Annotated in this window: 44 protein-coding genes and 1 pseudogene (2 of these 45 only partly in view); 21 read left to right on the top strand and 24 right to left on the bottom strand. The window is 62.6% G+C overall.

Annotated features, from left to right (window positions below; all coding sequences use genetic code 11):
• The 3 genes from V1280_RS13580 to V1280_RS13570 form a co-directional block, all read left to right on the top strand.
• Nucleotides 1-968: the 3' portion of a calcium-binding protein gene (locus V1280_RS13580; protein WP_334524361.1), read on the top strand. Its footprint begins 214 nt before the window's first position; 968 of the gene's 1,182 nt are visible here — the last part of the coding sequence; its start codon lies off the left edge, out of view; it ends in the stop codon at nt 966-968.
• Between the two features lie 205 nt (nt 969-1,173).
• On the top strand, nt 1,174-2,976 hold the full coding sequence (locus tag V1280_RS13575) for a type I secretion system permease/ATPase (protein ID WP_334524358.1): 1,803 nt from the start codon (nt 1,174-1,176) through the stop codon (nt 2,974-2,976).
• Nucleotides 2,973-4,478 carry an HlyD family type I secretion periplasmic adaptor subunit gene (locus V1280_RS13570; protein ID WP_442895127.1) on the top strand — a complete coding sequence of 502 codons (1,506 nt, stop codon included), beginning with the start codon at nt 2,973-2,975 and terminating at the stop codon, nt 4,476-4,478. The genes V1280_RS13575 and V1280_RS13570 overlap by 4 nt, the downstream gene beginning before the upstream one ends.
• A gap of 56 nt (nt 4,479-4,534) precedes the next feature.
• On the opposite strand, the gene V1280_RS13565 is transcribed toward V1280_RS13570, so the two are convergent.
• Genes V1280_RS13565 through V1280_RS13555 form a run of 3 tightly spaced genes read right to left on the bottom strand, consistent with a single transcriptional unit; the run spans nt 4,535 to nt 8,088 of the window.
• Nucleotides 4,535-5,146 carry a hypothetical protein gene (locus V1280_RS13565; protein ID WP_334524355.1) on the bottom strand — a complete coding sequence of 204 codons (612 nt, stop codon included), beginning with the start codon at nt 5,144-5,146 and terminating at the stop codon, nt 4,535-4,537.
• A gap of 5 nt (nt 5,147-5,151) precedes the next feature.
• A complete protein-coding gene (locus V1280_RS13560) occupies nt 5,152-6,171 on the bottom strand; it encodes a TAXI family TRAP transporter solute-binding subunit (protein WP_334524352.1) in 1,020 nt (339 codons plus the stop codon).
• 45 nt (nt 6,172-6,216) lie between these two features.
• Nucleotides 6,217-8,088, bottom strand: coding sequence for a hypothetical protein (locus tag V1280_RS13555; protein WP_334524349.1), 1,872 nt, complete (start codon nt 8,086-8,088; stop codon nt 6,217-6,219).
• A 353-nt stretch (nt 8,089-8,441) separates the two neighbouring features.
• On the opposite strand from V1280_RS13555, the gene V1280_RS13550 reads away from it, so the two are divergent.
• The gene (locus V1280_RS13550) at nt 8,442-8,957 is read left to right on the top strand and encodes a DsrE family protein (RefSeq protein WP_334524346.1); all 516 of its coding nucleotides are present in this window, start codon (nt 8,442-8,444) and stop codon (nt 8,955-8,957) included.
• A gap of 48 nt (nt 8,958-9,005) precedes the next feature.
• On the opposite strand, the gene V1280_RS13545 is transcribed toward V1280_RS13550, so the two are convergent.
• From V1280_RS13545 to V1280_RS13515, 7 genes are all read right to left on the bottom strand, one after another.
• Nucleotides 9,006-10,385, bottom strand: a complete 1,380-nt coding sequence (locus V1280_RS13545; RefSeq protein ID WP_334524343.1) for a lipopolysaccharide biosynthesis protein — start codon at nt 10,383-10,385, stop codon at nt 9,006-9,008.
• Between the two features lie 58 nt (nt 10,386-10,443).
• The gene (locus tag V1280_RS13540) at nt 10,444-11,268 is read right to left on the bottom strand and encodes a hypothetical protein (RefSeq protein ID WP_334524340.1); all 825 of its coding nucleotides are present in this window, start codon (nt 11,266-11,268) and stop codon (nt 10,444-10,446) included.
• Between the two features lie 52 nt (nt 11,269-11,320).
• Complete coding sequence (locus V1280_RS13535) at nt 11,321-12,787, bottom strand: hypothetical protein (RefSeq protein ID WP_334524337.1); 1,467 nt, start codon at nt 12,785-12,787, stop codon at nt 11,321-11,323.
• A 59-nt stretch (nt 12,788-12,846) separates the two neighbouring features.
• Nucleotides 12,847-14,823 (bottom strand): tyrosine-protein kinase domain-containing protein, encoded by a 1,977-nt coding sequence (locus tag V1280_RS13530; RefSeq protein ID WP_334538295.1) that lies wholly within the window; start codon nt 14,821-14,823, stop codon nt 12,847-12,849.
• Between the two features lie 42 nt (nt 14,824-14,865).
• Nucleotides 14,866-16,272 carry an O-antigen ligase family protein gene (locus V1280_RS13525; RefSeq protein WP_334524334.1) on the bottom strand — a complete coding sequence of 469 codons (1,407 nt, stop codon included), beginning with the start codon at nt 16,270-16,272 and terminating at the stop codon, nt 14,866-14,868.
• Nucleotides 16,273-16,373: 101 nt separating this feature from the next.
• Nucleotides 16,374-17,189, bottom strand: a complete 816-nt coding sequence (locus V1280_RS13520) for a hypothetical protein (protein ID WP_334524331.1) — start codon at nt 17,187-17,189, stop codon at nt 16,374-16,376.
• A gap of 141 nt (nt 17,190-17,330) precedes the next feature.
• Nucleotides 17,331-18,422: a glycosyltransferase gene (locus V1280_RS13515; RefSeq protein ID WP_442895126.1), complete on the bottom strand. Its 1,092-nt coding sequence runs from the start codon at nt 18,420-18,422 to the stop codon at nt 17,331-17,333.
• 876 nt (nt 18,423-19,298) lie between these two features.
• Between V1280_RS13515 and V1280_RS13510 the strand changes: the two genes are divergently transcribed.
• Both V1280_RS13510 and V1280_RS13505 read left to right on the top strand, forming a co-directional pair.
• A complete protein-coding gene (locus V1280_RS13510) occupies nt 19,299-21,422 on the top strand; it encodes a type I secretion system permease/ATPase (RefSeq protein ID WP_334538293.1) in 2,124 nt (707 codons plus the stop codon).
• Nucleotides 21,409-22,833 (top strand): HlyD family type I secretion periplasmic adaptor subunit, encoded by a 1,425-nt coding sequence (locus tag V1280_RS13505; protein WP_442895125.1) that lies wholly within the window; start codon nt 21,409-21,411, stop codon nt 22,831-22,833. The genes V1280_RS13510 and V1280_RS13505 overlap by 14 nt, the downstream gene beginning before the upstream one ends.
• A 106-nt stretch (nt 22,834-22,939) precedes the next feature.
• Here V1280_RS13505 and V1280_RS13500 read toward each other — a convergent pair whose 3' ends face one another.
• The 7 genes from V1280_RS13500 to V1280_RS13470 form a co-directional block, all read right to left on the bottom strand.
• Nucleotides 22,940-23,596, bottom strand: coding sequence for a helix-turn-helix transcriptional regulator (locus V1280_RS13500; RefSeq protein ID WP_334524325.1), 657 nt, complete (start codon nt 23,594-23,596; stop codon nt 22,940-22,942).
• Nucleotides 23,597-23,842: 246 nt separating this feature from the next.
• The gene (locus V1280_RS13495) at nt 23,843-25,102 is read right to left on the bottom strand and encodes a polysaccharide biosynthesis/export family protein (protein WP_334524322.1); all 1,260 of its coding nucleotides are present in this window, start codon (nt 25,100-25,102) and stop codon (nt 23,843-23,845) included.
• 134 nt (nt 25,103-25,236) lie between these two features.
• The gene (locus V1280_RS13490; RefSeq protein ID WP_334524319.1) at nt 25,237-26,244 is read right to left on the bottom strand and encodes a GDP-mannose 4,6-dehydratase; all 1,008 of its coding nucleotides are present in this window, start codon (nt 26,242-26,244) and stop codon (nt 25,237-25,239) included.
• Between the two features lie 23 nt (nt 26,245-26,267).
• On the bottom strand, nt 26,268-26,954 hold the full coding sequence (locus V1280_RS13485) for a sugar transferase (RefSeq protein ID WP_334524316.1): 687 nt from the start codon (nt 26,952-26,954) through the stop codon (nt 26,268-26,270).
• Nucleotides 26,951-28,087 (bottom strand): DegT/DnrJ/EryC1/StrS family aminotransferase, encoded by a 1,137-nt coding sequence (locus V1280_RS13480; RefSeq protein WP_334524313.1) that lies wholly within the window; start codon nt 28,085-28,087, stop codon nt 26,951-26,953. The genes V1280_RS13485 and V1280_RS13480 overlap by 4 nt, the downstream gene beginning before the upstream one ends.
• Nucleotides 28,088-28,159: 72 nt before the next feature.
• Entirely contained in the window at nt 28,160-28,879 is a 720-nt protein-coding gene (locus V1280_RS13475) for a nucleotidyltransferase family protein (protein WP_334524310.1), read from the bottom strand.
• 467 nt (nt 28,880-29,346) lie between these two features.
• On the bottom strand, nt 29,347-29,988 hold the full coding sequence (locus tag V1280_RS13470) for a response regulator transcription factor (RefSeq protein WP_334524307.1): 642 nt from the start codon (nt 29,986-29,988) through the stop codon (nt 29,347-29,349).
• A gap of 934 nt (nt 29,989-30,922) precedes the next feature.
• On the opposite strand from V1280_RS13470, the gene V1280_RS13465 reads away from it, so the two are divergent.
• A complete protein-coding gene (locus tag V1280_RS13465; RefSeq protein WP_334524304.1) occupies nt 30,923-31,543 on the top strand; it encodes a response regulator transcription factor in 621 nt (206 codons plus the stop codon).
• A 110-nt stretch (nt 31,544-31,653) separates the two neighbouring features.
• Here V1280_RS13465 and V1280_RS13460 read toward each other — a convergent pair whose 3' ends face one another.
• Nucleotides 31,654-31,890: a DUF6894 family protein gene (locus V1280_RS13460; protein ID WP_334524301.1), complete on the bottom strand. Its 237-nt coding sequence runs from the start codon at nt 31,888-31,890 to the stop codon at nt 31,654-31,656.
• A gap of 516 nt (nt 31,891-32,406) precedes the next feature.
• Here V1280_RS13460 and glmS point away from each other — a divergent pair.
• Complete coding sequence (gene glmS, locus V1280_RS13455; RefSeq protein WP_334524299.1) at nt 32,407-34,233, top strand: glutamine--fructose-6-phosphate transaminase (isomerizing); 1,827 nt, start codon at nt 32,407-32,409, stop codon at nt 34,231-34,233.
• Between the two features lie 385 nt (nt 34,234-34,618).
• Nucleotides 34,619-43,006 carry a beta strand repeat-containing protein gene (locus tag V1280_RS13450; protein ID WP_334524297.1) on the top strand — a complete coding sequence of 2,796 codons (8,388 nt, stop codon included), beginning with the start codon at nt 34,619-34,621 and terminating at the stop codon, nt 43,004-43,006.
• A 376-nt stretch (nt 43,007-43,382) separates the two neighbouring features.
• On the opposite strand, the gene V1280_RS13445 is transcribed toward V1280_RS13450, so the two are convergent.
• The 6 genes from V1280_RS13445 to V1280_RS13420 all read right to left on the bottom strand — a co-directional run bounded on the left by V1280_RS13445 (nt 43,383) and on the right by V1280_RS13420 (nt 48,961).
• On the bottom strand, nt 43,383-44,219 hold the full coding sequence (locus V1280_RS13445) for an ABC transporter substrate-binding protein (protein WP_334524294.1): 837 nt from the start codon (nt 44,217-44,219) through the stop codon (nt 43,383-43,385).
• 64 nt (nt 44,220-44,283) lie between these two features.
• Nucleotides 44,284-44,766: a MaoC family dehydratase gene (locus V1280_RS13440; protein ID WP_334524291.1), complete on the bottom strand. Its 483-nt coding sequence runs from the start codon at nt 44,764-44,766 to the stop codon at nt 44,284-44,286.
• 9 nt (nt 44,767-44,775) lie between these two features.
• Complete coding sequence (locus V1280_RS13435) at nt 44,776-46,359, bottom strand: acyl CoA:acetate/3-ketoacid CoA transferase (protein ID WP_334524288.1); 1,584 nt, start codon at nt 46,357-46,359, stop codon at nt 44,776-44,778.
• 4 nt (nt 46,360-46,363) lie between these two features.
• On the bottom strand, nt 46,364-47,506 hold the full coding sequence (locus V1280_RS13430) for an acyl-CoA dehydrogenase family protein (protein WP_334524285.1): 1,143 nt from the start codon (nt 47,504-47,506) through the stop codon (nt 46,364-46,366).
• A 12-nt stretch (nt 47,507-47,518) separates the two neighbouring features.
• Entirely contained in the window at nt 47,519-47,887 is a 369-nt protein-coding gene (locus tag V1280_RS13425) for a tautomerase family protein (protein WP_334524281.1), read from the bottom strand.
• A 3-nt stretch (nt 47,888-47,890) separates the two neighbouring features.
• The gene (locus tag V1280_RS13420; protein ID WP_334524279.1) at nt 47,891-48,961 is read right to left on the bottom strand and encodes a LacI family DNA-binding transcriptional regulator; all 1,071 of its coding nucleotides are present in this window, start codon (nt 48,959-48,961) and stop codon (nt 47,891-47,893) included.
• A gap of 183 nt (nt 48,962-49,144) precedes the next feature.
• Here V1280_RS13420 and dapA point away from each other — a divergent pair, with 183 nt between their 5' ends.
• The 12 genes and pseudogenes from dapA to V1280_RS13360 form a co-directional block, all read left to right on the top strand.
• The gene (dapA, locus tag V1280_RS13415; protein ID WP_334538292.1) at nt 49,145-50,053 is read left to right on the top strand and encodes a 4-hydroxy-tetrahydrodipicolinate synthase; all 909 of its coding nucleotides are present in this window, start codon (nt 49,145-49,147) and stop codon (nt 50,051-50,053) included.
• Between the two features lie 15 nt (nt 50,054-50,068).
• A complete protein-coding gene (locus V1280_RS13410) occupies nt 50,069-51,259 on the top strand; it encodes a CaiB/BaiF CoA transferase family protein (protein ID WP_334524276.1) in 1,191 nt (396 codons plus the stop codon).
• Complete coding sequence (locus tag V1280_RS13405; protein ID WP_334524273.1) at nt 51,256-52,419, top strand: acyl-CoA dehydrogenase family protein; 1,164 nt, start codon at nt 51,256-51,258, stop codon at nt 52,417-52,419. Before V1280_RS13410 ends, V1280_RS13405 begins: the two co-directional genes overlap by 4 nt.
• Nucleotides 52,420-52,429: 10 nt before the next feature.
• A complete protein-coding gene (locus V1280_RS13400) occupies nt 52,430-52,837 on the top strand; it encodes a MaoC/PaaZ C-terminal domain-containing protein (RefSeq protein WP_334524270.1) in 408 nt (135 codons plus the stop codon).
• 3 nt (nt 52,838-52,840) lie between these two features.
• Nucleotides 52,841-53,272: a MaoC/PaaZ C-terminal domain-containing protein gene (locus tag V1280_RS13395; RefSeq protein WP_334524267.1), complete on the top strand. Its 432-nt coding sequence runs from the start codon at nt 52,841-52,843 to the stop codon at nt 53,270-53,272.
• A complete protein-coding gene (locus tag V1280_RS13390) occupies nt 53,269-54,222 on the top strand; it encodes a dihydrodipicolinate synthase family protein (RefSeq protein WP_334524264.1) in 954 nt (317 codons plus the stop codon). The genes V1280_RS13395 and V1280_RS13390 overlap by 4 nt, the downstream gene beginning before the upstream one ends.
• A gap of 11 nt (nt 54,223-54,233) precedes the next feature.
• The gene (locus V1280_RS13385; RefSeq protein ID WP_334524262.1) at nt 54,234-54,536 is read left to right on the top strand and encodes a hypothetical protein; all 303 of its coding nucleotides are present in this window, start codon (nt 54,234-54,236) and stop codon (nt 54,534-54,536) included.
• Between the two features lie 124 nt (nt 54,537-54,660).
• Nucleotides 54,661-55,371, top strand: coding sequence for an ABC transporter substrate-binding protein (locus V1280_RS13380; protein ID WP_334524259.1), 711 nt, complete (start codon nt 54,661-54,663; stop codon nt 55,369-55,371).
• A complete protein-coding gene (locus tag V1280_RS13375) occupies nt 55,364-55,498 on the top strand; it encodes a hypothetical protein (RefSeq protein ID WP_334524256.1) in 135 nt (44 codons plus the stop codon). The genes V1280_RS13380 and V1280_RS13375 overlap by 8 nt, the downstream gene beginning before the upstream one ends.
• Before the next feature lie 17 nt (nt 55,499-55,515).
• Nucleotides 55,516-56,166: pseudogene (locus V1280_RS13370) on the top strand (amino acid ABC transporter permease); the annotation flags it as partial.
• A gap of 76 nt (nt 56,167-56,242) precedes the next feature.
• A complete protein-coding gene (locus V1280_RS13365; protein WP_442895124.1) occupies nt 56,243-57,043 on the top strand; it encodes an amino acid ABC transporter ATP-binding protein in 801 nt (266 codons plus the stop codon).
• Between the two features lie 15 nt (nt 57,044-57,058).
• Nucleotides 57,059-57,671, top strand: partial view of a dihydrodipicolinate synthase family protein gene (locus V1280_RS13360; RefSeq protein ID WP_334524250.1) — the 5' portion only. Its footprint extends 317 nt past the window's final position; the window shows 613 of its 930 coding nt (coding positions 1-613); its start codon is at nt 57,059-57,061; its stop codon lies off the right edge, out of view.

Raw genomic sequence — 57,671 nt, 5'->3', positions numbered from 1 at the left:
ACGCCTTTTACCTCAAGGATGAGCCGGATCCCACGGGCCAGTACAATACGCTGGTGACGGCGGCTAACCTCAAGGCGGAGTCCGATTACATCCACGCCAACTTTCCCGGCGCGAAGACCTTCATCACCATGATGAACATGGGGTCTTCGGAGAATCCGACCTTCGCGAATACCTACAATCCGGCCAACACCCACATCGATCTGTTCGGCATCGATCCGTACCCGGTGCGGTCGGACATGAGCACCGTCGATTACAGCATGATCGACAAGGCTGTGGCCGCCGCCGAGTCCGCGGGGATTTCGGTGGACCATATTGTTCCGGTGTTCCAGACCTTCGGCGGCGGCAACTGGGCTGACGACAGCGGAGGCCACTACGTGATGCCGACGGCCGCGCAGGAACAGACGATGCTCGCTCATTGGGCGGCGGCTGTGCCAAATCCGGCCTTCGACTACGCCTATGCGTGGGGCTCGCAAAATGGCGACACCGCACTCGAGAGCTCGTCCGCGTTGCAGAGCGTTTTCCTGCAGCACAATACCGGCACGAGCACGACGGCCGGAGGCACTACCGGAAGCACCACCGGGAGCACGACAGGCAGTTCGGGTGGAAGCACGACGACCGGGACCGGGTCGACCGGTGGTACGACCACCGGCTCGAGCAGCGGCACCGGTACCACCGCGGGCAGCGGTACCACCACCGGCGGCACGACCACGGGCTCGACCAGCGGCAGTTCGTCCGGCGGTTCGACCTCGACGACGACCGATGGTAGCCATCACCACCACCATCACGGGCTCGATTTCTCGCAGCTTACGACCAGTGCAACGGCGACTTCGCCTGCAGCCGTGACCACGTCCACGACGCAGACTGCGACCGCAACTGCAAGCGGCGCAACGGATACGACCACCGATGCCGGGACTCATCTGATCGATATGATCGGCCACCACACCGACCATCACGGCTGGCACCTCTGAGTTTGGGGACGGTCTAAGTCAACAGAGACATACGCGGGGCGCACGCCCCGCGTATGAGAATCACCTAGGGTGACCGTTGGCGGCCGCACTGGCCGCGAGTTGGGGTGGCATTCTGCGCACTGCGGAATGTTGGAATGCGAGCGCTGGCGCTCGATCGCATGCAAATTTCAACCGCTTGCCGCTGCCCGACAAGGGCCGCCCGGATATGCACATGTACGCTTCGGCAAAGGTCTCCGCGCTCGCGGAGGGATTTCGTCAAATACGTCCCGGCCTCCTTGCGGCCGGCGGATTATCGGTTTTCATAAACCTGCTGGTGTTCGTCTCGCCGCTCTACACCATGCAAATTTACGATCGCGTGCTGACCAGCCGGAACGGAATGACTCTCCTGCTGCTCTCGTTGATCGCGCTCGCGCTCTTCGTCAGCTACGCGACCCTCGAGCATTTTCGCAGCCGGGTCCTCGTGCAAATCGGGATCAGGTTCGACGAGCTTCTCTCGGGAGAGGTTTTCGAGACCGCGCTCGGGCAATCCCTGACCACGGGCAGCTCGCATCATGTCCAGCTGCTTCGCGACGTGGACACTCTGCGTGAAGTCTTGTCGGGTGGCGTGATCACGTCGCTCATGGACGTGCCGTGGACGCCGATATTCCTGGCAATATGCTTCCTGCTCCATCCCTTGATCGGCCTGGTTGCCCTGACCGGTGCCGTTATCATCCTCTTGCTGGCCTTCCTCAACGAGCGCGCCACCAAGGCGCCGCTCATTGCGGCCGCATCGAAAAATCTTCATGCTCTTGACCGATTGACATCCTCGCTGCGCAACGCCGAGGCCATTCGAGCGCTTGGCATGGGACCTGCCGTGCGCACCGCCTGGAGCTCAACACATGGCGAGGCACTTCTCGATGGCGCTCGTGCGGGTGAGCGTGGTGGCACGCTCCTTGCGATCTCAAAATTCCTGCGGATGGCCCTTCAGGTGTCGATCATGGGTGTGGGAGCCTATCTCGCGATCCAGCAGGAGATCTCGGGAGGCGTTCTGTTCGCAGCTTCGCTCATCATGGGGCGCGCGCTCGCGCCGGTGGAAGCGGCCGTATCGCAGTGGAAAGCCATCGTTGTCGCGCGTACATCATATGCGCGGCTCGATGCCGCGCTCCGGACCCGGGCCGCAGAGCGGCCGCCGACCCGGCTGCCGCAGCTGGCTGGTGAAGTCTCGGTCGAAGCCGTGACGGTCCTCGTACCCGGATCGCAAATGCCGGCGGTGGCAGATGTGTCTTTCCGTCTGGCTCCCGGCGAAATTGTTGCCGTCGTCGGTCAGTCCGGCTCCGGCAAATCGACGCTGGCACGGGCGCTGGTCGGTGCCTGGCCCGTCGTTCGCGGTTGCGTGCGCATCGATGGCAACGACACGAGGCATTTCGATGCCAATTTCCTTGGGCAGCGCCTTGGTTATCTTCCGCAGGACGTCGAATTGTTTGCCGGCACCGTGCGCGACAATATCGCCCGGTTCCGCGATGATGCGACAGACGAGGCGGTTGTCGAGGCTGCGCAACTGGCGTCCGCGCATGCCATGATCCAGCGGCTTCCGAAGGGTTATGACACCGTCATCGGCGATAATGGCGCGGGCCTTTCGGGCGGCCAGCGACAGCGTATCGGATTGGCGCGTGCGTTGTTCGGCAAGCCGGTGCTGGTCGTGCTCGACGAGCCGAATGCCAATTTGGATGGAGACGGCGACCGCGCGCTGGCCGATGCGATCCAGGAGCTCCGGAAGCAGGGGGTGACCGTCGTGATCATCAATCATCGCCCCAATCTGCTTGCCCTCGTCGACAAGATCGTCTTCATGAACGAGGGGCGCCTCGGCCGGTTCGGCACACGCGACGAACTTCTTCCTGCGCTGCTGGGGCAAGCCGTCACGCCGATGCATCGCGAAGCGCGAGTGGCGGCCGATCGCCGCGCCGACGGCGCCCCCCGCAACGTGTACCTCTCGAATTCGGCGCGGCCCGTGCACGCGACGAGGCAATGATGGACGACAACATGATGTCGCTTGAAGAGAGCACTCGTCATACCGAATTCACGGAGCTTCTGAAGCGCTTGAGCGGAAGCGGCAAGCCCCGCCGGATCAAGGCCGTGCGCAGCGGCATCGCGAGCCTGCGGTCGCAGGCAAGGCGGCTTGTCCCCCTTGTGAGGGCAATGCGATCGATCCCTTCGAATTGGAACGCACGGTCAGATCATGGTGGTCCGTCTGGCGACTGGCATGCCCCAGCGCGACGGGGCTTTGCCGTCGTGTTCTTCACGTTCGCCGTATTCGGCGGTTGGGCCGCGCTGGCCTCGATCGATGGTGCGGTGGTGGCCACGGGGTCGGTGGTCGTCGAGAGCGATAAGAAGGCGGTGCAGCACCTCGAGGGCGGCATCGTGCAGAGCCTGATGGTGACCGGCGACTCTCACGTCGCCGAGGGGCAGGTCCTGTTGCGGCTCGATTCAACCCAGGAACGCGCGAAAGAGGGGATCGCGCGCTCGGCCGTTTATTCGGCGATTGGCGAGGAGGCGCGCCTGCAGGCTGAAGCCGCGGGAAGCGACAAGATCGCATTTCCTGCCGAACTGACTCAGAATGCTTCCGATCCAGCGGCGCAACGGGCGATGGGCGACCAGAAGCGGCGTTTTGACGAACGCCGCGCTGCGCGAAAAATCGAGATATCGATTCTTGAAGAGCGCATTGCGCAGGCGCAGCGGCAGATTCAGGGAAATGATGCGCAGAGCAAGGCGACACGGGCGCAGTTCGATAGCGTGAGCCAGGAATACGCGAAGCTCAAGCCGCTCGCCGATCAGGGGATCGTTGCGTTCGCACGCGTCGCAACTCTCGAGCGCAGCAAGTCCGAGCTCGATGGCAAGATCGGTGCTTACGAGGCCGATATCGCACGCTACGGGCGCGCGATCGACGAGTCGCGGTTGCAGATCGAGCAGGTCGGACAGAAAGTCCTGGAGGAAGCGACCGGCAAGCTGACCGAGACGAGGGCGCAACTTGCCGATGCGCGCGAGAAGCTGCGGGCCGCCGACGATGTTCTGACTCGGATGGAGGTGCGTGCGCCGCGCTCCGGACGCATTGTGAATTTGAAGGTGCATACGGTGGGAGCGGTGGTCAAGGCCGGCGAGGTTCTGATGGAAGTCGTTCCCGACAACGACGTGCTCGTGGTCGCGGCAAGGGTGTCGTCCCTCGACATCAATCATGTGCAGGTTGGTCTGCCCACGGAAATCCGGCTTCCCTCGTTCAAGGCTCGCTCCACCCCGATCGCCGTAGGCGAGGTCCTCTCGATCGCAGCCGATGCGGTTCGCGATGAAGCGACGCATCAACCCTATTACGAAGTCAAGGTCTCGGTTGAGGTGGCGAAATTCCCCGAGACGATCCGGGAGAAGCTCAAGCCCGGAATGATGGCCGACGTTCTCATCGCGACCGGGGAACGCACCGTGCTGGCCTATCTCACGCAACCGATGACAGACGCGATACGTCGCGGCATGCGGGAGAACTAGTGCGCCGGAGGAGGGGCGAGGGAGAGAGCCGATCTCTGATCAGATGGGGCGCTTCCTCACGAACCCGGCCAATTGCAGGCGGGCGCGAGCTTGCGTCGGACGGAATCCAGGCCGACCAGGTCAAACGTGTTTTCGTATGGGAGGGTCTTTCCCACGTAGACCTTGATCAGGAGCCGGCCGCCCTCCGGCATCGCGCGCAACAGGCGAACGGCGTCACCCTGAAAGGTAAGACTTCTGCCTCCCTCTGTCGTGCGCCAGCGCTCTTCGACGGCTGGCTCGTCGTTGACCTGGTACACGACTTTCACCTCGGCCTCTGCAGGCTGCTTCCAGGATGGCGAGGTGGGTATGGTCAGCTCGGTCCGACTGCCGCGACAGCGGATCGCGATTGAGGATGGCGCATCCTTCGTGGCTCGACGTCCCATGGTCTGCGCCGAGATCTGCGGCTTGTAGTCCACCGGCGAGGTCGTCTCGCTGATGATCCAGTCGCGCGCTCGAGGTGATGCCGGGGTGGTCGGTTCTGCCGCCTCTCCCAGCAGATCGTCGACGCATTTCAGCCGTTCCATTCCTTGAAACCGGGCACATTCCTTCAACCGATCCGTAGCATCGCCCGCCTGCGCGAGGGTCGGCAGGTTCAGACTTGCGAGTGTAATCAACGCCACGGCACTCATTGGTCTCATCGTGACAGTCCCACCGTCGCGCCCGGTGAGCGATCGAGCCATTCCTGTGCAGGGCCGAAGCGGGCGAGGCCGGGAACGTTCGCGCGGAGGCTCACGTCCTTCCATTTCGGATCGAAGCCGGGCGACTGCAGCCGGTCGAGCCGACCGAACAACTGCTCCACGAAGCGGGCCATGCGCGCGTAGCGATCGGATTGCTTCGGCCAGTTGTAGCCCGCCAGAATGGTAGGAACCGCGATGGTCGAGATGCGTTCGCCCTGCGGCACGAGGCTCGGATAGTCCGCCGAGCTGATCGCAGACGGTAGATAGTAGTCCTCGAACCGCGAATCGTACTCCACTGGCAGGAATTTGTACCCGGGCTCCCAACGCCCCTTCAGAAAGGCATCGATCGGCTTCGAGGTGATGAACACAACCCCCGCGATCTCCCCGCTCTTCATCTGCTGTAGTGCGACCTGATGGGGAATGAACATCTTCTCGACGTTCAGCCCCAGCCGGCTGAAAATCAGCGGACCGGAATAGGCAGCCGCCGTGCCTTGCGTGTTGAAGTTGACCTTCTTTCCCTTGAGGTCATCGAGCGATTTGATCTCCGGACGCACAAAGACGTGCAGCTCGGCTGGGAAGAGATTGAGAATGTAGACGATGCGCCGGTCGATCGACGGGACCTGGGCCTTGTACTCGTCGAGGGCGTCCGTATTGATGATCGCCGCATCCACGCCTCGCAGGTAGAGCAGCGAATTGACGTTCTCCGTCGCGCCGGTCGTCACGATCGGGATGACGTGGAGCTTGTCTTCCTCGTTGGCCACGCGGGCGATCTCTGCCGCGAGCCGAAGCGGAGCACCCTCGATGAGGCCGCCTGCGAGCCCGACGGTCCAGGCATTGATGCGCTCTTTTGCGATGATGTCGGCGTTCTTTGCCGCGGCCGGCGGACCGGGTGGTTGTCGGACAGACTGGGCGTTCGCCGTCATCTGCAAGCCGAGCAGCGCCGCTGCAACCGTGGACGCGAACCTGATCAGGGCCATGGGTCTGTTCTCCGTCATCTAGCCTTTTCGAGAGATGATCCGACGCTATTTCAGCGCCTTGATCCGCTCATCCGCATCATCAATGCCGCCAGCCTTTGCTCTTTGATACAGGTCGCGGGCCCTCGCCGGGTCGCCGGTGACTCCGCGCGCACGCCACGATTCCAGCACCGGCGGATCATAGGTCTCCGCAAGCATGAAGGCGGCCCGCGCGCTGCCGCGCGCAAGAGCCAGCTCGAGCAACTGGCGGGCGCTGCTGATATCGGACTGCCGCAGCAACGCATTCGCCCGTGCAAGCAGCTTCTGCTCCTCTGCAGGGGGGCGGGACGGCGTCGCCGTCGGAGCGGTGCGCTCCGGCACCGCGGCAACCTTTGGATCCGCCGGTGGGATACGATCCGCCGCCTGTGCCTGCGATGTCGATCGGGTCGATTCAGGAGGACGTTGCGGGCTGGAGGCGACAGTCCGGGCGGCTTCCTGTTCGAGCGAGCGGCCCCTTGCCTCGGTGCTGGAGACGAGATCGGCCACACGCCCTTTTTCGGTCTGTTCCGGCGGCCGGCCTGCGGACGCATTTGTTGAGGGCCGTTTTCCATTCGTCTGCTCAAGCTTGGCCTTGGTCGACGCAAGCTCGCGCGCGAGAGCGTCGGCGCGCTCACGTTCACCAGCGAGCGCATCGTTCTGCTTCGCCGTCATCTCGCTGAGCTCCGTGACTCTGAGGATCTCGGCATAGGCGACGACGAGGCCCGCCGAACGTTCCTCGACCTCCTTCCGCGCGGAGGCCAGTTCGCGGAGGAGACCCTCGCTCTTGGCCCGCTCTTTGACCAGCTCCTTCTTATTCGCGGCCAGGGCGGCATCGGCGGCCTGTGCGGCCTCTCGGACGGCGTAACGCGCGTCATCGCGCTCGCTCGTCAGCGACTTCGTTTCGCGTGCCAGGGTGTCTGCCCTGTCTCGCTGCTGCCCGAGCTCGCGTTCCAGCATCTGCCTCTGCTCGGCTTCGGCGGCGCTGGCCTTGACAGACGCGGCTCGCGCGGCATCGAACTCGGCCTGGATGGAGCCGAGCTGCTTCGAGGCGGCATCTGCTCGATCTCGCTGTTGCGCGAGCTCATTTTCCGCGGCGAGAGCCCGCTCCGACTTTGCAGCGGCCGCCTTCGCAACGTCGGAGGTCTCAGCTCGAGCCGTGTTGGCCGCCGCCCGCAGTGTGACCAGTTCGTTTGTGGCGGCATCCGCCCTGTCGCGTTGCAGCTTCAGTTCCTGCTCCATGGCCTGTTTTTGCGTGGCCTCGGCAGCGGCGACTTTGGAAGAGTCGGTAACCGCGGTCCGTGCGGTTTCGAGCTCGGCCCTGAGGGAGGTCAGCTCAGTGACGGCCCGCCCGAATTGGTCGCGTTGCTGCTTCAGCTCGACTTCGAGCGCTTGGCTCTGTGCAACCTCTGCGGCGAGGGCCGTTGTGGCTTCTGTCGCGGCGCTCCGCGCGACGTCGAGATCCGACCGCAGCGACGCAAGTTCGGCTGCCGTGCTCTCTTTCCTGGCTCCCGGTTCGATGATCGGCTCTTGCTTGGGATCCGCTGCGGGGATCTGCATCGCCCTTGAAGCCGCGATCCGGGCTGCGTCGAGCTCTGCCCTGAGGAATGAGAGGTCTCGCGTGAGATTGCTGACCTTGTCGCGTTCCAGCTCAAGGGCGTGGGTTTGTCTGATCCCGAGTTCAATGGCACCAATCGCGTGCTCGCGGTCGCGCTGGGCGGCACTCAGCTCTACCCGGACACTTGCCAGCTCACGTGCGAGCCTGTCGGCCCGATCGCGCTCCTGTTCGAGCGCCTGCTGATGCCTGATCCGTTCGGCTTCAACTGCCGGGACGCCGAACTCGATATCGTCGCGCGAGCCGGCATGCGCGACCCCGACGAGGAGCGCCAGGAGGAAAGTCGCCATAGCAGCTGTCCGCGCGAGATCTCCGCCAAGCGATCGGCCCTGTCGGACAGAACGGGGGATCCCGCTCTGCGAGACAGTCGTTTCGTGCGCAATTGCCTGTAACCCCATCGTAAAAGCTCAGACTGGCTTTAGGCACATTGCCGTTCGGCGTCATCAATGACACCGCCTTGCTTGGCGTCCTGTCGAGGTCGCAGGGTAGGTAGCCACAAGGAGGTAGCGGGGCGTCGTTCCGGGAATAAAGTAGATCGTCTGCGTTGCTGCTGCGCTTTCCTTGACCGGCGCGGCCGCGCGCAACAAATTGGCACGGACCAGCCGAGGCTGCGCGTGTTCCGCACAAACCAGGGGAAGACAGCATGAACAGAACAGTCATCGTTTTCGCCAGTCTGACCTTCACTGGCGCGTTTCTGGTGAACGCGATCCAGACAGGCCATGCGTCTGCTCAGGCGGGAACCCCAAAGCTCAACGCCAATGCCAAGATGATCGCCAGTCCCAAGCGCGCGCAATCGCACCGGCTTGTCGTTCAGGTCGACGTCAATGATCCGGCGATCATGAACCTCGCGTTGAACAACGTCAGCAACACGGTTCAGCACTATTCCGAAATCGGCCAGAAGATCGAGGTCGAGCTGGTGGCGTTCGGACCAGGGTTGCACATGCTGCGAGACGATACCTCGCCGGTGAAGGCGCGCATCGAGTCCATGAGCAAGACCATGCCCGAAGTCGCGTTCTCCGCATGCGGAAATACCAAGGAAAATATGGCGAGGACTGAAGCAAAGGAGATCCCACTCATCGCGCAGGCGAAGGTCACCAAATCCGGCGTGGTTCGGCTGATGGAACTGCAGGAGCAGGGCTGGAGCTACCTGCGCCCCTGAAACGGGGCGATCCGTGCGGCGCCGCAGGCGTCGACGAGGTGTGAAATCTCAAACGGACGCTTTGACGCGAGCATCCGGCCGCGCCGTGGCGTTCTCCTTGCGGCTCGACAGGAATACCCCAAGGACTCCGGGCAGCAGCCGCAGATGCCGGAAAATGAAGAAGGCCATGGCGATGTGCCAGATGATCAGCGCAGCCGAGCTGGCGATCGCTGCGCCGGTCAATCCAAGCCAATAGATGAATGCGACGCTGGCGAGGATATTGATGACGGCGCTCAGGGTCAGCAGAACGGCAGCCCCCCGTTCGTGCTCGGTCATCGTCATGATGAGCAGCAGAGATCCGAAGGCGGCTGCGATCACCTGCCCCAAGAGCAGGATGCGCAGGGCGGGGGCGCCGACCACAAAATCCCTGCCGAACCAGGCGAGAAGTGGCTCGGCTATGATCGCCAACCCGAGCGCAATGCCCACCGAGGCGCAGAGGGTCCATAAAGCGGCTTTGGTCACGAGTGCCTGCAAGGTCGCCCGATCGTTCCTTGTGAAGAGGCTTGAGATGGTCGGTGCGAACAGGGTGTTAATCGCAGTGCGGGGCAATGCCACAAGGAATGCGATATTGAAGACCAGGCTATATATTCCTGCCTCCCTGGTGTCTCCGAACCATCCGAGCAGCACCACGCCGGCGCGATTGAGGAGAGCTTCTGCCCCTGCGATGATCATGAACGGGACGGCAGTCTGCCGCCAACTTGCGGGCGCATATTGAGGCTCTGCCGCCCTGATTGCGTCTGGGCACAATCTCCGAACAGCTTGACTGGCGAGCACGAGTCCGACGACGGCGCCGGCGACGGTTGCCATCATGATCCCCTGTGCCTCGATCCGCGATCCGAGGAAAAGACCGGCCACGACGACGATGATCACAAGTAGTCCGTCCCGCATCACGCGGTCGGGTATCAGTGCAGGAACAACGCCGCCAAAAGCGCGGACGATCGAGCAGCGTATCCATAACAGCGCCAGAACGGGAATGAGAACGAAGCCGACCAGAAAAGTGTTCGTCAATTCTGTCGAGAACGGCCTGGGCCAGATCTCGATAATGCCCGCCCCGATGAATGCGACCAGAAGGCTTATGCCAAGTGAACGTCGCTCCGCGTATTGGATGACGCCTCGTGCAAGGCCGCTCGCTCCCATGGTCTGATACGCGGACACGAAGCGCAGCAGTGCGATATCGAAACCGAGCGCGCAGAAATATGCGAGGATGGTTATCCAGGCGATGACATAGGCGTAGACGCCGTATGTGTGAGCGCCGACAATTCTGGCTATCAGGAGTTGCGCGCAGGCAGTTACGCCGGCGCTGGCAACGTAGACTGAGAATGCTGCAGCTCCTCCGATCACCACTCGTCTGATCCGCGCGTGGCCAGCGCTCCGGTCATGCATTTCCATTTTCTGTCCTTGCAGTACTGGCTTACCGAATGCTCTGAAATCAGAGTCTAAAAACAATTCAAGGAAAATGATTCAACAGGGAGTGGTCTGAGATGTTAGCTTCAACATTTGCTGGCGTGACCGTGGCGCGCTTCTGTTGCTCGGCGATGCTCACAATCTGCCGTTCCAACTGTTCGACGGCCGCGGCGAGAGACGTTCGATCAAGCGACGAGATGCTCACGACGTTCCGGCCTTTGCTGCGCAGCACTTCGTGCAGGACGTCGATGATGCTGCGTGAGCTGAGGCTGGTTTCCACGTCCAGCTCGAGCAGCTGTTCGAACCTTCCCCCGAGATCATGTCGGTTGCGGAGTCGCTCCTCGAGGAGCTTGGTCGGTGCGTCGAGGCGTATCAGGATGTCTGGTTCGGGGACAAGGTCCAGCGCATACGAGATCAATGCTTCGTCTGCAATGCCGCAAAGCAGTGCCAAAGAACAAATCGCCTGGACGAACGCCTGATCGAACACGACGATGTGCGCAATCGCGGATCGGCGAAACCAGGCGTGCGACAGCCTGGACATGTATTGCAGCAGTCTGAGCGAAGAGAATGTGTTGGATGGCGGAAGTATCTTGATCAGATTCAACGCAGTCCCGAGATCGCGTGAAATCCCCCGCGGCCGGAATATCATGCACACCAATTCCGCCAGCGGACGCGTCAAGCGCCGTGTCGTGAAGGATATCTTCCGAAGGGCCGTCGATGGTGTGACGGTCTCGCTTGGCGAGCGCTCCGCCGGCCGGTGGCTGAGCACGAGGTCCACGGTGTAGTCGCGCTCGCGCAGACGTGCCGCAAGAGTACGTGCAAGAGTGGTCTTGCCGGCGCCTGGAGGACCGAAAAACTCGATGATCATATCCGAACTCAGACAAATGAAATGATTGAATTGGACCGTTCCGTCGCCTGCTCTAGAGTATCCGCCACACCTCCTTTTTCACCGCACGAATGACATCGGCTAATGGCTGTTGGGCGTCGATCGAGACGACGCGCGCGCCGGAAAACGCCAGTCGCGGGATAGCCGCGATACGCTGCGTGATCACGGCAGGATCCATGTCGGGTTCGCGTCTGGCGCAAACCTCCGGCGGAACGACCAGCTTGATGACGATATCCGGTGGCAAGCGCTCGGCAAGTGAATAGGCTTTGGCTTCAAACCGGCGGAGCCAGTTCGGAATCCCGATCAGGCGCGGCATCAGCGGACCTTCGTTGAAGCCGGCGATCTCGTTCTGGGGGTATCGATCCGTGACCACGACAAGACCCCGACGGGCCCCGCGATGCGCGGCCGACAGCTTGGACCGCTTTTCGATGGCGGTGGCCGTCGCCCAGATCGCCATGAGAACACTGTACACCCGGCTCGGCGGGCGATCCGAGATCTTGCCATGCGATGAGCCTTTCGGCTTGGTCTTGAATAACGGCGTGATCAGAGGGACCATCAGCTTGAGCGGCCATAATACGAGGGAGGGGCGTCCTGCGCCGGTCCCGAAATAGATCGGAATGACGTCCATCTCCTCGCCGAGCCACTGCCGAAGTGTCGCGACAATGGTTGATTTCCCGCTGCCGTCGACGCCGATGACGGCCACGACGTGCCCACCCCCCGGGGCTCGTCGGCTCCACGGCCGCGGTGCCCAGAGGAAGCGTTTGTTCAGGTAACCGGCGACGAGGTGTGTGGCGCGCGTCAGACTCCGCAGCCCTGCCTCGAGATCGTTGTAGGTACGGTGCGGCGCGAAGTGCCTTCGGATACGCCGCCGCAGATGACGCTGATGTTCCAGCGCGGGCTGGCAATAAAGGGCATCGGCAACCATGTCGGCCAGATCGCCGCCCAGAAGTTCAGCCGCTCGCCTTCTGAGTGCCGCGCGAGGAATTCGGCCTGCGAGGTCCGCGCGATCGAGTGCAAATTTGCGCGTCATTGCCTGCCAGTTGCGGAGCACGACAGGATCCGATCGCCTCAGTTCGAGGCAGCCGCGTACAATCAACAGCAATGCCTCGTCCACAGGCTCCAGGATACGGATCGGCAGCTCCGGATGAGCAATCGCTCGCTTCGCCAGCACCTCTTCCCACGGCAGGTGGTAGTTCTTGAGCAGGCTGGCGCCGGCGACCAGTCGGACGTGCAGATGAAGGTGCACGATCCGGCCGCTCGGTTCATCATGGCCGAGATAGCTCAGGACCGACGGGTGGTCACGATAGGCGACGGCGGGAAAGAGCTTGAGACCGCGCTCGAGGAGGATCGCCTGAGCGCGATGCTGATCCCGTTTTGCGACAAGCAGATCGAGATCTCCGTCGCCGGTCAGGCCACGGTAAATTCGATTGCTGCTCTTCCAGTAAAGGTATGTGATGTCGTGCCGATCAAAGTCGTTCAAGACAGTAAGAATGAGCTGCAAGATGGCGCTATCGGCGGCAGGGTCACCGGTCGGGTCTGTCCTGTGAAGGGCATCCTGTCTCATCTCTCGTGCCCTTTCCGCCCGGATGGTCTTGCAATGTCCAGCACTTGAAGCCCGATCTCCTGCATCCACTGAAACAGAGAAGAGGTGATCCCGAGGAAGCGTTGACGTATGCCGGCGCGAGGCGCGTCTGCAGCGCCGGCGGCAAATTCGCTCGCATCGCCATAGCCGTATTGCGCATGTTTCTTGAGATTGACCTGTGTCGCGATGGCCGCTGCAAAATCGCCGCGATCGTTGTCGAAGCGCCCGCAGTTGCGAAGGACGCCCAAGGCGTTCTGAGCGACCTCCCGCCTCGTGCTCCCCCATTTGACGACGAAGAGAAGCTTGTCGGCGATCGAGGGGAGCAACCGTGCTTCAATGGCTGCAAGGACGGGCGGACCATCAATGATGACGCAATCGTAGCGATCGCGCAGTTGGCGAATGAGTTCGGCGATCTGTTCGATGGCACTTACTGGGTCGAGCCGATAGCCGGGTATCCGAACGTAGTCGAAGCCGGCCTGGGGAATGTGCCGGATCGAGTCCGCCAACGATCGGTTCGGTAGACCAACGATTTGGCGCTCGCCGGCGTTGTCGAACTCGGTAACGCGCATGCCTTTGTGAAGGTCGATGCCGATCAGGAGCGCACGCCGCCCAAGCAGGCCGACATAAGCCGATAGTCCCCGGGCTAGCGTGGTTTTCCCTTCGCCGGCGATGCTGGAGGTGATCAGGACCGTTTTCGCATGGCCTGGCTCGGCCAGGCGTAACGTCGCGGCCGCGGACCGCAGCGCTTCCGCGTACGGAGAGAATGGCTCGACCCGAATATAGTCTCCGGAGTCAGTCAGGTGGTCCATGGGTATTTGCGGGACCAGACCGACGCAGGAGAGCCCGAACGCGTCGGTGATTTCCTTCTCGCTGCGTAGCGTCTTGTCGAGCCGGTCCTGGACGAGGGCGATGAAGCCGCCGCAGATGAGCGAGACGATCAGGGCGGGGAGCACGAACAGGATCGGATTCGGAGAACTCGGTCGCGATGGTGGAGAGGCAAGCGAGAGAATGCTGACGTCCGGGTTGACGAGCTCTTCCTGTTCGCGGATTTCCTTCTGGCGCTGGAGAAGACTTGCATAAAGCTGTGCGCTGGCGGCGGTTCGGCGTTCGAGTTCGCGTGGATCGGCGCCAGCCGCCTGTTCTTCGCCGCCGGTATTGCGGCCCGCATCGGCGCGCCGCTGGATTGCCTGGTGCAGGGCTGCGCTGCTCCGCTCGATGTCGGCCTTGACCGTCGCCATTCGTTCGTCAAGCCGGGCCAGTTCGCCGGTGGTGTAGGCCCGCTGCTGCTCGGCATTGCTCTGAACGTAGAGCTCGACGATCCGGTTGACGATGTCGGCAGCCCTGTCGGGGCTCGTCCATTGGAAGGTGACGTTGATGATGCGTGAGCGGCGTTCCTGGAGAACTTGCAGACGACGCTGGAGATCGTCGAATTTCAGGCCTGCATCGGCTCGCCTGTGATGGAATAGCGGGCCAATCCAGACACCCAGCCGTCGCTTGAGCTCCTTCAGGCCCAGCGGGCCGGCCTCGTCGGTCTCGGCCTGAGCAGGTTTCGGCGCGATGGCCGGATCCACTTCGACGTTGGACGCCAGCCCGCGAAACTTTGGGTCGTTCCGAAAGCTGTCGAGAACGTGGCGTAGGTGATAGGGGGATATCAGCATGGTCACCTGAGTGTCGACGGCCTGCTGAAGTGCCTCGGGACTCAGGGGAGTGCCGCCTTGAACCTGGACGACCTGCGCAGTCGCGGTATATTTGGGCGTGATGAGCACACCGGCGATGCCGGCCAACATCGCTCCAACGCCTGCGATGGTGAGGATGAACTTGCTCCTCCGACGCAGGACCCCGATCACCTGCTGGAAGCCCGGTTCGGACGCGATCGCAGGCTGGTCGTCTTGCCGCAGGCCTTCGAAGTCAGGCCTTAACGGTATGCTGTCGGCGATGAGACCCGTCTTATCCATCAATTGCATCCGTACCTCCCTGCCATCGGTCCATCCTCGCGATCAGCTCGGCCTCGAGCCCAGTTGGCTCGCGCCGTATGCGGGGCGCGGGCGTGCAAGAGATCGGCTCCATGCGCTCGCGAGGCGAGCATGGCCGCGCAATGCGTTGCTTCTGGCGATCGAGCGCAGCTGGTTCGCCGGCACCGGCTCTGCCACCAGGCAAACGGCGATCACAAACCAGAAGATGGGATGCCGAAGCAGGAAGGTGGCGATGGCGTAAATGCAGAGACCGCACAGCAATGCCGGCAAGCCTGCCCCACCGGTCGCGTAGGCGGACCTGAAAGCCGTTACCACGAGCCAGACGAAGCTCAAGACGACCAGGAGCCCACCCTGGGTAAATAGGTCGAGCATCGTGTTGTGCGCCTCAAAGTTCGGCACGAACGAGGGCTTGGGGTGTTCGACAAAGTCGGGATGGACCGTATCCAGCTTCCTCGCCGAGACGATGGAATTCGGAATTGCGAGATGCGGACCGGGGCCCAGGCCGAGCATGCCGGATTCGAACCCACGCCTAAGGGCCTGGCTCCAAAGCTCAAATCGCAATTCCGTCTTCTCTTTGGTTTGCTCGGGGTTGTCCCGCGCCATCGACTTGGCGAGGTCGCTGGCTTCGACCGCAATCGAATAGGCCAGAGGCGCCATCGAGATCACGAGCCCGGGCAAGGCCAGCACAATCACCCAGGCGAACGCTGAACGGAAGCTGATCTGCCTCACTCGCGAGAACAGCCAGGTTCGGCACTTGAACGCCAGGAGGAGCGGGCCGGCCAGCACAAAAATGAGCGTAAACGAATCGCTCCCGGTGATCCGGCCCGTGTAGACGGGGATGATGGCGCAGGCGAGAGCGCCCATCCTCGGGCCGAGCCTGGTGGACGTTTCGGCAAGATGGAGCGATAGAAATCCAAGCACCATGCAGAGGACTGCAAGTTGATGCGGATTCGACGACCAGCCGCGGAATTGATCCCACCACATCGGGTCAACCGAGGGTAGATCGTAGAGACCCCAGGCGTCGGCCAGTTGTGCGACAATAACAGGCGTGCCGAGTCCACACAGAAGCCAGGTGATGCGGCGCAATCGGGCTTCGGGGTGCGGCCCGATCACGCTCAGGCAACTGATGGCGGCCAACAGGGGATAGGCCATGACGTCGTGTATGAACCAGACGGGATCGTGCTCGTCGCCGATAAGCTTTGCCGTCAGCGTTCCGAGGCTCTGCGCAAGGGTAAACAGCGACCAGAACAACAGCAGCCGCGACAGAGCCGGCGTCAGCACAATGCTGGCGCGTGCCGCTTCGCGGCCGAGTATGAGGGTCACCCAGATGATCAGACAAAGTTCGCCCGGCCCGACCGGCAGGCCCGCGACCCGCAATTGGGAAGCGGGTGTCAGCAGCAGCCCAAAAGCGAACAAGGTGTCCAGCATCATCGGCGCGTGTCCGTCTTCCACACCTGGAGGCGTGAGCAAGCGTCGCGCCATTGACGTGCTTCCCGTTTGCCTCCCGGTCGGTCCGTCTCCATGGCAAGCCCTCAATTCGTCCGGTTCAGAGCGATTGGGTGTTGATTGCGGCGCAAGAACACCGCCTGCAACTCCGGCGACCCCGCGAGGGCTGAATCTCCATTCTGCGATCCCCAGCTATAGGCGAAGTCGAAGACGGGGGCCGGTATGAGCGCGTCCCAGCGGACCAATATCTGTTGCATCTGACTTGCGCTCGGCAGCACGTATCGGCCGCCGCCGTCATCCATCCAGCGGCCGCCGCCAAAGGTCTGGTAGACCGGAACCATGTTGTCGCGGGGCACGCCGGCGGATTCGGCCGCAGCAACATAGCGATCAACCTGGTGATAGTCGCAGCCATTCAACTCGGTTCGGCACGGATAGGGATCGATTCCAAACAGGTCGACATGTGAATTGGCGAGGTTGTAGGTGTCCTTGAAGGACGGTGTCCGCGACGACGTCATCGTCATGAGCAGGATGAATGTCTTCGCGCCAGGCACGTTGGCATGTATCCAGTCCGACTCGGCCTTCAGATTGTCAGCCGTGCAGAGCGGGAAATGCTGCCCGGTTGGATCCGGATCGTCCATCAAATAGAAGCCGAACAGTTTTTCATTGCCGATGAACGGGCGGACGGCGTTCAGGAATTTTGTGTCCACGCCGTTGCATTGGCCGATCCACACGAGGCCCTTGACGCCGTCAGGCAGAGAGTCCAACTGCGCCGGGCTACTGACGTCCGCCAGATTGAAGCCGGCGGCGGCGGGAAGGTAGCTTCCAACAGAGTCGAAGTTGCCGTTGGAGGCGAAGTGCAGCGCTGCTCTGGAGTTGGCGCGCGTCGGCGCGTCGAAGGCCACGCCCTGCAGGAGCAATGCGCCGGTGGCTAGTAGAGATGCCACCGCAAACCACGCTACATATGGGGCACGTGCATATGTCCTTACAGGACGCCGCATGTCGCATCCTCGGTCGTCGATCCGAGCCTTCCGTTGCTGAGTGGGCTAGTGGCGCGCACGGTCAATCAACTTCCTGTAAAGAGCGGCATGATCGGCGACGACGGTCGCCAGGGAGAATTCCTGCCTGACATGCTTGGCGGCGCGATCGGCCATGACGCGCCCCTTCTCTCGATTCTCGAGCAGATAGAGGATTTTTGCGGCCAATACCGGCGGCGCTCCGGGAGGTGCCAGGAAACCATTCCATCCGTCGCGAATGACTTCAGCGCAGCCCGGCATGGTCGTGGTCACGATTGGTGCGCCGGCGAGGGCCGCTTCGAGGAGGACTCGCGGCACGCCTTCGCGGTACTCGGTCGGAAACGCGAATACATCTGCGAGCCTGAGCAAGGCCGGGATATCCGATCTTGATCCGATCGCCTTCACATAGGGAGCATGCCGATCGATCTCGGCTTGCGAAATGGCGAGGGGGCCTTCGGATTCACGGGGCCCGACAAGCAGGAAGCGCACATTGGGACGCACCTGGTGCACCCGCGCGGCCGCATCGAGCAGCGCTGGAATACCCTTCTGCCTCGTCATCCGCGTCACGGTCATCACGATTTCGGCGTCGCCAAGCCCAAGTTCCTGGCGGAGCTGGACTGGCGAAGGTCCTGACATCAGTGCGCGATCGAAACCGTCGACATCGACGCCGGCGCCTCGGATCAGAACCGGCATCTTTCCCGCGATCCCGTGACGTTCGAAAAATGCGCGATCATCGCTGATTTCAAACACCGTGGCCGCAGTCGTGCGAGCCGCGAGCTTATGGAGCGCGCGATACACGGGACGCAGCGTCAGGGCGAGGGGAGAGCGCGACGAGTAGAGGAAAGCACGTCCATTGATCGTGCGAACGACCAATACGCCGGGAGCGCTTCGCGCAGCCAGCGGCAGGTAGATCGATGGCTTGGTGTCGAAGCTTTGCGCAAGATCAGGCTGTTCCTCGACCAGGATCTTCGCAAGGCTCTTGATTGACGCCAGGTCGGCGCGCGGGTTCACGAACCGGTCGAACTTGAACCCCCGATAGCGGATGCCCGCGTGCACAAATGGTGCGGGGTCGCCGCTTCCGACCGCGGTGATGCGGAAGCCGTGGTCGCGCAGCGCGCACATGGCGGGAATCCGAAGGTGATGATCTTCGCCTCCGATATAAAGAAGGTGCGGCTGTAGCGGATCGCGCTGGTCCCTCCAGATTCCATTTGGTTCGTCACCAACGAGGCGAGAACTGTCCATGGTCTCGCTGTCCAGCCGTGGTCTCAACATACGTCCAGCTCCTGTACTCGACATCGTTGGCTTCTTGGCAAAGCCCGGCAGCCTGTCGCCAAGGGAGAGCCTCATCATCCCTATCCCTCGATCGAACGACGCCCGCTCGAGAGCTCTGACATCCGCAGGGAAGCGCCGTTTTCACGTTGCAACCTAGAGAGTTGTCAGTGATCCACTCCTATCACGGTGAATGCGAGAGCCTATTCGAATAAAGGGGTAATCACACGACCCGCGCGATCCGCTGTGGCTCGTTGCGATTTGCGATGCGGGGACTCTGAGCGGGGACTCGTTCATCCCGGTGGCGTGCTCTCAGGAAGAATTTGATCATCGGTGTCCGATGACTGCCTGAACGGAGTCTTGACCGCGTGGCGCGGTTCTTTTGCGGAAGGCCGGACAAGAAAGCCGAAACGGCAACGGGCCGCTAGCTCCTTTGGAGTACCTCGCAGCGTGACGGCAAATCCGGGCAAATTGCTCTGCGGCACTCCTCTCCTGCGGCGGCGACAGCGCCGGCTTCTCGCGAGGCAAACATCGATGCTCACTTCCGGGCTACCTATTTAGGCTTAGGGAGGCGGCGCGTGTACCGCGCATTAGCCGTACGGATGATCCGTGAGCGGGGCTAGTGTCTTGCCCGAAGGGCTCCTGCAGCAGCGGACAGTCGGCATTCAGAGCAGACTTGGTGAAATCGATCACGCAATGCTGGCGGACCAGATGTGGGATGGCCGTGAAATGGTGTCTGCAGCGGAATCAGGGATTTTCTCGCTCGTCCTGTTGCTCCGGCTGCATGGTATTGCGGCCGACGAGCGGCAACTCTGCCACCGATTGGGCACGCGCCAGATCGGGGTGACCGAGATGTTGCGATGCGCCAAGGCTTTCGGCCTCAAGGCGCGCACGATTAGAACCGGCTGGGCGCGTCTTCCCCGCATCGCCTTGCCGGGTATCGCGGTGCTCAACGAAGGCGGCTTCCTCCTAGTGGGCAAGGCGGACGGGGACGAGGTGTTGGTTCAGCGTCCCTCGGACCCCCGTCCGCTCAAGTTAACGCGAGCCCAATTCGAGGCGATCTGGGACGGCCGCCTGGTCTTGATGGCGCGCCGGGCATCACTTTCGGATCTCTCCCGCCGGTTCGACTTCACCTGGTTTCTCGGCGCGATCCAGAAATATCGTCACCTCCTGGGAGAAGTACTGGTCGCATCCTTCTTCCTCCAGGTATTCGCGCTCATCAGTCCGCTGTTCTTTCAAGTGGTCATCGACAAGGTCCTCGTTCATCGCGGCATCAGCACGCTGGAAGTCCTGGTGATCGGACTGGCTGCGATAGCTGTGTTCGAAGCCATTCTGGGCACCTTGCGCACCTACCTCTTTTCTCACACGACCAACCGCATCGACGTCGAACTCGGTGCGCGGCTCTACCACCATCTGGTCTCGTTGCCGCTGATGTATTTTCAGGCGCGCCGCGTTGGTGACTCGGTGGCCCGCGTTCAGGAGCTGGAAAATATCCGCAACTTCCTGACGAGCTCCGCGCTGACCTTCATCATCGATTTCATGTTCACCGCCGTTTTCATCGCGGTGATGTTCATCTACTCGCCGATGCTGACGCTGATCGTGCTGGCGGCGTTCCCGTTCTACCTGGGCATTTCGGCGATTGCGACACCGCTGTTCCGCGAGCGCCTGGATGAAAAGTTTCGGCGCGGAGCGGAAAATCAGGCTTTCCTGGTCGAGAGCATCACGGGCGTGCAAACGTTGAAGGCCCTGGCCGTCGAGCCCCAAATGAACAGGCGCTGGGAGGAGCAGCTTGCCGGCTATGTGTCCGCGAGCTTTCGGGTCGTGAGCCTCGGCAATGTGGCAAGCCAGGCGGTGCAATTGGTCAGCCATCTGGTGACGGTTGCGGTATTGTTTTTCGGGGCGAAGCTCGTGATCGAAGGCGGCCTGACCGTCGGCGAATTGGTGGCCTTCAACATGCTGGCAAACCGCGTGAACATGCCGGTATTGCGCATTGCCCAGATCTGGCAGGACTTCCACCAGGTTCGCCTGTCCATCGAGCGGCTGGGCGACATCCTCAATACGCGGCCGGAGCCGACCATCAGCGTGGGGCGCGCCGTGCTTCCGCCGATTCGGGGCGCCGTCACATTCGATCACGTCGGATTTCGCTATCGCGTCGACGGACCTGAAACGTTGCATGCCGTCAGCTTCCATGTTCCGGCCGGTCAGGTGGTCGGCATCGTCGGTCCGTCCGGCTCCGGCAAGAGCACCCTGACCAAGCTCATCGAGCGACTGTACGTGCCGGAAACCGGCCGGGTTCTGGTCGATGGCGTCGATCTGGCCATGACGGATGCGGCCTGGTTGCGGCGGCAGGTGGGCGTCGTCCTGCAGGAGGACGTGCTTTTCAACCGGACCGTGGCCGAGAATATCGCGCTCGCCGATCCCGCCATGCCGATGCAGCGGATCGTCGATGCGGCCAAGCTTGCCGGCGCACACGAGTTCATACTCGAGCTTCCTGAGGGCTACGATACGATGGTCGGCGAGCGCGGGTGCAGCCTTTCGGGCGGCCAGCGGCAGCGCATCGCGATCGCCCGCGCCCTCGTCAATGATCCCCGTGTTTTGATTTTCGACGAGGCCACCAGCGCGCTCGACTACGAAAGCGAGCGCATCATCCAGGACAACATGCGACGTATTTGTGAGGGGCGCACCGTCTTCATCATCGCTCACCGGCTTTCCACGGTGCGGCGGGCACATCGCATCATCACCATCGACCGCGGGCGGATCGTGGAGGACGGCACCCACGACGAACTGATCCGTTCGAACGGGCGCTATGCGAACCTGCATTTGCTACAGGCAGGCACCCATGACGGCCGCTAGAAAAATTATCCGGTTTCCCGATGGCCGCCGGCGTCGCGCGGACGAGACCGCATTTCTCCCCGCCGCGCTGGAAGTCATGGAAAGGCCGCCGTCGCCAGTCGGCCGTGCCATCGGCATGACCATCATCTTGTTGTTCTGCTCAGCCCTGGCCTGGGCCGCGCTGTGCAGGGTCGACGTGGTTGCTACCGCGCCGGGCAAGATCGTGGTGAATGGCCGAACGAAGGTGATCCAGCCCGCCGAAACGGGGGTTGTGCGAGCAATTCATGTGCGGGACGGCGCGACGGTGCGGGCCGGCGACGTGCTGATCGAGCTTGATCCGACCATCAGTGGTGCTGAGCTTGACCATGTGAAGGCCGACCTCATCGCTGCCCAGCTCGATATCGCGAGGTTGCGGGCGGCGCTGGCGCCGGGCGACCCGATCGCAGCCTTCGTCCCCCCGATCGGGGCCAGCCTGCAGGCGGTCGAACTCCATCGTCAATACCTCGCCAGTCAGATGGCAGAGCAGGCGACCAAGCTGTCGGAGCTCGACAGGCAGTTGGCGCAGAAGAAGGCGGAGAGCGAGACCATCGGGGCGACGATATCGAAGCTCGATGCAACGATCCCGTTGCTCGAGGAGCGCGTTAACGTCCGCAAATATCTTTACGACAAGGCAATCGGGTCCAAGATCACCTATCTCACCGAGGCGCAGGATCTGGTCGGTCAGCAACACGACATTCTCGTTCAGCAGAGCCGGCTGCGCGAGGCCGAGGCGGCGACGGCGACTCTTGCACAGGCCAGGTCCAAGGCGGAAGCTGAGTTCCGCCGAACGCTCTATGATGACCTGTCCAAAGCAGAACAGCGGGCCGCGGGTCTGGCCCAGGACGCGATCAAGGCCGAGCAGAAGGCGAAGCTGCAGATTCTGACGGCGCCTGTCGACGGCGTGGTGCAGCAATTGGCGGTACACACGATCGGCGGAGTGGTTACGCCGGCGCAAACTCTGGCGGCCGTCGTTTCGCTGAACCCGGATTTCGAGATCGAGGCCATGGTATCCAACCGTGATATCGGCTTTGTCGTTCCCGGGCAGACCGTTGCAATCAAGATCGATACCTTCAATTTCACCCGTTATGGTCTGCTGGATGGGCGCGTGCTCAGCATTTCACGCGATTCCATCACAAGGGATCGGCGCGAGGATGGGGCGCGGGAGCAACCCGGAGGCGCCGAGACTGCGTCCAGCGAGCCGAAGGGGCAGGAGCTGATCTACGCGGCCCGCGTCAGCCTCGATCGCACGGCGATGATGATCGAGGGGCGGACCGTCCAACTGTCGCCCGGAATGGCGGTGACAGTCGAAATCAAGACCGGTTCGCGACGGATCATCAGCTACCTGCTTTCGCCCCTTACGCGATACAATCAGGAAATGCTGCGGGAGAGATAAGGATCAGGCCGCCAGGCGGATCCGGGCGCAAGCCTGGTTTTTGGCGGTCCCGCATTGGCATCCAGGCAGGTAGCTCTGGGCCTCGTGACGATCGCGCCTGACTGCATTATGGGAATAGCGCGATCCGTCCCAAGAGGGAGACGAGCTCCACTTGCCGCCGCGTCTGCGTCTTGACGAAGAGGGATGCGAGATGCGAGCGGATCGTCGCCCGGCTCAGCCGTTGAGTGCGGGAAATATCCAGCAAATTGCCACCGCGTGCCAATGCGATCGCGAGGTGGGTTTCCGCGGCCGTCAGGTTAAACAGGCGTTGCAGCGTCCGAGGTGACGGCTCCGGACGGGCATCGAGATCGAGCAGGATGATGGTGCACGTTTCGTCCGGCCGGACATTCGTCATCTGGTTCACGAGGCTCGCTATGCCTTCGTTGAAGGACGTCGCCAGCCATGACATCGAACCCGCGGGAAGTTCGACGCTCGCCCGCTTTGCAATCTCCCTTACAACGCCGTACAGCGATTTCGTACCCGTCGTGAACTCACTGTAACGCTCCAACATGGCGCGTCCGGTCGGGCTGACCTCGACCACATGGCCTTGTTTCAGCACAACGTGCGCGCAACCGACTCGGCCTAGAGCCGCATGCAGCTCGTCGCGCATATCGGACGGACCGTCCTCGGGAAGAGTGGGGGGAACACGGTTGGAGATGTTGAAGATGGTCTCCTTGGATTGGTAACGCGACGCAACCGAGCTGCTCTGGTTCAAGTTCAGCATGATGCCACGTTCCCCTTTGCCTCAACCAAATGAATGAGTGTCTGATGATCATTCTCCAATTGCCGTACGCGTTGTAAACGTTCAATCGGTGGTAGGTGGCCGGCTTTGGGGGTAATCCAGTTGCACTTTTTGACGAAGGCGGCCGAGGCCGGCCCGGCGTTCCGGACCCGTCGCTTGACAGCGCAGGTCATTGTCGATGGGAGGAGCTCCGCAGGTCGGTAGGCTGTGCCGCTCGAGCCGGTGATCTCAGGAGCCGCCCTGCTGCCGCAACGCGATTTCGATGACGTCACCCGGCTCGAGGTCGAAGTCTTCGGATGCCGCGATCTTCTCCCATTGCGGGCCGGACTTTCGTATGACGGTGACCTGGGGCCGCAGATCACCCGTTCCCGCCGGCAGTGCTGCGCTGCCGCTGACCGGCTGCAACTTCTGCCCCACCGATCGCATCTTTATGCGCAGGTCCGTCATATGGACATTTGAGTCTCGTAGCTCACGAAGCAGGGTCACGGTACGCAGGCTTGCCACGCGATCGATCTGGCGGGCAGAGTCCTCGCGCTGGCGCTGAAGGCGCATGAGCTCCACCGTGGTTTGCAGCCGTCGGGTCGAGGAAAGCAAAAGGGCGCGACGACTTTCGGTCACGCGCGGGCTCGGCAGGGAGCCGGAACCGAACAGCTTGATCACGCGATCGAGCTCTTCCTCATCGGACTGTACGCCTTTCTCTTCTCCGTCCTGTTGCTTGCTGAGCGTGGCGAATTGTGCGTCCGCTTGCTTAACCGCGTCCTCCAGAAATCGACGCTCCTTGCGGTAGTCGGTCTGCGCGGTTTTCAGCGACTCTGCCTCGGCTTGCACAATCGGGGCTATGGCAGATGCCGGCAGGGATATGTCCTGGGGCGTGGTCTGATCGAATGTGTCCTTGTTCGCCAGTTCAGCATCGATGCGAAGGACGTGGAAATACTCCTTCACGTACTCGGTGGAGAACGACTGGTAGTCGCGCAGAAGATCCGCCGGATCATTGGTGCCCGGCTGGTTCCGGGAGCGCAACAGACTATAGCCGCCGGAAACGGCGACAGCCTGACGCACGGTCATTGATGACCTGTACGCCAATTGTCCGGGCGTGAGAACGTCGCCGGTCACGTAGATCGGTCGATACTCCACCACGCTCGCGATGACGTCTCCGGGCACGACGACGATCGCTTGCTCCCGTCCGTCGGGCAGACGTTGTCGCAGGATCCTCGATTGCAGCAGCGTCTCCATCCGGCTCTGCAACTCGGCGGTGGTCATGCCGGCGACCTCGACAGTGCCGATTCCAGGAATGGCGATCGTGCCGTCGATCTGGATTTGCGCCTTGTGGCGCTGCTCGGACGCACCGCCGATCGATACTTCCACGGTATCACCTGCCGCGAGGCGATACTGTGCAGCGAAGCACGCATTGCTGACCAACAGAGCCATCGCCGTCGCGCAGGCAAGCGAGATGTGGCTGAACGTCTTCCGGGGCCTGGTGCGATCCATGGCGATCTCCCTGCATTATCTGGCCACGCCCGGCACGGCGCGGTTCTCATTCCGGGAAAAGCGAGCCATTGTCGCTCGCGACGGCACCTTGGCTCCGCGAACGACATGTCCCGGAATACGATCAAGCGATCTCGTCATGTAATGAAATCCGCTTGCCGTCGGACTTGCTTGGCGGAGAGGCGAGTTCGCCACCAATTGACGGTGCGTTCCAGGCCATCGCGGAGCGTCACCTTCGGCGTCCACCCGGTCGCCCGCACGAACCGGGTCGAGTCGGCAAGGAGCGCGCGCACCTCCGAGTTCGTCGGCCGCAAGCGCTTTGCGTCGTGTTCGATCGGTTTGCGACTGGACGTCACCTCGAGAATGACATCAATCAGCTCGCCGATGGAGATGGCGCGCTGACTGCCGGCGTTGTAGGCATGGCCATATTCGAGATCATCCACGAGCCCGGCCGCCATGAATGCCGCCGCGGTATCCGTGACAAATGTCAGATCACGTACAGGCGTGGTATCGCCGACCATGATTGCGCGGCAATCGGGGTCGAGCGCCTGCCGGATGATTGTGCCAATGATCGCGCGCTCGCTCTGCCGGGGTCCGAACGTGTTGAATGGCCTGAGGATCACGACGGGAAGGCCAAACGAGCGCGCGAAGGCCTCCGCCATCATGTCCGCACCGATCTTTGAAGCAGAGTAGGGCGATTGCCCCTGTAGTGGATGCGACTCGTCGATCGGCATTGTGAGCGCCGTACCGTAGACCTCGCTCGTCGAGGTCACGACCACCCGCTCGGTGCCGTGTTGCCGGGCCGCCTCGAGGACATTCAACGTTCCGAGGACGTTGGTCTCCACATAGGACTGCGGCGCGACATAGGAGTAAGGGATGGCGATCAGTGCCGCGAGATGAAAGACGTAGTTCTGACCCTGGACGATGCGGCCGACAAAGGCCGCGTCGCGAATGTCCCCGCGCACCAGGTTGACCGCCTGTCGGGTCGACTGCGGGATATCGTCGAGCCAGCCATGGCTGTCGAAAGAGTTGTATTGCGCCAACGCGGTCACGGAGGCTCCTGCCGAAACGAGCGCCTCCGTCAGATGCGAGCCGATGAAGCCGTCGGCTCCCGTCACGAGAATCTTCGCCCCTTTGTAAGTCATCGTCGTCGCTCTCTCTCACTCTGTCATTTTGATCGATGCTTCCGCCTCAACGCGGTCCAGCATTCCACTGCAATGACGTGCGCGGCGCGGGCGATCCAGCCGAAATCGGATGCGAGAGTTCGGCGTGGAAAATAGGCCAGATCGATCCTCGCCTTGGCCGGAAACAGCACCTCCCGATAAAAGTCCGCCGCGGGCGCGTCAGTCGGATACAAGCGGCTTTCGTGTCGGAACAGGACCTGACACGGTCCAAAGACGCCTGGCTTATGTTCAAGCACTCTTTCGAAGCCGTCGCGATAGCAGTCCGAGAAGCTGAGAGACTCCGGCCGGGGTCCAACCAGAGACATGTCGCCGCGCAGGACGTTCCATAGTTGCGGCAGCTCGTCGAGCTTGGTCGCGGCGAGCAATCGGCCGACGGTCGTCATGCGTTCATCGGATACCAGCGTCAGAGGAGAGCCGTCGTTGCCGCAGTTCGGCCAGAACTTGCGGAACTTGTACATCCGAAATGGCTCGCCGTGCTGTCCCAGGCGAAGCTGCGAGAACAGGATGGGCCGGCCGCTTTCGAGCCAGATCACAAGCGCGACAATGACGAAAACAGGCGAAAGGAGTGTCATCGCGAGGCCGACGCAAAGCATGTCGATCGCTCGCCGAACATCCAAATGAGAGGAGCGAGACTGAGCCGCGTATCCGCTCGCCGTCTCGGGCACCGTCATGCGACTGCCCCCATCGGGTAGTCGGCGGCGAGTGCGGCCGCCAGCGCATCCACGACCTTGTCGACGTCTAATGTCGACATTCTGGGATGCAGAGGCAGCGTAAGCTCGCGGCGAGCAAAATCCTCCGTGCGCGGGAGGGCCAACTCCGGGTAGAGATCCCTGTAGAATGTCAGGCGATGGACGGGCGGATAGTGAACCGTGGTCTGAACGCCGCGCTTGCGAAGGCGATCGATGATGCGCTGGCGGCTCGTGGCCGGTGGCAGCACGATGGGTAGCAAATGGTGGGTCGACGGCCAGGGAGCCTCAAATGGCACCATCACCGACGGGCAGAGCTCCGCGATGAGCTCGCGGTAAGTGGCCGACAGCCGCCGTCTGCTATCGTTCCATTCCGGCAGCTTCTTCAGCTGCACGAGACCGAGCGCGGCTCGCAGTTCGTCCATCCTGTAGTTGAAGCCGAGGATCGTCACGTCGTAGTCCGGACGGCGGCTGGTGAGCCGTTGTCGCGCGCCACTGGTCATCCCGTGAGCGCGGGCCTGCCGGATAGTTTCGCGCAAGGTACGGCTGCGCGCAATGATCGCGCCCCCCTCGGCGGTGGTCATGTTCTTGTTTCCGTAGAAACTGAATGCTGCGGCTTCGCCATAGCTGCCGACCTCGGGCAGTCCGGGCGCATGAGCTGCGTCCTCGATCAAGAGCAGGCCCTTTCGGCGGGCAAAGGATTGCCAAGCGTCGCGGTGGGCAAGGTAGCCGGCAAAATGCACCAGGATAATGGCCTTGGTCCTCGACGTGCACTTCGATTCTGCGTCGTCCAGCGACATCAACGGAACGTCCGCAGATCCGATATCGACGAAGACCGGTCGGGCGCCGACATAGAGAACGCTGTTGGCGGTCGCGACGAAGGTCAGCGACGGAACAAGGACCTCGTCTCCCGGGCCAATGCCGAGGGCATGCAGGATGAGGTGGAGAGCCGCCGTGCAGGAGCCGACAGCGACCGAGTCCTCGGCCTCGTGCAAGCGGGCGAACGCCTGCTCGAACTCGCGAACGCGATCCCCCATGGTGACCCAGCCGCTTTCAATGACAGCGGCGAGAGCTGCCTTTTCCTCGTCTCCCAAGACCGGCTCTGATACCAAAAGCATGTGCTCGTCTCCAATCTGATGAGTGAATTGACGCGGTGAACGCGATCCTTGCGGTCACCGCGAAAGGTCGCATCAGGCGGCGACGGAGCTCGCGAACACCGGTGATTGTTCGTCCCAAGCGACGTCCTGTGCCTTCAGGAAGTCCTCGACGCGGCCAATGTCGAGCCAGAGGCCGCTGTGCTTGAACACGTTCACCGGTACTTCGTCGTCGAGCATCTGGAACATCAGATCGTCGAAGCCGAAGGGAACGCCGGACGGGATCCGTTCGAGGACGCACGGATCTATGCAGTAGATGCCCATGCTGACGAGATGCGAGAGTTCGGGCTTTTCACGGAAACCAGTCACCCGTTCTTCCACCTCGTCGATCACGCCGAAGTCCATCTTGGTCGGGCGAATTGCGGTGGCGATCGTGAGCTTCGAATTGCGGCGACGATGGCTGCCCACGAACTGATTCAGATTCAGATCCGTCAGCACGTCGCCGTTGAGGACCAGAAACGGCTCGTCGAGCTGGTCGCGCAGCAGCGACAGCGGGCCAATGGTTCCGAGCGGCTCCATTTCCTGCGTGTAGTTGATGCGCATATTCCACTGCTCGCCGTCCCCGCAGACGCTGCGAATGAGATGGCCCAGATATCCGGTGGTGACGTAGACTTCCCTGATTCCGTTCCGCCTGAGCCATTTGAGGACGAGCTCGAGGACGGGACGCGCGCCGATCGGCATAAGTGGTTTCGGCAAAATTGACGTGTGGGGCCGTAAGCGCGTTCCTTTGCCGCCGCATTGAATAACCGCTTTCATCGAAGCCTCCGTATTGCTAGAGCTCGCAATCGCTCAACCATTATGCACTTTCGCTCGTGAAGTCCGATCTCAACATGTTGGTCGGGGTTCGAGCGTTGCAGCAACGTACGCGGAATGTTTTGGCGCGTCTTCGTACGTTTGCATGAGACGATTGAGTCGCGCTGAGCTGGTGCAGCTCTATCGCAATCGAATGTTGAATGCCGCAGCGGGTGTGAACGTGAACGGTGCGCAGCCGTGCTGGCGTGCGTTGCGCGCGCAAATCAGGCGACATTCATTGATAAACGCGCGTAAAAGCGGCTGAAATGAACCGTAACGGACGTACGCCACAGCAGCCTGGCTGCTGTGGCGTACGTGGAGGTTCGCAAGCTGTTCGACGATTTGCCTGCCGTGGGATTAGTCCGTTATCGCTTGGCGAGTGCGCCGTTTGCGACGAGGTGGCAGCGCGGACTAATCCTTGTTAGCCGATTTCATCGGCGCCGGAATTCCGGCTCGCATGGTTGCAGATCGGTTCGCAAGGCGATCAGGCCTGCGGGCTGGGACATCATCGAGGGCAGGGCGTTGCCATTTGCGGCGTGCACCAGGGGGCTGTTGTTCATTCCCCAGATCGCCGCTTGTGTCCGGTTCTGGACCCGGATCTTGCGCAGGATCGCCTTGACGTGGACCTTCACGGTCGCCTCTGCGATGTCGATCTTTCGGGCGATGCACTTGTTGGAATTGCCCTCGATCAAACACGACAGGATTGCCTTCTCGCGGGGAGAAAGATGCGGCGCAAGTGGTGCCTGCGCTGCGGTCAGGACGTCGTGCACCTCGTCGACGGTTGGCGCAGCTTCGCGTTCATGATTGCCGTCAAGGGCGAATTCCAGAAATGCTGGTGGAAAGACCGTCTCTCCCATCGTCACGAGTTCGATGGATTTGACGAATGCATCACAAGAATTGACGTTGACGAAATAGCCGCTGGCGCCGGCCCGATACGCCACGACGAGTTCGTCCTGACGATAGTGGTCGGAGACGATCGCTATCCGGGCGCCAGGGCAACGCCCTTTGACGCAACGCATCTGATCCAGTGCGACATCGAAACTGTCGTCGTTGTGGATGATGAGAAACAGCAATTGCTGTGTCTGGAGTGCGTTTGGCAATTCATCCGCACTCAAAGCTGATAGCATTATCCGGAAATTCGCCGCATGTAGTATCCGCGAAATTCCCTCTCTAACCAGAATGCTTTTTCCAATAAGAACGATTTCACAAGATTGCCGCCTCCGCATTTTACCCTCCGCGACATACGCAATGATACGAGTGCAATGAAAAATTTAGGAGTTGAACAATTAACGCCGGTCTCTCCGACCTGCTGTTGCAGCAGGTCGTTCAGTTGATCGCTTTTCTTGTCCGTTCGGCGTACCGCTTTCGCGCGCTATTCCGCCTTCGTCATCGACGGTAGTTTGGGGCCCTCCAAATTTGTTAAACTTTTGTGAAGGTTAGATGCGAATTGCCGATTACCATATATATCCTTGGTTATAGGTGCGGCTCGGGAAACTACGGGGCTCTCGCAGCGCAATTAACGCAATCTTCGGATGAGCCAGGGAGGATATATTTCCGCACATTGCGAGCCTTGCGAAGGCGCGCGGCGACTGAGAGGCCATCGTAGGGTTGCACAACTTCTAGGAGATGTATCAATAGTGATCGATCAAGGATAGACTAAGCCGCCGGGCTTCCGAATGATCGTCAGGGCGCGTGTTCGTGGCCGTCTCTCAGCGCGGCGATCGGTCACCGCAATCTTGCGGGGATGCAATTCGGTGCGGCGATTGTAAGTCTACCGTAAGCTATTGCGTGCGAATCATGGAACTAAGTGCGCGCGCGTTAATTTGTAGATTGATCTAAGCGTACTGCATCGTGAGGTCGAGATTTTTTGAATTGTTGCAGGTGTGATAATCCTATTCATATCGAGATGAACGGCGACACTTGGGGCGAGGTGTTGACGTCGGGGAGCGACCAATTATGGAGCGCCCAATGAGTCGTACGAGCATAGTGGTCGCAGATCGGCATCCGATGCTGTTGCTGGGTCTCCGCACGGTGCTCGGCGCGGAAGGCGACTTCGACATTGTTGCGACATGCAGCGATGCCACGAGCTGCATCGAGGCCATTCAAACTTTGGCGCCCGATATCGCGCTTCTCGATCCAACAATGCCCGATCTGGCCGCGGTGAAGAATTCCCTTGGCGCCAATGCAGGCAGCCGCACGCGCCTGGTGCTCTATATCCCTGCCGAAGCTCGTGATCTCGTCTTGACCGACGGGTTCGGTGGTTGCAGCGTCATTCTGAAAGAGGCCTCGGCGCAAGCGCTGGCGCAGTCTTTGCGGCAAATCGCGAGTGGCATAAGGATCCTGCCGCCATCCTCGACAGATCAGATTGTGCCCGCGGCTCAGGTGGCGAATTCGGACAATGCTCTGGCTGTGCTGACGGATCGAGAGCGCCAGATCATTCGCCTGGTTTCGGAAGGACTGTCGAACAAGGAGATCGGACGCCGCCTGAACATTGCTGACGGTACGATCAAGGTCCATCTTCACCACATCTTCCAGAAGCTCGAAATCAGCAACAGGACTGCGCTCGCGGCCTTGGCCTTTTCGCAGAGTGATTGGGGCACTCCAGTCAAGCCACCGGAATCCGAGTAAGCCACGGACATTGAAGATCCACCTTGCCTGGGCGGTCGCTCCGCGGCGAGTGCAGGCCCGCTGAGCCTGATCGCGGGCACCCTGGCGAACCGGCTGGTGGTTGCTGCCGGCTATTGCGTGACCGAGAAGTGAAGTGTGAACAGGGGCAGGCTGGTCAGTTCTGGGCTGTTGCTCACCTCAATCCGCCAGGACGGATGATCCTGGAATGGCCCAATGAGCTCGCTGCTGAGGATCTCACAGCTCAACTCAATGGCCGCCGACCTCGCGGCGTCGATATCCGGCAAGTTCATGCCGAGATCGTCGGGCACTGAGCCACCATCGTGAACATGAAAGAAATAGCGAGGCATTGGCGCTTCCGTAAAACGGTTGCATCCCTGAGGTCGAACCGGACCTGATGTAGCAGTGGTGTCCCGGGATGGACCTACGACAAGGTGCCGTTTCACGTCCATGATCATTGTTGGGTACCTCACTGTCTCCCCGGACTCTCTTGGTTGACATGGACAGCTGCTTCTTGCGGACTAAGGTCAGGTTGCGCCGTCTCTGCCCACTGCGGCGTGTTCAGCGGCCCCGGCTCCCCTGCGAATTAGCCCCCCGCCGGGGCCGCGATCTCCCAGCATCGACAGCGCGGCGCCGGTAGATAGTCCGGCTGATTGATCCGCCCTCTGGCGTTCGCGCATGCGTTTCGGGCGACAATGATTGAATCGTTCAGGTGCTGCGTTGGGAACGAAACTCCGACGGAGTAACCCGCGGTTGCTGCGGGCGCTCCCCCGATTCGACAACCTCAATTGTGCATTAGCAGTGTATTGGTCGTGATCACCTGCGCGTGCGTTGTCTCGATTGTCGGCGAGCTGGGAGATCTGACCGTGTGCGGAATCATCGGCATTCTAGGGCGAACCGCGGTCTCGGAGCGATTGGTCGATTCACTCCGGCGGCTCGAATATCGCGGGTATGACTCGACGGGCGTGGCAACTCTCGATGACGGTCGTCTCGAACGCCGCCGAGCCGAAGGCAAGCTCAGGAACCTGGAGGCGCGGCTGCTTGCCGAGCCATTGGGCGGTGACGCCGGAATCGGTCACACGCGCTGGGCCACGCACGGCAAGCCGACCGAACACAATGCCCATCCACATGCGACCGAGCGCGTCGCCGTGGTGCACAATGGCATCATCGAGAATTTCCGGAAACTGCGCCAGGCTCTGGAAGAGAAGGGCGCCACCTTCGCGAGCGACACGGATACGGAAGTCGTCGTACATCTCGTTCATTCGTACCTGCTGATGGGCTATTCGCCTCAGGAAGCCGTGTGGGCGTCGTTGCCGCAGCTGCGTGGCGCCTTTGCGTTGGTGTTCCTTTTCAACGGATATCGCGATCTTCTGATCGGAGCACGCAGGGGGTCGCCTCTGGCGGTGGGGTATGGCAACGGCGAGACCTATCTCGGTTCCGATGCGATCGCGCTCGCTCCCTTTGCCGATGGCATCAGCTACCTCGAGGACGGTGACTGCGTGGTGCTGTCGCGCGAGCAAGGGGTGATCCGGGACGCGAATGGTGCGGTCGTTGCCCGCGAGGTGCTGAAAACGGGTGGGGCGTCGTTCGTCGCCGACAAGGCCAACTATCGCCATTTCATGGCCAAGGAAATTTGCGAGCAGCCGGACGTGGTCGGCCGCACGCTCGCCCATTATGTCGATATGAGCGCCGAGCGGGCGGCGTTGCCGATCAAGCTGCCGTTCCACTTCAGCGATGTGAGGCGCGCGACGATTACGGCCTGCGGCACCGCGAGCTATGCTGGCGCCATCGCGAAGTATTGGATCGAACGGCTGGCTCATATCCCGGTTGATGTCGATATTGCCTCCGAGTTCCGCTATCGCGAAGCGCCAATCCGCAAGGGCGACCTCGCGATCTTCATCTCGCAATCGGGCGAAACCGCCGACACGCTGGCAGCGCTTCGCCATGCCAGGGACAAGGGGGCGCACACCGTCTCCATCGTGAACGTGCCGACGTCCACCATTGCGCGTGAGAGCGAAATAGTGCTGCCGACGTTGGCTGGTCCGGAAATCGGCGTTGCTTCCACCAAGGCCTTCACGTGTCAACTGACGGCGCTCGCCGCCTTCGCGGTCGCAGCGGGTGCAGCGCGCGGCGAGATCTCCGCGAGCGAGGAGAGGGGGCTGGTCAGAGAGCTGATCGAAGTGCCGCGTTTGATGGCGGCAGCTCTTGCCTGCGAACCGCAGATCGAGAAGCTGGCTCGCACCATCGCGAAAACGCGGGACGTGCTTTATCTTGGCCGCGGCACCAGCTATCCGCTGGCGCTCGAAGGTGCGCTGAAGCTGAAAGAGATCTCCTACATTCACGCCGAAGGCTATGCCGCAGGCGAACTGAAACATGGCCCGATTGCACTGATCGATGAGAACATGCCTGTCGTGGTCATCGCGCCCTTCGACAGTGTGTTCGAAAAGACCGTGTCGAACATGCAAGAGGTCGCCGCGCGCGGGGGCAGGGTCATTCTGATGACGGATGCCAGGGGAGCGGCGGAGGCGGCCATCGAGCCCGAAGCCACGATATTGCTGCCGGAGATGGTGCCGACCTTCGCGCCGATCGTCTACGCCGTTCCAATCCAGCTGCTCGCCTATCATACGGCCGTGATCATGGGCACCGATGTGGACCAGCCGCGCAATCTCGCCAAATCGGTGACGGTCGAATAGAGGCGAATGTCGCTTGCGTCACAGTGTCTCGCGGTCGCCGGCGTCGCCGGTAACGCAACGAAAGTGCGGCCAACACGCGGATCCGATGGCGGAGTACCCCCTTTGGGTCGACGGAATAGTCCGTCGTCCTGCTACAAATTCCTACTAAACGTCGTGCAATATCGAACCGGCCGCCGGCGGCAGCGTTAGCGCCGAAGGCGGACAGAGATCATCTATCTGTGGGTCCGGCATGCGCGTTGGCGCATCGGGGGAGGAAGACTGGATTGCGAAGCCCCGCCAAACGTTGACTTGCGAATTTCAGTAAATCGTACCGCGGCCCGGCTAAATGTTCCGCGGCAACGCGAATGTTCCAAGATGTGGCGACTCGGACAGAGGGAGCATTAAGGTGAGCTATTCCTCGACCATCCAGACATCGTTTTCCGGGCCATCGACCACCAGCACTTATCCGCCGCACAACGGTTTTGCCGTCGGGTCGAACTACGTCGTAATGATCGACGGGTCGCAGATCGAATGGACGAACCTGACTGGCGGATCGCCAACCGTGCAGTCGATCTACAGTTTCTTCTCGCCGCTATCGCCGACCGGCGGCCTTTTCGATCAGCGCGTCGTCTACGACAGCGTTAATCAGCGCTTCGTCGCGATGATGGAATACCTGGCGCCGGACGGCACCACCACCAGCATCGATATTGCGGTCTCCAAGGATTCCAATCCGAACGACGGCTGGACCTTCTCGCAGCTCAATACGACCATCACGATCAACGGTCAGTCGACCGACTCTGATCGCCCGACGTTGGCGGTCGACGGTTCGAACGTCTACATCTCGGCAGCACAGTACAACATCAACGTGTCCGGTTACGCCGGCACGGAAAACTGGGTGATCGGCGATACGGCCGGTGCGGGCGGCGGCATCTATGGCGGCGGCACGTTGAGCGTGACCGCAAGCGAAGTCATGCCGTCGACGCAGGACATCTTCGCCGTTGCAGCCGGCAACAATGGCAAGACCTACTACGCGAGCGACTTCTCCAGCGGAGGCCAGGTCGTCGTTGCCCTGCAGACCTACGACAAGACCACCAACACATTCAGCACCACCAGCACCGTCGCCCTCGGCAATATCGACCAGGGCGGCAGCTACACTGCCCAGCAGCAGGGGACGAGCCTCCTGCTCGATGCCGGCGATAACCGCGTTGCCAACATGGTCTATGCCAACGGCTTCCTCTATGGCGTGGCCGAGATCAAGCCGGTCGGCTCGAGCGTGCCGCTGGTCCACTGGTTCAAGATCGACGTCAGCAATCCCAGTGCTCCGGCCCTCGTGGCGCAGGGCGATATCTCCGGCGCTGCAATCGGCACCAGTGTGGCGACGTTCAATCCATCCATCGCGGTGGACGCTTCGGGCGATGTCATCATCAACTTCACCGCCAGCGGCCCGAACATGTATCCGGCGGACTACTATGTCTTCCAGGGCGGCAGCGATCCCGTGGGCTCGTTCAGCGCGCCGGTTCTGTATCAGGCGAGCACCAGTTTCTTCAACTCGGGCGATGGAAACAGCGTGCAGCCCTGGGGTGCCAATTCATCGGCCACCGTCGATCCCAACAATCCGAACTCGTTCTGGATCTCGAATGAATATGTCGCCAGCGGCTGGTGGCAGACGTCGGTCGCCCGGATCGGCATCCAGAGCTCGACGCCAGGTCCGGCCATTTCTTCGATCGCGGCTTCCGGGTCCGGCATCATCAGCGGCAGCGGCGATCTCAATGGCGGCAAGGTGGTCACGCTGACGGTGACCTTTAGTGCGGCCGTCACGGTCAACACCACCGGCGGCACGCCCACGCTGACCCTCAACGATGGCGGCACGGCGAGCTATACCAGCGGCTCGGGTGGCACGGCGCTCACCTTCAGCTACACGGTGGCGGCAGGCCAGAACACCGCCGATCTCGTCATCTCGTCGTTCAACCTCAACGGCGGGACCATCGCCGATGGCAGCGGCAACGCCGCCAATTTGGCGGGGGCCACCAACTACAATCCGGCCGGAACGCTTCAAATCGACACGACGGTGCCGACGATTGCCTCGATCACCGCGACCGGTACCGGCATCACCAACGGCAGCGGCAGTGTGAGCACCGGCCAGGTCGTCACGTTGACGGTCAATCTCAGCGAAGCCGTGACTGTCAACACCACCGGCGGCGCGCCGACGCTGACCCTCAATGATGGCGGAACGGCAAGCTACACCGGTGGCACGGGCAGCACCGCGCTCACCTTCAGCTACACGGTGGCGGCCGGCCAGACCACGTCCGATCTCGCCATCTCGGCCCTCAACCTCAATGGCGCGGTCATCAGCGACGGCGCCGGCAACGCCGCCAATCTGTCGGGCGCCACCAACTACAATCCGACCGGCACGCTGCAGGTTAACTTGACGGTGCCATCGATTGCCTCGATCGCGGCTTCCGGGACCGGGATCACCAATGGCAGCGGCGATCTCAACGCCGGCCAGGTGGTCACGCTGACGGTCAATTTCAGTGCGGCTGTGACGGTCAACACCACCGGCGGCGCGCCGGCGCTGACTCTCAACGATGGCGGCACGGCGACCTACACCGGCGGCTCGGGCGGCACTGCACTCACCTTCAGCTATACGGTGGCGGCAGGCCAGAACACCGCCGACCTCATCATCTCGTCGCTCAACCTCAATGGCGCGGCCATCACCGATGGCAGCGGCAACGCCGCCAATTTGTCGGGGGCCACCAACTACAATCCGGCCGGCACCCTGCAGATCGACACGACGGCGCCGACGATTGCCTCGATCGTCGCGACCGGCACCGGCATCACCAACGGCACCGGCAGTGTGAGCACCGGCCAGGTCGTCACCTTGACAGTCAATACGAGCGAGGCCGTCACGGTCAACACCACCGGCGGCACGCCGACGCTCGCGCTCAACGATGGCGGGACGGCGACCTACACGGGCGGCACAGGCAGCACCACGCTCACCTTCAGCTACACGGTCGCGGCAGGCCAGACCACATCCGATCTCGCCATCTCGGCGCTCAACCTCAACGGCGCCGTGATCAACGACGGAGCTGGCAACGCCACCAACCTGTCGGGCGCCACCAACTACAATCCGACCGGCACCCTGCAGGTCAACCCGACCACCGCCGCCAGACCTAGCCACATCGTCGTCCTGTCCCTGGAAAACGAGAACTACGCCGACATCGTAGGTAGTTCCCAGGCGCCTTACCTGAACTCGCTGATCGCTCAGGGGATGTTGTTCACCAACTACAACGGTGTGACTCATCCGAGCCAGCCCAATTACATTGCCCTGTTTTCCGGCTCGACGCAGGGCATCACCAACAACGGCAGCTTTCCCCAGTTTCCGGCCAGCGTTCCGACGCTGGCGAGCACGCTCGCCGCCAGCGGTTACACCTTCGGCGGTTACGCCGAAACCAATGCGGATCCCGAACGCCAACCTTGGAGCCACTTCGCCAATTCGGCCAACACTGCTCACGATTTCAGCGCCTTTCCTCAGACCGCGGCCGGCTTTACCAACCTTCCGACCGTCTCCTATGTTTCGCCCAACGACGCCGACAACATGACGCCGACGAGCGACAACGGCGGCGGGATTCCGGCGGGCGACGCCTGGGTCCAGGCCAATCTCTCCGCCTACGCGGCCTGGGCGCAGGCCAACAACTCGCTGCTGATCGTCACCTTCGACGAAAACAACACCAATCCAGCGGTGACCTACCCCAATCACGTTGCGGCGATCGTCGCCGGCGGAAGCGTCCCGGCCGGGGCCGTCAACGACTCGCCGGCTGACCCCTATTCCCTGCTTGCCACGATCGAAAGCCTTTATGGCGCTGCGGCGATCGGCGCCAGCGCGGGCGTGACGGCACTCAACTTCTATTCGTCGACGCCGGCGAGGGCGTTCGCCTCGGTCACTCGGTCATTTTCGGGATTGTCCGATCCGACCAACAATCCACCGCAAAATGCGTTAGCCGTAGGGCCGAATTACATTTTCACCGCCGAGACCACTCACTACGCGATAACCGACCTTAGCGGCAATCCAATCGTATCCAACGGATCATTGTATAGCTTGTTCTCGGCGCTTGGCGGCACGCTTGACAACGCCCTTCTCGACGCGCGCGCCGTCTATGACAGTTCGACCGGGCGCTATGTGGTCATCGCCGATAATTTTCAACCAGGAGGCGGGAATTTCGCTACCAATGTCGACGTCGCCGTGTCGGTGGACAGCAATCCGAGCGACGGCTGGTATTTGGCTTCGATCGATACGTCCAACGGCGCCACGACCCAGTCGGACATGCCCTATCTGTCGGTCAGCAACGGCAAAATCTACATCTCCACGCCCGAATTTTTGGACGCGGGAGGCGGCTACAACAACGGCGAATTCGTCGTCAACGAAAGCAGCATCATAGCTGCTGGTAACCGCGCGATCACGCCTGACGCCAGCGCTAGCGTGCCAGGGACCGCCAGCATCATGCGCAACGTCGCCGGCGACAACGGGGTGACCTACTATTTGAGCGCCCATTCGACCGCCAGGCAGACCGCGCTCACATATCAGACGTACGATCCGACGCATGGCTTCAGCGGGACCCAGACGATCTTCCTCGGCGACGCCGATGTGGGAGGGGGCGGAAGCAACTTCACCGCCGCGCAGTTGGGCACGACCAAGAGGCTCGACATCAACGACGGGCGCATCCAGAGCCTTGCCTACACCTCCTCCGGAGGACACAATTACGTCTACGGCGTGAGCGAAGCCATGCCGAGCGCAGGATCGCTCGCGCAAATCGAGTGGTTCAAGCTCGATGTCACCGACCCCACGAATCCGCAATATGTCATCGGGAACGTCATTTCCGGCGCGTCCATCGGCACGGGTGTCGCCGTGTTTGACCCTTCGATTGCGGTCGACAAGAACGGCGACGTGCTCATCAATTTCTCGGCCTCCGGGCCGAACATGTATCCTTCCGACTATTATATGGTGCTCGGCGCCAGCGCTTCCGCTTTCAGCGGGCCGACGCTTTACCAGGCGAGCAGCACGTATCTCGATTCCGGAAGTCTGAACGACCAGCGTTGGGGGACCTATTCGACCGCAATAGCCGATCCAAACAACCCAAGCGGGTTCTGGATCTCGAACGAATACGTGGCCAACGGCTGGTGGCAGACGGTGGTCGCTCAGATCGCCGTCCAGGGAACCGCGGCAACGGCACCGACGGTCTCTTCGATTGTGGCCTCGGGTACCGGCATCACCAGCGGTGCCGGCGATCTCAATGCCGGCAAGGTGGTCACGCTGACGGTCAACTTCAGCGCGGCCGTGACCGTCAACACCACCGGCGGCGCACCGACGCTGGCCCTCAACGATGGCGGCACGGCAAGCTACACCGGCGGCTCGGGCGGCACCGCGCTCACCTTCAGTTATACGGTGGCGGCAGGCCAGAACACTGCCGATCTCATCGTCTCCGCGCTGAACCTCAACGGCGCGGCCATCACCGGTGGCAGCGGCAACGCCGCCAACCTGGCGGGCGCGACCAACTATAATCCCGCCGGCACCCTGCAGATCGACACGACGGTGCCGACGATTGCCTCGATCGCGGCGTCCGGCACCGGTATCACCAACGGCAGCGGAAATGTGAGCACGGGTGCGGTTGTCACCCTGACGGTCAATCTCAGCGAGGCGGTGACGGTCAACACCACCGGCGGGACGCCGACGCTCGTTCTCAACGATGGCGGCACCGCAAGCTACATCAGCGGCTCGGGCAGCACCGCGCTCACCTTCCGCTACACGGTGGCGGCGGGGCAGACTACGGCCGATCTCGCTATCTCGTCGTTCAACCTCAACGGCGCGGCGATCACCGACGGCGGCGGCAACGCCGCCAACCTGTCGGGCGCCACCAACTACAATCCCGCCGGCACCCTGCAAGTCAACCCGACGGCGACGACGGTTGCCTCGATCGTGGCCTCGGGCACCGGAATCGCCAGCGGTGCCGGCGATCTCAACGCCGGCAAGGTAGTCACCCTGACGGTCAACTTCAGTGCGGCCGTGACGGTCAACACCACCGGCGGCACGCCGACGCTCGCTCTCAACGATGGCGGCACGGCTAGCTACACCGGCGGCTCGGGTGGCACTGCACTCACCTTCAGCTACACGGTGGCCGCAGGCCAGAACACCGCCGATCTCATCGTCTCCGCGCTGAACCTCAACGGCGCAACCATCACCGGTGGCAACGGCATTGCTGCCAATCTGACAGGGGCCACCAACTCCAATCCGGCCGGCACGCTTCAGATTGATACGACGGCGCCGACGATTGCCTCGATCGTCGCGACCGGCACCGGCATCACCAACGGCACCGGCAGTGTGAGCACCGGCCAGGTCGTCACCCTGACAGTCAATACGAGCGAGGCCGTCACGGTCAACACCACCGGCGGCGCACCAACGCTCGCCCTCAACGATGGCGGTACAGCGACCTTCATCAGCGGTTCTGGAAGCACCGCACTCACGTTCAGATACACGGTGGCGGCGGGCCAGACTACGTCCGATCTCGCCATCTCATCGTTCAATCTCAACGGCGCCGTCGTCAGCGACGGAGCCGGCAATGCGGCCAACCTGGCCGGTGCGGCCAACTACAACCCCGCCGGCACCCTGCAAGTCAACCCGACGGCGACGACGGTTGCCTCGATCGCGACCTCCGGCACCGGCATTACCAACGGCGCAGGCGATCTTAATGCCGGCAAGGTGGTCACGCTGACGGTCAACTTCAGTGCGGCCGTGACGGTCAATACCGCGGGAGGCACCCCGAGGCTCGCCCTCAACGACGGCGGCACGGCGAGCTACACCGGCGGCTCGGGCAGCACAGCGCTCACCTTCAGCTACACGGTGGCGGCGGGCCAGAACACGGCCGATCTCATCGTCTCCGCGCTGAACCTCAACGGCGCAACCATCACCGGTGGCAACGGCATTGCTGCCAATCTGACAGGGGCCACCAACTCCAATCCGGCCGGCACGCTTCAGATTGATACGACGGCGCCGACGATTGCCTCGATCGTCGCGACCGGCACCGGCATCACCAACGGCACCGGCAGCGTGAGCACCGGCCAGGTCGTCACCCTGACAGTCAATACGAGCGAGGCCGTCACGGTCAACACCACCGGCGGCACGCCGACGCTCACCCTCAACGATGGCGGCACGGCGAGCTACACCAGCAGCTCGGGTGGCACCGCACTCACCTTCAGCTACACGGTGGCGGCGGGCCAGACCACGTCCGATCTCGCCATCTCGGCGCTCAACCTCAACGGCGCGCTCATCAGCGACGGCGCCGGCAACGCCGCCAATCTGTCGGGCGCCACCAACTACAATCCGACCGGCACCCTCCAGGTCAACCAGACTACCACCAGCACCGGTGTACCGAAGTACAGCCATATCGTGGTCGTCGTTGAAGAAAACCACAACTATGACCAGATCGCCGGCAATAGCCAAGCACCTTACATCAACAGCCTCATGGCCGGCGGCGCATCGCTAACCAACATGACGGCGGAGGCTCATCCAAGCCAGCCGGACTATTTCGCCCTCTATGCCGGCTCGACATTCGGCACCACCGATGACAACTCCTACAGCCTTCCGGATCCAACACTTTACACGGTCTTGCACAACGCGGGTCTCTCGTTCACGGGCTATGTGGACGAGGGCGGAATTGGCAGTGACTTCAACCACGACCCCTGGGTTTCATTCCCCGAGGGCCGCACGGTTCAAACGGATTTCACCAGCTTTCCAGCGCTTTTTGCCAACGGGAATTATTCGAGCCTGCCGACCGTCTCGTACGTCATTCCCAGCGTGAGTAACGACATGCACGACGGGACGATCGCGCAAGGCGATACATGGCTTCAGCAGAACCTCAGCGCCTATGCCCAGTGGGCGGTCAACAACAATTCGCTGCTGATCGTGACCTGGGACGAAAATGACGATTCGACCTCCGAGGCTGCTTCCAACCAAGTTCCAACACTCTTGTATGGCGCCAACGTGGTCCCGGGAAACTACAGCACCGCCTACAATCACTACAATCTTCTGAGCACGATCACGGCTTCGTTGGGCTTGACCGCTCCGAACAACGCCGCGACAGCGGCGCCCATTCAAGTGTTCGGGACGGCCGCTGGGGCGGCCGCGCCGACGGTGGATCAAGACGGGGTGGCCGAGAGTCCGCCACTGACCATCAGCAGCAATTCGCTGACGGTGCAGGCCGGAGGATCCGTTGCGTTGGGCATCACCGCGACGCCCGTCGACTCCGACGACCAACTGTCTCTGAGCATCACCGGTTTGCCCAGCTACGAGTCGATCACAGCCCCTGCCGGAAATACTGTCACGAGCAGCCTTCAATCCAACGGAACCTACACCTGGACCATTACCGAAGGCTCCTCCACGACAGGCCAGCCGCTCACCGGGCTGACGCTGTCGTCGAGCTATACCGGCACCGACCATCCGGTCGCTACGTTCACGGTGACGGCAAGCAACACGACTACGGGCGAAACCGCGACATCGGGGTCGCAGACCATGACGGTGACCGATCCTCCGGCGGGCCCGTCTGGTGGTGGAGCCGTGTCGTTGCCGGCTGGCACCGCCATCGGTTGGCCCCAGGGGCATATCGACCGCCTTGCAGCGCTGATGGATCAATTCTCGGCAGCCGGCTTCCGAGGAGGCCCCTCTGGCCCGATCTCCTCGGCGTTCTATCCGCAAGCCGGCCCGGAGAACCAGTTCCTTGCGGCTCCTCATTTCCACCCGGGGTAAGACCGGAGGGACGCGGCTCGCTCAGCTCCAACGGTCCGTTCGCGCCATCGTCGGCATCGGATTGCCTCGGCAATCGTGCCGTGTCCTGCACGTCCAAGATCACGATCTGTTCCGACGGGCTGTCCCGTCCTGTCCGGACGTAACTCCCTGAGTCCCGGGCCGAATTTTCGTGTTGTCCGAATTTGTTCTCAGGCGGCCAAACTTTGTTCATGGCCGTTGTTCATGTTGGTCATCATGTGGCCGAATTCTGTTCATGCCCCCAATGGACTAATCGGAAAACGACCCTGCCCCGCGCTTAGCCAGCGCTTGTTGCATCGAGGCCGCCTGCGGTGCGGGTTGGCAGCGTTCCCCGCGACCATGAGGTAGCGCAAGCTCGTCAATTCGTCGGCCCATCCCCCCTGATCGCGAACGTCGTCGTCTTCAGCTTGGTCATGCCAAACTTGTCGAACAGCTTGTCATAGGTGCCGTCGGCGCGGGCCGCGGTGAGGGCGTCGGCGAAGGCCTGTGCGAGCTGCTTGTCGCGGAAAGCAAACGTGATGTCGGTGCCGGCGATGTCGCGGACCCAGATCTTTGCGATGCCCTTTTGCTCGAGCGAGTTCGCGGTTTCGTTGATGTTGAGCGCGGCCTCGAGCTGGCCGGCGCGCAGCGCCGCCGAGGTGGCGGTCACCGTGGTGAAAGTGCGCAACTCGATCGGCTTCAGGCCCTTGGCCTCCATCGCGGCGTTGAACTCGCGCGCCTTGCGCTCGGTGTAGGTCGCCGATTCCACGCCCACCACGCGGCCGGCGAGATCCTCGAACTTTTCCAGCTTCAGGCTGGAGGAGGGATCGGTGTAGATGCTGATCGCCTGTTGTGCGTATGGCACGAGGTAGAGCATCTTCGAGCGCTCCTCGGTCCAGAACAGGCCGGTGTTGATGGCATCGAAGCGGCCCGAGCGCAGCGCCGGGATCATCGGCGGGAAGTCCATGCGCAGGAAGACAGCCTCGATGCAGAGGCGCTTGGCGATTTCCCTTGCGAGCTCGACATTGAGACCCTGCAACTCGCCCTTGTCGTCGACGAATTGCTGTGGCGGCAGCGTCGGGTTGATCGACATCTGCCATTTCGGCGCCTCGATCAGGCTCGATGCCGGCACTTTTGGCGTACAGGTCTCGGCGCTGGCTGCGTGGGAGAGGCCGACCAGCAGGACGAAGGCGGAGAAGGTTTTGGGAAATCGCATCAAAGTACTCCTGTCAAATCGTGGTGGCAGTTGAGCCGTCTCCGGTCCGACGTCCTGTTCATGGTCACGTGGCTGCCGGCGCATCGACTTGCCTGGTTAGGATCAGCGAGGTGTGGCGGGCCGCCGTCACGACCTCGTCGCGCTGGTTGAGCAGGTCGAGCATCTCGACGACGATGCCGCGCTCTGGATTTTTGGTGGGCCGCTTCTCGACGAAGCGCAAGCGGACGCGCAAGGTGTCGCCGGCGACGATCGGCCCTTTGAACTTCACTTGGTCCCAGCCGAGCGAGGCGACCGAGGTCTCCTCATACAGCTTCAGCTCGGACTTCAATCCCTCCATCAGCGACAGGCCGAACAGCCCGTGGCCGATCACCGCGGGAAAGCCGCGTGAGCGCGCGTAGCTTCCGTCGATATGAAGCGGATGATGATCGCGCGTGACGTCGGCGAAGGTCGCGATATCGGCCTCGGTCACGGTGTGAACGGGAGTCTCGAACTCCGCGCCCAGCGCGATGTCCTCGTAACGGAGATTGATGGGAGCGCTCGTGTCCATGCCGATCCCTCAGGCGACCTTGCGCGGCCGCGCCGGCAGCGCCTTGAAACCCTGTGCGATCCCCATCGGTCCGGACCGGAAGATGCGTGGGTCCATATCCTTCAGTTGCGGGCTGATGCGTGGCTTGAAGCCCATGTTCGCGAGGATGTCCTCCTCGAGGCGCACACCCGGCGCGACCTCGGTCAAGGTCAAGTGGGCGTTCTCCAGCTCGAACACGGCACGCTCGGTAACGTAGCTGACGTGCTGGCCGCGCTGCGCGGCGAGTGAGGCGCTGAAACTGATCTGGCCGACTTGCGGCACGAATTTGCGAAAGGCGCCGTCGCGCCGGATCGCGAGGCGGCCGTTCTCGACGCCGATGTCGAACTTGCCGCCGGTCATGGTGCCGCTGAATATCAGCCGCTTGGCGTTCTGGGTGATGTCGATGAAGCCGCCGGAGCCGTCGCGGCGTTCGCCGAAGCGGGTGACGTTGACGTTGCCGGTCTCGTCTACCTCCGCGAAGGACAGGAAGGCGCAGGAGAGGCCGCCGCCATCGTAGAAGTCGAACTGATAGGCCTGGTCGAGAATGACGCGCGGATTGATCGCTGTGCCGAACTCGCGGGCATGCCCGGGCACGCCGCCGACCACGCCGGACTCCACCGTCAGCGTGATCAGGTCAGAGATGCCTTCCTCGGCCGCGACATTGGGGATCATCGCGGAGATGCCGACGCCGAGATTGACGACGTCGCGCGGGCGCAGCTCGAAAGCGGCGCGGCGGGCGATCACGCGACGCTCGGTCAGAGGATCGGGCGCGATCAGTGCCACCGGCACGCGCGTCTCGCCGCAACGCGCCGGATCGTAGATGGTGCCGTAAGTCTGCATCTGGTCGGGTTCGAGCACGACGTGGTCGATCAGGAAGCCGGGGATCTTGACCATCTGCGGATGGATCGAGCCGCGCTTCACGATGCGCTTGACCTGACATATCACGGTGCCGCCGGCATTGTGCACGGCCTGCGCGATCGAGAGGTCTTCGCGCGTGGTGCCCTCGTGCTCCATGCTGATATAGCCGTCTTCGTCGGCGGAGGTGCCGCGGATGATGGCAACGTCGGGCGGGGCAGGGACGCGGTAGAGCAACCATGACTGGCCGTGCAACTCGAGCAGGTCGACCAGCGGCGCAGTGGTGCGCTTGTTCATGCGGCCGCCGTCCTGGCGCGGATCCATGTAGGTGTTGAGGCCGACATGGGTGAGCACGCCCGGATGCTTCGCCGCCATGGCGCGGCAGAGCTGGCTCATGACGCCCTGCGGAAAGTTGTAGGCGTCGATCAGCTCGTCGCGAACCAGGCGCATGAACGGCACCTGGAGACCAAAATTGCCAGCGATCACGCGCGCGATCAGGCCTTCATGGGCGAGATGGCACAGGCCCTTCTCTGTCACGGCGCCGACGCCGGTGATGTTAATCAGCGTCAGCCCGTGCGGCCCGTGGCCGCCGAGGAAGCGCTGTTCCAGCGCGTCGAGAATCGCTTCGGCCGCGCCCGTGCCGCCATTGCCGCCGACGATCAGCGTATCGGTGTCGCGGATCAGGCCGGCAGCCTCTTTCGCCGTGATGATGCTCAGCATGCCCTCACGCGGCCTCCTTCTCGACCTGGCGAGCGATGATCAGCCGCTGGATCTGGTTGGTGCCCTCGTAGATCTGGGCAAGGCGCACGTCGCGGAACAGCCGCTCGATGCGGTATTCGCGCGAATAGCCGTTGCCGCCGTGGATCTGGAGCGCGTTGGAGACATGCTTCATCGCCATGTCGGTTGTGAACAGCTTTGCCTGCGCCGCCTCCTTGGCGATCGGCTCGCTGGCATCGTGCAGGCGCGCGGCGTGGTGGATCAGCAGGCGCGCAGCGGCGATATCGGTCGACATGTCCGCGAGCATGAATTGCACGGCCTGGAAGCCGATGATGGCCTGGCCGAACTGCTTGCGGTCTTTTGCGTAGGCGGTGGCGTCCTCGAACGCGGCCTGCGCCATGCCGAGCGCCATCGAAGCCATCATCAGCCGGCTGAAGTTAAAATTGCTCATCGCCATCTTGAAGGCTTGGTTCTCCGGTCCCATCACGCTGTCGGCCGGCAACTGGACATCAGAGAAGGTGATCTGGCAGTCGTCGAGGCCGTGCATGCCGAGCAGCTCTTCGTTCTTGCCGCGGGCGATGCCGGGCAGGGCACCCTCGACCAGCAGGCACGAGATGGAGCGGTGGCCGGCATCCGCGCCGGTGCGCGCGAACACCATGATGCGGTCAGCAACGCCGCCGAGTGTCACCCAGGCCTTGGTGCCGTTGAGCCGCCAGCCATTGCCCTCGCGCACCGCGCTGGTGCGGATGCCCGCGACGTCGGAGCCGTGGTCGGGCTCGGAGACGGCAGTGGCGGGAATGATGTTGCCGCTGAGAATTTTTGGGATCAGCGCCTTGTGCGCATCGGTGCCGTGATGGTCGAAGAACAGCACCGCCTCGACCGGAATGGCGAAGGCATTGGCGACCGCGCCGGAGCAGCGCGCCAGCTCCTCCATCGCGATGCACGCCGCGACCGCATCGAGCCCGGCGCCTCCAGCGCCTTCGCGCAGGCAGATGCCGAAAAGGCCGAGATCGGCCATGCCTTTGTAGAGCGAGCGATCAAAGCGGTCCTCGCGGTCGATCGCGGCCGCGCGCGGCAGGATCTCGGCCTCCGCGAAGCGGCGGGCGGTATCGCGGAGAGCCTTCTGATCCTCTGTGTAAAAGCGGTCCATGGCGTGCTCCCGTCAGTCGCTGGCGAGCTTGGAATCGTGGGAGACCTCGCTGCGGTCGCGGTCGAGGAAATAGACGGCGACGTCATCACCGGGCACGCCATAGGCGCTGCACACACCGCGGGTCAGCGCGATGGCGGCGGCGCGGCGCTCGGCCTCGCTGCGGCGGAACGCGTGCACTTTGAGCAGGATTCGCTGGCCGGTGACCTGAGCGCCGAACGTGCCGGCATGGGCGTAATCGTCCGGTGCAACCGGCAGAAAATAGAGCGTGACGGTATCGGCGGTGACGCCGAACGCCGACATCAGACCGTCAGTCACCGACCTCGCCAGCGCAGCCTTGCGCTGGTTCGGGACTTGTGGGGCGAGCACCTCGACATAGGGCATCGATCAGACCTTCGCGGACTTAGCCGCAGATGATTTGGATTTGGAAGACTTGGGCTTGCTTGCGGATTCGATCGGACGGCAGGAGTCGCGCTTTATGAGACGCGCACCGACGCGATATTCGCGGACGCCGTCATGGCCGTTGCCTTTCGCATCCATGCGCTGCAGCAGCCGGTCGACCGCGAGATTGGCGAGATCGCGCGCGCCGTTATCGACGATGCTGATGGCCGGGCGATGCCATTCGAACCAGGGCATGTCCTCGTAACAAAGCAGCGAGAGATCGTCGGGGATCGCGATGTTCCGCTCCGCGGTGACACGGAGCACGCCGAGCGTCGCCTCATGGTTGGCGACGAAGATCGCGCTGGGCGGGCGGGGGAGGTCGAGTAGCTTGCGGGCGCAAGTCGCGCCGGTCTCGGGCACGAAATGGCCGGCATGGATCAATGTGTCATCCTTGGCGATACCGGCCTCGCGCAACGCGCGGACATAGCCGGACAAGCGTTCGCGGCCGGACGTCGTGTCCTGACGGCCGACGATCAGGCCGATGCGCTTGTGCCCAAGCTCGATCAAATGCCGCGTGCCGAGATAGGCGCCTTGCGGATCGTCGGCGAGCACGGTCTCGAGATCAGTTGCGTCATCGCGCCGCACCAGGCAGACGATCGGGACATCCTTCGCCAGCGCCTTGAGCTGCGGGCCGTTCTTGCCTGTCGGCACCACGATCAGCCCGTCGATGCGGTGATCGACCAGCGTGGTGAGCGTATCGCTCTCCTGCTCGGGATCGTCGCCGCCGATGCACAGAAGCATCTGATAGCCGAGTGCTTTCAGGCGTGCCTGTATCACCTCGGCCATCACCTGGAACGAGGCGTTGGTGAGGTTGTGGACGAGAAGCGCGACGAGGCGCGACTGTCCAGTCTTCAGGCCGCGCGCGATCGGGTTCGGTCGGTAGCCGAGCTCGCGCGCGATGCGCGTCAGGCGCTGCTGCGTGCGCTCGCTGGTCAGGCCCGTTCCGGTCAGCGCACGGGAGGCAGTGCTGATCGAAACGCGGGCCGCCTGTGCCACATCTTTGAGCGTGACGCTCATCAAACCTGCCGATAGACTGCAAACGATTGCAAAAATCTATGAGCTAATTCCACGCGGATCAAGCTCAAAAAATGGATGGTGGTGCCCAATGCAGAGCCAGTTTCGCAATCGTTTGCATAAATGCTGCGGATATTCCGCAGGTGGCCGCCATGCCCTGAATTTACACGATGACCCGGCAGCTCCCTGATGAAGATGTTTCGCGGCACCTATACCGTCATGATCACCCCGTTCACGCCGTCCGGCGACGTCGATGTCGCGGCGCTGCGCGCGTTCGTGGACTGGCAGATCGCGGAAGGCATTCACGGGCTGATCCCGCTCGGATCGACCGGCGAGTTCCTCTCGCTCGATGATGACGAGAAGGCGCTGGTTGCCGAGGTCGTCATCCGCCAGGCGGCCGGGCGCGTGCCGGTGCTGATCGGCACCGGTGCGGAGGATACGCGGGAAGTGGTGCGCCTCAGCCGCCGTGCTGAAAAACTGGGCGCTGACGGCGTGATGATCATCCCGCCGTTCTACTCGACCCCCACCGACGACGAGCTCGTCCATCACTACAAGACGGTGGCGGATGCGATCTCGCTGCCGATCATGGTCTACAACAACCCGGCGACCGCCAATGTCGATCTCACGCCGCCGCTGGTGGCGCGCATCGCCGGGATCGACAACTGCCTCTATATCAAGGAGTCGACGCTGGAGGTGACGCGCGTGCGCGACATCATCCGCCTCTGCGGCGACAGAATGACCGTGTTCGGCGGCATTCTCGGCTTCGAATCCTTTGTCGAGGGCGCGCAGGGCTGGGTGGCGGTCGCCTCCAATGTGGTGCCGGCGCAGATGGCACGCATCTTCAGCCTCGTTGCCGACGAGGGGAAGATCAAAGAGGCGCGCGAGCTCTATCTGAAATATCTGCCGGTGATCGAATTCGTCGGAGGCCAGGCCTATGTCGCCGGTAGCAAGGCGCTGCTCGGCCATATGGGCTTTGCGGTCGGCAACCCCCGTCCGCCGCGGCTGCCGCTGCCGGCTGCGCAGGACGCGGCCGCGCGCGCGCTGGTCAGGAGTTTCGATTTGGCATGGCGCGGTGCGCCAAACGCGGCTGCCTAAATTGGGTGTGAACGGATGAATCTGCTCGACGGTGTCAAGGTCCTCAGCTTCAATCATTACCTCGCAGGCCCGCTGGCTGCGCAGACGCTCGCCGATCTCGGCGCCGACGTCATTGCGGTCGAGCCGATCGAGGGCGCGTTTCAGCGCAACTGGGCGGTCGCCAACCATTTCGTCGCCGGCGACAGCGTCAATCATCTGGCGACCGGCCGCAACAAGCGCAGCATCGCGGTTGATCTCAAGCATCCCGACGGTATTGCCGCCGTGAACAAGCTGGTGGCGGCGTCCGATGTCGTGATGGAGAATTTTCGGCCGGGCACCATGGCCAAGCTCGGCCTCGGCTACGACACGCTGAAGGCGATCAACCCCGGCCTGATCTATGCGGTCGCAACCGGCTTCGGATCGGAAGGACCGTACAAGGATCGCCCCGGGCAGGATCTGCTTCTCCAGGCGATGTCCGGCCTTGCGATGCGGACCGGACGCGCCGATGGCGAGCCGACGGCGGTCGGCGCGGTCATCGTCGATCAGCACGCGGCCTCGCTCTATGCCATGAGCATTCTCGCTGCATTATTCGCCCGGACCAAGACCGGGAAGGGACGGCTGGTCGAAGTGAACCTCTATCAGGCCGCGATCGATCTTCAGGTCGAGCCGTTGACGGCATGGCTGAACGGCGCTCCATCGCCGACGCCGCGCGGGCCTGCCGGTATTGCCGCCTGGTTCAGCCCCGGGCCTTACGGCGTTCACGCCACGGCGGACGGTCATATGGCGATCTCGATGGCTGCGCCCAAGGCGCTGGCGGTCGCGCTCGACAGTGCGGAGTTGGAGCAGTTCGGCGAGGCTGACAGCTTTTCCAAGCGTGAGGAGATCACGCGGATCGTTGCTATCAGGCTGAAGCAGAAATCGACGGCGGATTGGTTGCCCTCGCTCGAAGCCGCGAAGATCTGGCACGCGCCGGTGCAGGACTATCGCGATCTCGTATCCGATCCCCAGCTCAACCATCTCGGCGTGTTCAAGACGGCCGAGAGTGCAGGCGGCGTGCCGATCCGGATGGTCGCCCATCCCGCGCGCTATGATGGCCAGACGCCTGAGGTGCGGCTGGTGCCGCAGCGGCTCGGTGCTCAGACCCGGGAGGTGCTCGGCGAGATCGGCTATGGTGCCGCTGAGATCGACGCGATGATCGCCGGCAAGGCCATCGGAGTGGCGCGATGATCGATTTTTCGCTGCCTGACGATACCCGCCTTCTGGTCGACACCGTCCGCCGTTTCGTTGAAACCGAGGTGCAGCCGCTCGAAGACGTCGTGGAGCGGACGGCCACGGTGCCGGCCGACGTGCTGGCCGTTACCAAGGCCAAGGCGCAAAAACTCGGCCTCTACGCGATGAACATGCCCGCGGATGTCGGCGGCGGCGGGTTGTCCTGCGTCGAGCATTGCCTCGTCGAGGAAGAGTTCGGCAAGACCTCGGACGCGCTGATCCGCCGTGTGTTCGGCCAAGTCTATCCGATGCTGATGGCCTGCAAGGGCGACCAGGTCGAGTGCTATCTGCGGCCGACCGTGAAGGGCGACAAGATCTGCGCCATGGCGATCACCGAGCCGGGCGCCGGCTCCGACGCCGCCTCGATCAGCACCACCGCGCATCTCGACGGCGAGGAATGGGTGCTGAACGGCACCAAGCATTTCATCAGCGACGGCGACATCGCCGACTACGTGATCCTCATGGCGCTCACTGACAAGGACAAGCGGGCGCGGGGCGGCATCACGCTGTTCCTGGTCGATCGCGGCACACCCGGCTTCAAGGTCGCGCGCACCCAGCCGATGATGGGCCATCGCGGCTATGGCCATGCCGAGCTGAGTTTTGAGGACTGCCGCATTCCCAAGGCGGCCGTGCTCGGCGAGGTCGGCGGCGGCTTCAAACTGATCATGCAGAGCGTGCTCCAGATCCGCCTTGCCCATATCGGCGCCCGCGCCGTCGGCATGGCGCAGCGTGCGCTGGAGATGATGCGCAAGCATGCCGGCGAGCGGCGCCAGTTCGGCCAGCTCATCGGCGATTTCCAGATGGTGCAGAAGCTGATCGCCGATTCCGCCACCGAGATCTTCGGCGTCAAGATGATGGTGATGAACGCTGCCTGGGACATCGATCAGGGGCGGGACGCGCGCGACAAGGTCTCGATGATCAAGGTCGCGGCCTCCGAGATGCAGGGTCGCGTGGTCGACCGCGCCATCCAGGTGTTCGGCGGCATGGGCTTCAGCAAGGACCTGCCGCTGGAGCGCATGTATCGCGATGCCCGAGTTACCCGCATCTATGACGGCACCTCCGAAATCCATCGCATGCTGGTCGCGCGCAGCACCATCAAGAACGGCTTGCAGCTCTAGGGAACGATTGATGTCTCACGCTCTTCTCAAGCCCGGCGCCGCCTTTGCGTTCCGCAAGACCATGACGGTTGCCGAGCAGGCGATGTTCACCGGCATCAGCGGCAATCTCGGCGGTCTCTACGTCGATGCCGTGCGCGCCAAGAAGGCGGGCGCCTCCAACATGGTCGCCTTCGAGCTCGCCGTCGGCGGCCTCGCCACCACGTGCCTGAGCCAGCTCGGCGGACCAACGCGGCGGATCGGCAGCATCGCGCTGAACTTCGCCGCGCCGGTGATCGTCGGCGACTCGGTCGAGGCCAAGGCCGAGATTGTCTCTGTTGCCGGCGACGAGGCTGTCTGCCGCATCACCTGCACGCTGTCGCCGTCCGGCGCGACCGTGGTGGACGGTACCGCGACGCTCGTTCCCTTCGCGAAGGGCTGAGCCATGTACGAGCCAAAGTCCTTCGACGAGCTGAAGGTCAACGACCGGGTCAGCCTCAGCAAGACCATCACCGAGGCGGACGGCGCGCTCTACATTGCGGCGACCGGCGATTTCGGCCCCGTCCACGTCGACGAGGTCTATGCCGGCGCAACGCGCTTCGGCCGACGTCTCGCGCCGGGAATCATGGTCGCGGGCCTCTGCACCAGCATCCTCACCAGCGAGCTGGTCGGCACCATCGGCGTCTCGGTGGAAGACCGCTTCTGGTTCACCGGCCCGGTGTTCTACGGCGACACGCTCACCTTCGACGTCTGGATCGCTGAGCAGCACGACGAGACCCGCACCATCATCTGGGAGGCCAGCGCCCGCAACGAGGGCGGCCTCGAAGTGCTGAAGGCACGGGCGAGCCTGAAATTCCCGCGGCGGAAACCGTCATGAGCAAGCCGATGAAGAAACCCGACTTGCGCGGCGTCACGGTGGCGACTGTGCTGCCCTTCAGGGATGACAGCTCGATCGATTGGGACGGTTATGCCCGCGTGCTCGATTATTGCGCCTGTCCGGACGGGATCGCGGCAGTGTTCGTCAACGGTCACGCCGGCGAGGGCGGCTCGCTCTCGGATGACGAACGTCAGGCCGTGATCGAGCGGACGCGCCGACAAATCGGCGGCAAGCCGCTGCTTTCAGGCATCATCGCGCATTCCACGGCGGAGGCGATCCATCAGGCGCAGCTCGCCGAAGCTGCCGGCGCCGATTGCGCGGTGTTGTTTCCACCCGGGCCGCTCGGCGGCGGTGCTTCGGCGACCTCGCGCGCGCCGCTGGCCTTCGTGCAGGCGGTCAGCTCCGCCATCGGCATTCCCGTATCGATCTTCCAGTATCCGCTCGCGTCCGGCTTCGGCTACTCGCCGGAGACGCTGGCGAAGATCGCAGCCCTCGACAGCGTCATCGCCGTCAAGGAAGGCAGCGATACCATGCTGGCCTACGACGAGAACCGCCGTGCGGTGAAGCGGGCCGATCCCTCGGTCGCGATCCTCCCGTCGAACTTCAACTGGTTCCTGCCGCAGCTGGCCGTCGGTGGCGACGGCATTCTTTCGGGCCTCGTCAGCCTCGCGCCGCATCTGTTCGCAGAGCTTTGGCAGGCCGCTCTTGCCGACGATCTCAAGGCGATGCGCGCTGTCAACGAACGGCTCTATCCAATCGTGCGCTCGATCTACGGGCCGGCGCCGATCATGGACATGCACACGCGCATGAAAGTGGGGCTCAAGGCGATCGGCCTGATCCGCAACGCCGATCCTCGCCCGCCGCTGCTGCCGGTGCTTCCGGCGTTGTGCGACGCCATTGCAACGACCGTCGGCGCGGCGCGTGCGGCCGGCGACGTTCGCGTGGCGTGAGGAACGGGCCCATGCAGGACGAGGCCTTCATCCACATCGTGCGGGTCGACATCGATCCCGAGCACGAAGCCGCGTTCAACGCCTGGTACGAGCAGAAACACTTTCCCGATCTGCTCGCTTGTCCTGGCTGGCTGTCGGCAAGACGTTTCGTCTCCGTCGGCGACGGGCCGAAATACGCCGCCATGTACGACGTTGCGGGACGCTGGGCGTTCGAGACGCCGGAATTCCTGAAGGTGAAGGGTTTCGGCCCGTTCGAATCGCTCGTGAAGAACTTCATGCGCATCCAGCTCAAGCCGATGTCGGGACCGGCCTGAGGGGGATCGACGACGATGCTGCCGGTCGTGTCGCAAGATCAGGCCGGCCGCATCCAAGAAACATCGAGGGGAAACCCCGGGCGAGGGACTGCATCGGTCATTGGCGTTCTACTGGAGGTATCACATGGTCTCGACACTGCTTCGCTTGAGTGCCGCTGCGGCACTCGCTCTCGCATCCGCGGCAGCGCACGCCGCCTGCACGCCGGCGATCACCGACGACAATCTGATTGCGCCCGGCAAGTTGCAACTCTCCATCAACCCGACCAATCCGCCGCAGCAATTCGTCGACAAGGACGGTCAGTTGCAGGGCCTCAACGTGGAACTCGCTGCCGAGCTCGGCAAGCGGTTGTGCCTTCCGATCGAACTCGTCCGGATGGATTTTCCGGCGATGATCCCGGCCATGAACGCGGGCCGCATCGACGGCATCGACACCGGCATGTTCTGGACCGAGGAACGCTCGAAGCTGATGTATATGGTGCCGTACGCCATCCAGGCCATTTCGGTCGTGGTTGCGCCCGACAGCGGCATAAAAATTGCTACCGAAAATGACCTGATCGGAAAAACATCCGCCGTCGAGGTCAGCACCTATCAGATGAATTGGCTCAAGAAGCTCAGCGATACGAGCGTGGCGAAGGGTGGTGCGGCCGTCGAGATACGCACGTTCCCGACGGCGACCAACGTTGTCAGCGCGCTGCTCGCAGGACAAGTAGACAACGCGTTGCTGGTCGACAGCGTAGCGCGCGATCTCACCGGTCGCGGCCGCGTCAAGGAAGTGTTGAGCGGGGCTCGGCACGGCGCGCACCACGCTCGGTTTCCGCAACAAGGCGGTGGTTGATGCCGTCGTCAAGGCGCTGAACGCGATGCGTGCCGATGGCTTCTATCAGGCGCTGTTCGACAAGTTCGGCCTGACCGCCATGCCAGCCGATCAGCCGCTTGCGATCGCCGGCCCCGGTCCGGCCTGAGATACGGAGACGAGCCGATGAGCCATTTCAGTCCGACGGCCGCCGTCAACTACTTCTTCAACTACTTCCTGATGAAGGGTGTGCTCGTCACCATCGGCTTGACGGTGGCGGCGGTCATCGGCGGATTGATTCTCGGTATGGGCATCGCGCTGATGCGCATGTCGTCCAATCCGGTGCTGTCAGGCTTCTCGCGGTTCTACATCTGGTTCTTCCGTGGCACGCCGCTGCTGATCCAGCTCGTGGTGATCTACAGCGGCTTGCCGCAGCTGGGTATCAAGTTCAGCGTGATCACCTGCGCGCTCGTCGGCCTGATCCTTAACGAGGCCGCCTATCTCGCCGAGATCGTGCGCAGCGGCTTCATGGCGGTGTCGGCCGGGCAGCGCGAAGCGGCCTGGGCACTCAGCCTGTCGCCCTGGGTGACGTTCCGCCGCGTGACGCTGCCGCAGGCGTTCCGGTTGATGATCCCGCCGCTCGGCAACTCCATCAATTCGCTCCTGAAGGCGACTTCGCTCGCCTCGGTGATCTCGGTTGAGGAGCTCATGCGCCGCAGCGACATGCTGATGCAGGAGCATTTCCAGATCCTCGAAGTCTATGCGGCGGCAACGGCGTATTATTTGATCCTCACTTCGGTCTGGGATGCGGTCCAGCGCCGGCTGGAGAAGCATTTGGCCGGTCGAGCGCTGCGAAATCCAGGCGGGTCGCGGCGAGGGCGCCGGTCGCGCAGACAAGCGCGGAGGCCCGCGCATGAGCGAGATGTCGATGAATACGGCCAGCGGTGTTGCAGGCGCAATGACACAGCCGCAATTGCGCGAGGTGCCCGCGGTTCGCATGGAGGCCGTCTACAGACACTATGGCGATTTCACCGCGTTGAACCAGGTCGACCTCAAGGTCGCCAAAGGCGAGAAGATCGTGGTCTGCGGTCCCTCCGGCTCGGGCAAGTCAACGCTCATTCGCTGCATCAACCACATCGAGAAGCACGATGAGGGCCTGATCTACGTCAACGGCATCGAGCTCGACCATCAGCGCAAGAATATCGACGCGGTCAGGCGCGACACCGGCATGGTGTTCCAGAGCTTTAATCTGTTTCCGCACATGACGGTGCTGGAGAACTGCACCCTGGCGCCGATGACAGCGAACGGCATGAGCGAGACTGAGGCCAAGGACCTCGCGATGCATTTCTTGACAAAAGTCCGGATTCCGGATCAGGCCGAGAAATTTCCCGGGCAGCTCTCGGGCGGCCAGCAGCAGCGCGTCGCCATCGCCCGCGCGCTGTGCATGCGGCCGAAGATCATGCTGTTCGACGAGCCGACCTCCGCGCTTGACCCCGAGATGGTCAAGGAAGTGCTGGAGACCATGAAGAAGCTCGCGGAAGAGGGTATGACCATGCTGTGCGTGACCCACGAGATGGGTTTTGCCCGCGAGGTCGCCGACCGCATCGTGTTCATGAATGAGGGGAAGGTCGTCGAGCAGGCCGCGCCGGAGGAGTTCTTCAAGAATCCGAAGTCCGAGCGGGCGCGGACGTTCCTCGACCAGATCATTCACTAGCCGATGTCGGCGGGGATGCGGACATTCGGCGATCGCCTGCGCGGCATTCATGCTGCGACGATCGTGCCGATGACGCCCGACTTTCGGGTCGATGAGGCGCAGCTGGCGGCACACCTCGCCTCGGTCGCATCCACAGCCGGCGTCAGTGGGTTATTGGTCAACGGCCACGCCGGCGAGAACTTCGTGCTGTCGCTGGCCGAGAAGCGGCGCGTGGTTGAGCTTGCGCGCGAGCACGCTCCGAAGGATTGCCTGATCGTCTCGGGCGTTAATCACGAATCGAGCCTGGAGGCCGCGCGCGAAGCGGCCACACTGGAGCAAGCGGGTGCGGACGGGCTTCTGGTGTTTCCTCCCAACAGCTGGGCGCTCGGTCACGCCGACGACTGCGTCATCGAGCATCATCGCCATATCCGCGATGCCACGACCGTGCCGCTGATGCTTTACGCCGCGCCGGTCGGTGCGGGCGCGATGGCCTATGCCCCGCCTTTGCTGGAGCGGCTGGTGGCCGACCCCCGCTTCGTCGCGATCAAGGAGGGGAGCTGGGAAGTTGCGACCTACGAGCAGAACCTGCGGCTGATCCACAAGCTGCGACCGGAGTTCGTCGTGCTCGGTTCCGGCGACGAACATCTGC

This window comes from Bradyrhizobium sp. AZCC 2230 (assembly GCF_036924495.1).
Classification (GTDB): domain Bacteria; phylum Pseudomonadota; class Alphaproteobacteria; order Rhizobiales; family Xanthobacteraceae; genus Bradyrhizobium; species Bradyrhizobium rifense.
Note: the sequence above shows the minus strand (reverse complement) of the source record. Positions and strands in the feature narration are given on the sequence as shown.

Excerpts from the sequence above, each read along its gene's own strand:
- V1280_RS13575 (WP_334524358.1), top strand. The coding sequence starts at position 1,174 with ATGCACATGTACGCTTCGGCAAAGGTCTCCGCGCTCGCGGAGGGATTT.
- V1280_RS13570 (WP_442895127.1), top strand. The coding sequence starts at position 2,973 with ATGATGGACGACAACATGATGTCGCTTGAAGAGAGCACTCGTCATACC.
- V1280_RS13565 (WP_334524355.1), bottom strand. The coding sequence starts at position 5,146 with ATGAGTGCCGTGGCGTTGATTACACTCGCAAGTCTGAACCTGCCGACC.
- V1280_RS13560 (WP_334524352.1), bottom strand. The coding sequence starts at position 6,171 with ATGGCCCTGATCAGGTTCGCGTCCACGGTTGCAGCGGCGCTGCTCGGC.
- V1280_RS13555 (WP_334524349.1), bottom strand. The coding sequence starts at position 8,088 with ATGGCGACTTTCCTCCTGGCGCTCCTCGTCGGGGTCGCGCATGCCGGC.
- V1280_RS13550 (WP_334524346.1), top strand. The coding sequence starts at position 8,442 with ATGAACAGAACAGTCATCGTTTTCGCCAGTCTGACCTTCACTGGCGCG.
- V1280_RS13545 (WP_334524343.1), bottom strand. The coding sequence starts at position 10,385 with ATGGAAATGCATGACCGGAGCGCTGGCCACGCGCGGATCAGACGAGTG.
- V1280_RS13540 (WP_334524340.1), bottom strand. The coding sequence starts at position 11,268 with ATGATCATCGAGTTTTTCGGTCCTCCAGGCGCCGGCAAGACCACTCTT.
- V1280_RS13530 (WP_334538295.1), bottom strand. The coding sequence starts at position 14,823 with ATGGATAAGACGGGTCTCATCGCCGACAGCATACCGTTAAGGCCTGAC.
- V1280_RS13525 (WP_334524334.1), bottom strand. The coding sequence starts at position 16,272 with ATGATGCTGGACACCTTGTTCGCTTTTGGGCTGCTGCTGACACCCGCT.
- V1280_RS13515 (WP_442895126.1), bottom strand. The coding sequence starts at position 18,422 with ATGTGCGCGCTGCGCGACCACGGCTTCCGCATCACCGCGGTCGGAAGC.
- V1280_RS13510 (WP_334538293.1), top strand. The coding sequence starts at position 19,299 with ATGGTGTCTGCAGCGGAATCAGGGATTTTCTCGCTCGTCCTGTTGCTC.
- V1280_RS13505 (WP_442895125.1), top strand. The coding sequence starts at position 21,409 with ATGACGGCCGCTAGAAAAATTATCCGGTTTCCCGATGGCCGCCGGCGT.
- V1280_RS13500 (WP_334524325.1), bottom strand. The coding sequence starts at position 23,596 with ATGCTGAACTTGAACCAGAGCAGCTCGGTTGCGTCGCGTTACCAATCC.
- V1280_RS13495 (WP_334524322.1), bottom strand. The coding sequence starts at position 25,102 with ATGGATCGCACCAGGCCCCGGAAGACGTTCAGCCACATCTCGCTTGCC.
- V1280_RS13490 (WP_334524319.1), bottom strand. The coding sequence starts at position 26,244 with ATGACTTACAAAGGGGCGAAGATTCTCGTGACGGGAGCCGACGGCTTC.
- V1280_RS13485 (WP_334524316.1), bottom strand. The coding sequence starts at position 26,954 with ATGACGGTGCCCGAGACGGCGAGCGGATACGCGGCTCAGTCTCGCTCC.
- V1280_RS13480 (WP_334524313.1), bottom strand. The coding sequence starts at position 28,087 with ATGCTTTTGGTATCAGAGCCGGTCTTGGGAGACGAGGAAAAGGCAGCT.
- V1280_RS13475 (WP_334524310.1), bottom strand. The coding sequence starts at position 28,879 with ATGAAAGCGGTTATTCAATGCGGCGGCAAAGGAACGCGCTTACGGCCC.
- V1280_RS13465 (WP_334524304.1), top strand. The coding sequence starts at position 30,923 with ATGCTGTTGCTGGGTCTCCGCACGGTGCTCGGCGCGGAAGGCGACTTC.
- V1280_RS13460 (WP_334524301.1), bottom strand. The coding sequence starts at position 31,890 with ATGCCTCGCTATTTCTTTCATGTTCACGATGGTGGCTCAGTGCCCGAC.
- V1280_RS13445 (WP_334524294.1), bottom strand. The coding sequence starts at position 44,219 with ATGCGATTTCCCAAAACCTTCTCCGCCTTCGTCCTGCTGGTCGGCCTC.
- V1280_RS13440 (WP_334524291.1), bottom strand. The coding sequence starts at position 44,766 with ATGGACACGAGCGCTCCCATCAATCTCCGTTACGAGGACATCGCGCTG.
- V1280_RS13435 (WP_334524288.1), bottom strand. The coding sequence starts at position 46,359 with ATGCTGAGCATCATCACGGCGAAAGAGGCTGCCGGCCTGATCCGCGAC.
- V1280_RS13430 (WP_334524285.1), bottom strand. The coding sequence starts at position 47,506 with ATGGACCGCTTTTACACAGAGGATCAGAAGGCTCTCCGCGATACCGCC.
- V1280_RS13425 (WP_334524281.1), bottom strand. The coding sequence starts at position 47,887 with ATGCCCTATGTCGAGGTGCTCGCCCCACAAGTCCCGAACCAGCGCAAG.
- V1280_RS13420 (WP_334524279.1), bottom strand. The coding sequence starts at position 48,961 with ATGAGCGTCACGCTCAAAGATGTGGCACAGGCGGCCCGCGTTTCGATC.
- V1280_RS13410 (WP_334524276.1), top strand. The coding sequence starts at position 50,069 with ATGAATCTGCTCGACGGTGTCAAGGTCCTCAGCTTCAATCATTACCTC.
- V1280_RS13405 (WP_334524273.1), top strand. The coding sequence starts at position 51,256 with ATGATCGATTTTTCGCTGCCTGACGATACCCGCCTTCTGGTCGACACC.
- V1280_RS13400 (WP_334524270.1), top strand. The coding sequence starts at position 52,430 with ATGTCTCACGCTCTTCTCAAGCCCGGCGCCGCCTTTGCGTTCCGCAAG.
- V1280_RS13395 (WP_334524267.1), top strand. The coding sequence starts at position 52,841 with ATGTACGAGCCAAAGTCCTTCGACGAGCTGAAGGTCAACGACCGGGTC.
- V1280_RS13390 (WP_334524264.1), top strand. The coding sequence starts at position 53,269 with ATGAGCAAGCCGATGAAGAAACCCGACTTGCGCGGCGTCACGGTGGCG.
- V1280_RS13385 (WP_334524262.1), top strand. The coding sequence starts at position 54,234 with ATGCAGGACGAGGCCTTCATCCACATCGTGCGGGTCGACATCGATCCC.
- V1280_RS13380 (WP_334524259.1), top strand. The coding sequence starts at position 54,661 with ATGGTCTCGACACTGCTTCGCTTGAGTGCCGCTGCGGCACTCGCTCTC.
- V1280_RS13365 (WP_442895124.1), top strand. The coding sequence starts at position 56,243 with ATGAGCGAGATGTCGATGAATACGGCCAGCGGTGTTGCAGGCGCAATG.